The organism is Adlercreutzia sp. DFI.6.23 (assembly GCF_024462535.1).
Classification (GTDB): domain Bacteria; phylum Actinomycetota; class Coriobacteriia; order Coriobacteriales; family Eggerthellaceae; genus Adlercreutzia; species Adlercreutzia rubneri.
Genome location: NZ_JANGBP010000001.1, coordinates 114434 through 172104, shown reverse-complemented (window position 1 = coordinate 172104; position 57671 = coordinate 114434). Strand labels below are relative to the sequence as shown.

Sequence of the window (57671 nt, the reverse complement as noted above, 5' to 3'; positions counted from 1 at the left end):
GCTGCTGACTGCCCTGCGCACCAGGGCAGTCAAGAAACTCACCTGTCACGAAATCGTCACGGGGGCGAGCCGAACGCTTCTGTAGAGCCTCCCCTCTCACCCTTATCGGAAGCATTCTCTTTATCGTGCCTTTATTGAACGATCTGTCGCCACAGCGTCTGGCTATCGATCGCTGACCTTCAGCTCCAGCACGTCGGGTCTCGCATAGTGCCCCACCACATCGTGCTCCATTTTGCAAGCAGCCGGAAGATTCATATCGAGTTCTGCGAAAATGATCGTTTCCCGATCCCAGACGGGCTCCGTTATGTAATGGCCATAGGGATCCACGATGCAGCTTCCACCGCGGCACACCATTTCCGGTAGCTGGGAAATCGCCTCCATTTCATGAAGGTCAGAGGGGTAGGAGCTTTTTCCCACAATCATATCCGCATTGACAAAATAGCACTTGCCCTCAATGGCGATGTGCTGAATTGTTGCCTGCCATTCGGGATTATCGTTCGTGTTCGGCGAAATATAGATGGTGACCCCCTTTTGGTAGAGCGCCACCCGTGCAAGCGGCATATAGCTCTCCCAGCAGATCAGGGCACCGATAGGCCCCCAGGGCGTTTGAGTAACAGGGAAATAGCCCTTATCGGCATCGCCCCAAACCACCCGCTCAGAACCCGTCGGCTTGAGCTTGCGATGCACCCGGTAGGTGCCGTCGGGCTCGAAAATGACATTGCTGTTGTACAGCGTCCCACTGACCGCATCGCGCTCTGAGAAGCCGAGACTGATATAGGCATCCGTCTTTCTGGCCGCATCGGCAAGGGCCTGAAACTCCGCATCGCCCGCTACCACGGAAGCGTCGTAATAGCGTTTCCAATCGGACCGGCCGGCTTCTGTCCGCTTGCCCATGCTAAAACCGAAGTCCATACCGATGGGATAGCCGGGGATGAAAAGCTCCGGGAATACGATCACGTCGGGGTTTTGGGACGCACTTTCCTCGATGTAGTCAAGAGCTTTTGCCAGGGACGCCTCCTTATCGAATAGAACAGGCTCCGCTTGCACCAACGCAATTTTGCAGACAGGATCGATGTCTCGCATACCAATAGCTCCTTCGCTCGTATCAATGTATCGGCCAATTATCAAACTTACCGCACTCGTAGGACTATCTCAAAGCAGCGGCATAGCTCGCACCTCCAACTCCCATTTCCCCCTGGGCGGCTGTCATGACTCCTACGGAGACCAGCGGCCCGAGGGATGCCGCCAATTGAACAGCCATGGTCATTATCGTAACACCTCTAGCATGTTGAGAAGCAGGCAGGCGTCGCAGACCGACCGTTTGGAACGAGGCGCCCGTCATGCCACATCCAACAAACACGACGAGCGCACCAGCCAGCACCAGCGGCACGCTGGCCGTAAGGCCGGCGGCCATCATAAGCAGCGAACCGGCAACTGCCACCCCCAGCCCTCCCGGTAGCAAAGGACGAGGGCCTTTCCGGTCGAGCATACGGCCGCCCGCCAACGATGCCAGGGCATAGGCGACCACCAGCGGCCCCATGCAAAACCCCGCTACCGTCGACTCCCAATGAACCTGCTCTCCGAGGAACAATGGCACCATCACATTCAGCGAGAAGTACACGCTCATGGTCGTTGCCACCAGCACCGCCGCTCCCGCAAACCCGCGGCTCTCCACCATCCCCCTCGGGCTGAACCGCGCATCCGGCCCATGAGGCATCGGCATCCTACTTGGAACTGTCGCGCCCCAGCAGCCAATGAGCACCGAGACGACAAGTGGTACGATAAACACGCTGCGCCACCCCCACGCATCCACCATCACGCCCGTCACCATCGGAGCAGATGCCGGCCCCAAGGCGATCATCCCATTACCGATAGCGAGAAACGTTCCCAGTCGATGCGAGGGCACCATCTCCAAGATAGCATTCATCATGAGCGGAATAAAAATACCCGTGCCCACCGCTTGAACGAGGCGGGCCGTCACAAGCCAACCGAAGACGGGCACTCACCACCCCGCAAGGTAGCCGCCGGCTAAAAAACCAAGCAACGCCCCGGCGATTCCACGCAGAGACGCCCGAGCTCCTCCGCTCACGAGGCTGCCTCGTCGCCGCCCGACTCACGGGCATCGCGATCTGGCAGAGGACGAGCATCCGTCTCGCCGGTGCCCGCCGAAGCCGCTACCGTCGCGCAAGGACGTCCGGGGGGCACCACATTCAACCCAATACCCAGAAGCGCCGCCACGGCTAATCCCGGAATAGCGTAATCGCCCACGGGAATGCCCACGCCGAGAGACTGCATGCCGATGGCGGCAATGGCCGGGCCGCCGAAAATGATGAGATTGCGCGACGAGGTCATATCCACCTCGTGCTCCACAAGCATCTTGAGCGCATTGCATGCGATGAGCCCGAAGACCACCCATAGGGCACTCCCCTCGTTGCTTTGTTGCACGCCGGGCAAAAAGCGCGAAAGTGCCCGGCGCCATATTTCACCTAATGAGATGGATCCTTAGGGCTCCACCAAACCGTCGTACACCTCGACCGTTCCCGAGCCCTTCCCGGTCGAAGGCGTCTCAACAACCGCCTCGGCAGCCTCCTTAGGCAGAACCAGGTTCAGCACCACCGCCAATACGGCGGACAGAAGCAGACCGGGCACGTTGAACGAACCCAGCGGAATAGATACGGCCCTCATCGCGGCCAATACGCCCGTAGCCATTACCCACCCGTTCGACCACAAGGCGGTGCCGGTCAAATTGCCGTCCTCTCTCCACCGGCTCACAGCGGGTCTGTCCCTCTACGCGTTTGCGTTCGCCCTCTATTCCTGTCGCACCGCCACCTCCGAACACCCCTTCACCAGCGGACCGCAAGTTCAGGCCATCGCAAGCATCGTGCTGGCGCTCGTTATGGTGGCCGCCGTACATTTGCTCAACGAGAACCGGGGGCCGTACGTGCTCTACCGCAGCGTTCCCTTACTATTCGGAGGCGGGTTTCTCCTCGAGTTATGCGACGGCTTCTCGGCAACACTCACGACAGGCCTCGGATTGTTCGCCATCATTACCGCCTCTTCTCTGGTGTTCACCGACAAGGCCGCCGACGCGCTAAGCACCATCGCCAATCAGCGGGCCCAGCAGGAGGCAGCGGAAGCGCGGCCGGACAAAATGGCATTTATAGCTCCTTTTGCCAATGCCCATGGCCTCTCGAAGCGAGAAACGGAAGTGCTCACTTGTCTCATTCAGGGCCGCACCATGCAATACACAGCAGAGAAGCTCTTCATTGCCGAGTCGACTGCCCGTACCCATGTGCACAAAATTTATCAGAAGACCGAATCTCAGGGCCGCATGGAACTGCTCGATTGCTTCGAGCAATTCTGCGCGGAACAAGACGGCAGCCGCACAGGCGGCCGCCGTCGGTAAAACCTTACAAATTGTCGGGACGCCCTCCGCGCTCGGCGCCGCGGGCCCCGCCCATGGTGTTGCTCGGCGTGGTGGAGGCCGTGAACTCGGTGGCCGCGTCGTTCACCGTGAGCGTGCAGGTTTCGCCCTCCTGCATGCCCGGGACCGACACGAGCACGCACTGGAACGACTCGCTGGCCCTCCAGGCGACCAGCTCCGCACCGGCGCTCCCAGTCACGACGAGGGCATCGCCCTCGTTGCCCGCAACCATCACCAAGGCGAAGGGCTGGGTGCTCCCCTCCGAGAAGGTCTCAGCCATGCCAGCGCCTCCAGCCAAGATGACCGTGCCGCCCGTCACCGTGGCGCCGTACTCGTAGTCCAGCGCGCTGTCACCGGCACCGGAGCTGGCGCCGACAAGCTCGCCACCCGTAACTTCCACATAGCCGTTGGAATCCACCGCGTCGCCACCAGCGTTGATGGTCACTTTGCCGCCGTTGATCTGGATGAGGCAGTCCTCGCTGGCGTTGGCCGCCAGGGGGCCGCTGCCCGCGCCGCCGCGGCCGCCGCGACCGCCGAAGTCGCCGTCCTGGGGCATCTGGCCGTCGTCGGGCATCTGCCCGGGCTCGGCGCCTTCGGGAAGTTCGGGACGCTCGCCATCGGCCCACTTGCCACCTTGACCGCGCTCGGGCCGCTCGCCGTCTGCCCCCTCGGGACGCTGGGGCATCTGGCCTTCCTCGACGCCTTCGGGCAACTCGGGACGCTCGCCGCTTTGGGGATCGAACCCCTCGGAGGCCTCGGGCATCTGACCGGGCTCCGCGCCCTCGGGCAACTCCGGCCTCTCGCTCTGGCCGCCCGGCGCACCCGACCCATCGGCACCGTTCAGGCCATCGGCGTCGCCGCTCTTACCGGCAGCATTGGGATCCTGCCCCGCGGCCGCCGCGCCATCAGAACCGTCGGTCGTCCCGTCCGTCGTCGCGTCGTTGGAGTCGCGCTCGGCCACCGCGGCATTGATGCCGTCATCGGACGCAGTGATGTTCAGCTCGCCGTCGTTGACGATCACTTCCTGGGCCTCGATGCCCTCTTCGCAGCCCGCCACCGTGAACGTGCCGCCATCCATGGTGAACTTCGTCTCGGGATTCATACCCTTGCCGCCGGCCTCCACGACGTAGGTGCCGCCGCTCATGGCCGCCTCCACATCGGAGCGCAGGGCGTGATCGGCCGCCTTGATCTGCGCATCGCCGCCGGCCAGGCGCAGGTACGTGGCCGCCTGGAAGCCCTCGTCGCCCGCCTCCACGGCGAAAGTACCTCCGTCGACGGACACGAAGCCCCGGGTCAGATCCTCGTCGTTGTTCGACTTCACGCCGTCGCCACCGGCCGTAATAGCGAAGGAGCCGTCGGCGATCTTCACGCAGTCCTTGCCGCGCAGACCGTCCTCTTTGGCGGTCACGGTAATCGCGCCGCCGGTCACCACGAGATCATCCTTGGAGTTCACGCCGTGGGCGTAGTTGCCTTCCACCGTAAGGGCGCCCGTGCCGTTGATAGTCAGATCGTCCTTGGAGAACAACGCCGCGTTCGGCTCGTCTTCCCCCTCGGACAGCTCGTAGGCGGCCCCGTCGGCCAGCGTGTTTTGCGTGCCGTCGGCCAAAGTCACAAACACCTTGTCGGCCTGCTGGATGTTCAGCGCCGGTCCCGCCTCGTTGCGAATGGAGGCGCCGCTAAGCACGATCTGCACCTTGTCCACATCGCCCGCGTTCACCGTGAGCGACCCGGCCGTCAACTCGCCGCTCACCACGTAGGTGCCCGCCGCGGTAATAATCACCGTGGAGCCTTCCACCGCAGCCCCTTCGCCGGACACCGTCGCGCCCTGGCCCGTCAGCGCAATCTTCGTTGCCGCGGCCTCATCGTAGGAGGCGTCCCGATCGCGGTCGGAGTACGCGAAATCCATACCGGGGATGTCGATGAGCGACGCCCAGTCCACCGCATCGGTCGCACCCGTGGCGCCGTTATCGCCCTGGGCCTGGCCGCTCTGTCCCTGCCCGGTCTTCTCGCCGGCACCTTCGGCGGCCTCTTCGAAGGTGCCCCCGGTGCACCCCGCCAGCGCCAGCGATCCCGCCAGCGCCACGGCCAAGGCCCCGCGGCCCCAAGCCCGTCGTCGCGCCACGCAGGCGCCCATCATCTCGTTCGTCTTCAACTTCAGCATGATTCTCCCTTAGTCGTTCGTTTGTCTATACGGTACTGCACTGCTACTAGGTATATCTAGCGAGGTGCTTTCCGGCATCGGTGCTCGCCGACCTCTGATCGCCCCGCGAAGAACGCGGCCGTTAAGAAATAGCTTCTACGTCAGCAGCAGCGATGCTGGGATGGTACCGACTCATGTGCGTTCCTTCCGCTATTTCTTTTGCCGCGTTCGCAGCGGGATAAAGCGATCAGCGGGCGGCGAGCACCGATGCCGGAAAGCACCTCGCGGAGTGCCCCGAGGACCTAAAGCGTCTCGCGCCCCTGCGGCGTCATCCCCAGAGATATCTTCAGATTCCCGTTCAGACACCGCAGCTCATCGATCATCGCTTTCTCAAGCCCCCGCTCGCGCAGGCGGAGCTGGTAGGTCAGCTGGAAGAGGCTGCCCATGTTGGTAGTCGTCACCTCCACCAGCTCCGACTCGGCCGCATAACGCCCGAGCACCGCGTCGAACACGCCGTCATATTCCAAGTCTTCGGGAATGGTGATGCGCAGCGTCTTGCCCGGCTCGCGCGGGCGGTCGAAGGGCGTCAGCACGAACAGCAGGTTCACCACAGCCACCACCACGGTGAACACGACGGCAAGCCCCAGAAAACCCATGCCCGTGGCCAAGCCGATGGCCATGGCCAGAAACACGCTGCCGATATCTTTCGCCGAGCCGGGAATCGAGCGGAACCGCACAAGGTTGAACACGCCCATGACCGCGATGCCCGCTCCCAAATTCCCATTCACCAGCGTGATGACCATCTGCACGATGAGCGGCAAGAGCGCCAGCGTCACCACGAAGTTCTTCGAGTAGCTGTGCCGGAACATGTACACACCGGCGCAGACCGCGCCCAGCACCACCGAGAACACGCAGCAGAGCAAGAAGTCCGCCGCCGAGACGGCCCCTACCAGCGATTCCGCTGTTCCGAACACTGACGAGAACGTTGATTCAAGCATGAGTTTCCTTTCTTGTTCATTCTCTGCCTACTCTTGCGAGCAACCTTCCAGACAATGCGCTCCCTCGTTTTGGGCAGGAATTCCGACTTGTTAGACTTCTTTGTTCTGAGCTTCGCCGAAAAGAGGGTCTGCGAGTGGGTTTTTCGCCTCAGATCGAATCACTTTTCCTCCGTTGAAGGACCTTGAAGCTTAGCCCATGTCTAACAACTCCGTTTTTTCGCCTATTTCCAGGACTCGCATTTCCCGAACGGTTCACGCACCACCACGCATAGCCCTTCGATGATTTCGAGCGCGCGGCACAGCCGTTGCCATCTGATAAGCGTTGCCATACTTGGTAAATGAAGCCGGGTAGATCCGTTCGGCCGACAGCACGTCCACCAGCCACGGCGGGTAGGGCACGGCGCTCTTTATCTCCATGACGGACTCGCTCGACTCGATGATGGGCCGCCATGGCGAACGGAAGCGATGACAGTCGAAATACGCCAAGCAGTCGTCGAAGGTGATGCGCAGCTCGGCGTCGAACAGCTCGTCGCACCCACGCGCCTCGCGTACCTCGGGCCGATAGGCCCAGGCCACACGATCGCAGGCGATGCCCATGGAGGGCGCCAGGGGCAGCCAACGGTTCATGGCCGCCTCTAGCTCGCGGGCGATCTGGCGCGTGGCCGGCGCGAGCGCCACGGCCGCAAGCCCCGCATCCGGCAGCGGCCAACGGGCACAGGCCTGCTCGTAGGGCAAGCCGCTCACGAAGGCCAGCGCCGCCGGCAGCGTCAGGGCGAGCCGCCGCTTGTACACGATGCCCTTGAACTTCTTCTTGATGCCAAAAAACACAGGGAAGCCCGCTGACAAACCGTTGCCCCGAAGCGCCTCTCCAGCGCACGGCCTGCACGCCTCGACACTTCCCACGGCATCCCCATCAGCATCGCCCATCGTCTGCAGCCCGGCGGCAGCAGGCGCCACTTGCACCCCTGCGGCCGTCCTCGCCACTCGTAGCCCCGCAGCCACCCGCGTTTCCACTTCCCCATCGGAAAGCGGCAGGCCGCCTGGCTCACGCACAATCGGCCCGGCACCGAAAGCTCCCATGAGGGCCACCCCAGCCGCATCCCCATAGGCGCGCAGACGCAGCTTCTCCTTATAGAGCGGCTTTTCCACCGAACGGGCGATCATGGCGCGCTCGGGCGTGTCCAGATACAAACTTGTGATGCGGGTGCGACCGTAATCATCAACAGCCATGAGGCGCTCCGCCGCCGCTTCCACAGCCGCACGCTCGGCCACGTCGATGCGGTATTTCTTCTCCACGCGCTTGAACACGCTGTTGTAGGCGGTCACGGATACTCCTTCCTCGCTGGCCGCGGATCCTGATTCTCGCCGGTCCGCGAAACCTGGATCCCTCGCGAGCCGGCCCCAACAATAAGGGGACTTCCTGAAAACCGCCTGAAGCAGCCAATTCCTTTCAGGTTGCCTTCAGGTGGGCCGTTACAATGAACCTGGGCGCTCCATGGGGCCGCAACGGTCCCGGCGCGCACCGCGAAATACCGCAACGAGGCCCGAGATGTCGGCGCGCGACGGTTCTCGGCGGCAGCCCCTTACGGAAAGGATCACCATGCACGTTCTGGTCGTGGAAGACGACGCTCGCCTCGCCGAGGCGCTGGCCCGCATCCTTGAGGACAACGGCTATACTACCGACGTCGTGCACGACGGGGAGGCCGGCGTGCGCTACGGCGAGACCGGCGCCTACGACGTCATCATCCTGGACGTCATGCTGCCCAAAGCCGACGGCTTCACCGTGGCCCAGCGCCTGCGCCGAGCGCATGTGGGCACGCCCATTCTGCTGCTCACCGCCCGCGATGCCATAAGCGACAAAATCTGCGGCTACGACTCCGGCGCCGACGACTACATGACCAAGCCCTTCTCCCCCGCCGAGCTGCTGGCCCGCTTGGGCGCCCTCACGCGGCGCCAGGGCGATGTCGTCTTCGAGACGCTCACCGTGGGCGATCTCACGCTGAATCTTGAATCCATGGATCTCACCTGCGGCGACGAATCCATCCGCCTGTCGCAGAAGGAGTTCGCCATCGCCCGCATCCTGCTCGGCTCGCCGGGAGCAGTGCTTTCGAAAGAGCAGCTTATCAGCCGCGCCTGGGGGCCCTCATCCAGCGCCAGCGACAACAACGTAGAGGCATACATCTCGTTTCTGCGGAAGAAGATGGCCCACGTGGGGTCGAAGGCGAAGATCGAGACCATCCGCTCGGTGGGCTACCGGCTCGCCGAGGAGGGCTAAGCGCCCATGGGACTCCCTCCGAAACCGCGCCTCGCCTCCTGTCTGAACCCGAAGGGCGTCAGGACTCCGAAGCGCGCAGCCGACGAAGCCGCCCCCATGCTGCGCCAGCTGAGAACGAAGTTCATAGCCCTGAACATGGCGCTGGCCGCCCTCGTGCTGGCCGCCTCGTTCGCCACTATCTGCTACGCCGACTACCGCGCCGACATCGACGACGTGCGCAACCGGCTCATGGCCGCCACGAGCCGCTCCCTGCACGAACCGCAGCTCATCCCCGACGCCGAGCCTTTCCATCGGGGCGAGGCCCCCCGGGAAGACGGCGAGAATACCGCAGACGCCGGCAATACGGAAGATGGCGGCAATCGCGCCGATGACGAGGCGACCAGCGACGTTGAGGCGGGTGACGCGGAAGGCGCCCCGGGCGGCAACGCAGGCGCAAACCCGGGCAAAAGCGTTGAAGGCGCGGAAGCACCCGCAGAGGACGGCTCGGCCCCCGCTCCCACCCAGGATATCGGCGCCGGCACCAGCGATCCCGGTTTCGCGCCGCCCCGCATCGGAGGCCCCGGCACCGCCGAGGAGGCCTCGCTGCCCGTGGCGGTCTACTACATTGCCGACCGCACGGTCATGCAACTGACCGACCGCTCGGGAGCCACCGTGCCCGAGGCGCTGCTCGTGCACGCCATTCCTGAAGTCGTCAGCGCTGAAGCGCCCTGGGGGTATCTGCCCGACGTCGGACTGTACTTCGCCAAGCATGAGGCAGGCCCCGACCTCATGGTGGCCTTCGCCGACGGAAGCGCCGCCGACGGCTGGCGCTCGCTGGCCCTCGTGCTCACCGCCGTGGGCCTAGGGGCGCTGGGGCTGCTGTTCCTTTTGAATCTCGTCTTCTCCCGCTGGGCGCTGCGCCCGGTTCAGCAGGCCTGGGCCCAGCAGCAGCAGTTCATAGCCGACGCGTCCCACGAACTGAAGACCCCGCTCACGGTCATCCTCGCCAACAACGCCATCCTGCGGCAGCGCGGCAGTGACACCATCGCCAGCCAGCGCCAGTGGATTGAGAGCACCCAGATGGAGGCGGAGCGCATGCAGAGCCTCGTGACCGATATGCTCGATCTGGCCCGACCGACCCCGCAAGGCGCCCAAACCTCGGAAGGCCCCGCGGCCGTCGTCGACCTCAGCCGCCTTGTGGAGGGCGAGGCCCTCACCTTCGAGGCCGTGGCCTTCGAACGGGATCTTACCTGGCAATGCACGGTCGCGCCGGGCATTGCCGTACGGGGCAACGCCGCGCGCCTCCAACGGGCCGTGGCCGTGCTTTTGGACAACGCCTGCAAGTACACCGACCCCGGGGGCACCGTGGCCGTGACGCTGCGGGCTGCGACGGGAGATGCCGTCCTTTCCGTGCGCAACAGCGGCGAGCCCATCGATGCGGCCGACCTGCCCCACCTGTTCGACCGCTTCTATCGCGCCGACAAAGCCCGCACCCACAACGCCGTCGACAGCGAAAACGACGGCGCCGGAGGCTACGGGCTGGGCCTCGCCATCGCCCGCGACATCGCCCAGGCCCATAAGGGCACCCTCGCCGTCACCAGCACCGCGCAAGAAGGCACCACCTTCACCCTGCGTTTGCCCTTGGCGTAGGAACTGTTGCAGAGGCCCTATCCAGCCAGAGAAAGCACTTGCGCCGCCTTCTCGAGGGCGGCCTCGCGGATGAATGCCGATTTCTTCACACCGGATACTTCAGCAGCGCGAGCGATGAGCTCTGCCCCCGATTCGGGACACTTGAATGAGAGGTTCGCATTGGGCTCTCCCGACAAAGGAGGTCGGCCGACGCGCAAAGGAACGAGTTCTATTTCCGCTTCGTCGTTCTCCCATTCCGCAGCCCGTCGCTCGATCTCCTCGTCGGTGAGGACATAGCCGTTCTTCAACTTGTACTCAGCCATACCGCCTAGCGCCTCGCTTTCTCAACCTCTAGCCGCACCCTTCGCGAGAGCGGCGTGTTCGCGTGATAGATGAGCCAACTCTTTTTCTACTACTTTATCTTTGCGAGATCAACTTCCCTTGTGTTAATCGCACTATAGCACGATTTCATAGAAATGAGGCCGAGATTTGTATTATAGTTCAGTAGCTTGGCCAACATCGCCCAAGCCCACAAGGGCGCCATCGCCGTCACTAGCACCGCCGAAGAAGGCACCACCTTCACCCTGCGTTTGCCCTTGGCATAAAAAGCCCCGGCGCCGTGAAGAGGATAGGGGCGCCGGGGGCTGGGCAGATCGAGGTCGCGCGGTTGCCGAGGCCGGGGCCGGGGCAGTCGGGAGATGCGGCCTCTCCTGCTTTGCGGAGAAGTCTGAAGTTCGCCGCACGACGATCCCGTCGCCGCCGTGCGGGCTTCGGCGAGACGCCGTGGAAGGACGGCTCGCTAACGGCTCGCCGACTCCCTGCGCGGAGGGCCCCGGCGATCGGTGCGGCTCCCCTACCGTTCGAAGATGTCTCCGTTGAAGTCGAGGCGGAAGGTGTCGAGGATCTGGTGAGGGTTGTCGGTAAGGCTCACGGGGCGCGGCGTCATGACGTAACGGTGGCGGCTGCCGTCGGTGAGCCAGCTTACAGGCACGGCATCGAGCAGCGTGATGGCGCCGGCCGGGCACACGTCCCCACAGCTGCCGCACTTCACGCAGTCGCCCGGGGTGTGGGCAACGCCTAGGGTGCCGTCGGCGTCGTCGAACTTCGCGATGGCGCCGGTAGGGCAGAATGTCGCGCACATGCGGCAAGAAACGCACTTCGTGCCGTCGATGACCACCGCACCCCACAGGCGGGTCTCCAGCTTGCCGCTCGCAGGCTCCCCTAGCTGCGCCAATGCGTCCAGCAATCGCTCGCGCCGATCGGGAATAAAGTGCGGCAGCGTGCCGTCCTTCATGACATGGAGGGAATGGGCGGGACGGCGCAGGGCATCCGCCTCTACAGATGAACCGGTGAGAAATTCTTCAGCTTCGCGAACAGGCGGACAAGCCGGCTCTTGGGCAAAGTGGGCGTCGCGGGCAGCTTCGACGGCTCCGGTATCGACGCCATCAGCAAGAACGCCCACCGGAGGCACGTCGGTCACGACGATTTCCAGCTCGTTGCCCCAAGCGCCGAGCACCTGACGCGCCGTTTCGGCCACGAGCTCCGCCGTGTCGCGACCGTGGCGCTGGGCGCAACGCTCGCAGTCGCCGCAGAGCACCGTCACACAGCCCACGCCCTCGGCGGCGAGCCCCGCCAGAAGCGACTCATCTACGCGCCCTGCGCAAATCACGGACGCCGCAACACCAGGCACCAGCAAATCGCCCAAGGCCGCCTCCATCTGGCTGCAGACAATGACCACCTCGTCACCGCGCGCGGCGCGCAGGCAGGCGACCTTCAACTCGGCGTCCGACGGATTCAAAGATTCCAAAGCGCACGTGGGGCACACCGTGGCGCAGGTGCCGCAGCCGACGCATTTCGAGGCATCGATCACCAACTCGCCATCATCCAAAGAAAGGCACCCTGAAGTGCACGCCGCCGCGCACTTCAGGCAGTCCACATTGCGGTTGCGCACCTTCGCGCACCGCTCCCGATGCACCCGAATGGCCCCGCTGTCCACGACCGTAAACGCGGCCCCCACATAGCGATGGGCCCCCGCATCAATCGTCTCAACCATTGTTTCTCCTCTTCCAAGACAGTCGAACCTCTCCCAAAGTCCTTCCCGCCTTTGCAGCCAGATGCCACCTCGCGAGGCGGCCCGCGGAACCCGTGATCACCGACCTCTGCGCGCCCTCCGGAGAACGCGGCCGTTAAGAAACAGCTTCCACTTCAGCAGCAGCGATACCGGGATGGTACCGACTCATGTGCGTCATCTCCGCTGTTTCTTTTGCCGCGTTCGCAGGAGGATAAAGCGCGCAGCGGGCGGTGATCACGGGTTCCGCGGGCCGCCCCAACAAGTCGCTAGTCCAGCTTCGGTTCCAGCTCGTCCATGACCGGATCGGGAATTTCCACGACCGTCTTGCCCGCCTTCTTGCCGACGAACACCGGCATCGTGATGGCATGCGTGGGGCACACGTCCACGCAGTTGCGGCAGCGCGTGCAGTCGGCCATGGTGCGCGGCCCGAATTCCGGATGACGGATGTTGATGTCGGCGTCGCATACCTCGGCGCACTTGCTGCAGGAGGTGGCACGGGCCGTCTCCAGGCACTTCTCATCATTAATGGTAGGCACAAACGTGCGCGAGAAGCGCCCGACCAGGTTCATGAGGGCCGAAAGCGGGCAGAAGTTGGAGCACCATTTCCGCAGCACCACCAGTTCGATGACGAGCATGGCCGGAATGAGAATGAGCCCGATGGTCGCGTCGCCGTGGGCGAAGGCGCGCCAGATGACGAGCACCGTGGCAAACGTGAGGCCCACCGGACACACGAGGCAGAACACCGGGAACCCGAACACGGCCGTGGAAAGCAGCGCGCCGCCGAGCACTGCGTGGCGCGAGTCCACCTTGCCGTGATGAACCGGCTGGCACTTACCGCAGGCGCCGCAGGCGTAGCCGTCCTTCGCAGCTTTCAAACTCGCCAGCTCCTGCTGCGAGATGGCCTTGATCTCGGAGTTCTTCTTCTCCGTCAACTCGCGGCGTTTCTTGGGCGAGCGGAAGAAGTCGCGGACGCGATCGATGAGCATGGTCGGGCACAGCCACGAGCAGAACGCGCGACCGAACACGAGCACGAGGGCGGCGATAAGCACGAGCGACACCACCGCGCGGGGAATCACAGTCTTCGTGGCGATCATGGTGCCCAGCGCGCCCAAGGGGCACAGCATCGAGAACGTGTCCCAACCGAAGCCGGACATCGTGCCCATGCTCACGCCGGCGACAAGCCCGGCGGCCATGCCGACGAACACCACGGCTCCCACAGCCGTGCGCAGCCGACGCGTCTTCAGCTTCGCGGCCAGCGCGTTCGCAGAGCCCTTCCCCTTCACGCCCGCAGCCTGAGATGAAACGGACGCTTCCGTAGTTTCCTTCTTCTGAGCCATAACTTACCCCCTTTAGGCTTCAATAGGGCGCACTACAATGGCGCGCTCGGTGGACTTGATGGAACCGGACGACAGCGACAGGCAGGCGGCCTGGCAGGCGCCGCAGCCGTTGCACTTGTCTTCCACGACGTAGGGAATGGGGTTCGCGCCGCCCTCGTCCTTAAGCTCGATGGCGCTGTAGTTGCAGGCGTCGTAGCAGTCGCGGCAGCCGGTCATGCGATAGGCCAAGCACGTGCGCGGATCGATCTCCGCCGTACCGATGATGATGTCGCCCGTCTCGCCGGTCTCCGGGTTGCCCACCGTGTAGCTGGCGGGCAGCTCCAGGGCCGCCGTGGGGCACACGGCCGCGCACAAGGGGTTGCCGCCGTTCTCCTCGTAGCAGAAATCGCAGTAGTTTCCCGTGTTGAAGTCGAGCATGGGGCTGCGCATGCCCAGCAGCCCGTCCTCGATTTTCGCCGGCACGATGGCCTCACGGGGGCACGCCTCGTAGCAGCGCTCGCAGCGGATGCAGCCGCTCACCAGATGGGCCTCGTCGGTGCCTCCCGGCGGTCGGTTCAGCGGGTTGTGGCCCGCGTAGCGCAAAGCGCCCAGACCCAGCAGCGCCGCCGTCGATCCCACGCCGATGAACAGCCCGCGCCGCGTGATGCCGCCGCGCGGCGCACGCTTGACTTCGGCTTCGTCCTTCTTTTCCTCTTGAGCCATAGCAGTCTCCTCTTCACTCTTTGCTTAAATGGCTTCCAAATAACGGTTGCCGCGTTCTCCAACCGTAAAATCGTTATTTGCAAGCCATTTCGAAACAGACAGGGCGGCTTACTTGCGTCGCCTGCGGGGCTTAAGCCGTTACATCAAGCCGCCCTGTCCAACACTCGTCTTCAGAGAAGGGCCAACCGACCAGAGATGGCCCTTCTCACGTTCAACCTCTTACTGAAGCGCCCACTGGAACTGGATGAGGGCGTTCACGGCCACTTCGTAGAGCAGCACGCGCCACACGATGGTGCCGATCACGGCGCACACCAGGGCGATCACGGCCACGGCCAGAGCCTTCTCGGCGGGGATCTTGCCCACCATCACGAGAGCCGCAAGCACCGCCGGCACCGCGCAACCGATGACGACGTTGCCCAGCCAGAAGGCCACGGCATGCTCGCCGGCCAGAATGGCACCGGTGATCTGCTCGGACTGGCGCATGGCCACATCGGGCAGCGTCGGATCGAAGTAGTACTCCATCTCGGTATAGTTCGCGCCCATGCCGGAGATAGCGACCGCGTAGATGACGCTCACGATGGCGCACACCACGGCTCCGATGAAGGCCACGGTGGCGGACAGCTTCACGGCGTCCTCAGCTTTCGTGGCGCCAGCGATGATCATGGCAGCCAGGCCGCCGAGCATCACCGTGGCCACCACGTAGTACAGAGGCAGCAGCATGGTGTCCCACACGGGAATGGCGCTCATCAGATAGGAGTCGCCCGTCGCGAAGGGCAGCGCCAGGGACACGACGATGGCCAGGATGGCGCACCACTTGGGGGCCACGCCCTCCTCGGAGCGGCGCATCATGAGGAAGTACAGCACCACGGCGATGGCGAACACGATCACGAAGATGAGCTCGATGGTGATGCCCGAGGTGATGTGCCCGAAGCCGTTCAACATGCGCAGCGGGTGCTGCAGGTGGAAGAACACCGACAGGCCGCCGATGGCGAGGGCCACGATGGCGCTCACGCAGGACGCGAGCTGCATGGCCTTGCCCTTGCCGGACAGGGTGAGGATACCCTGCATCAAGAAGATGCCGCCGGCCAGGCAATTAAAGAAGGTGAAGAGAATAAGGGGCCACTGAATTTCCATGGGTTGTTACTCCCTCCACTTCCGGCCCTCGCGCAACAAGTACATGAGCTTGGGGTTGTTGCCCTTGTTGGTGAGGTGATGAATGTCGTTCTCGGTAAAGGCTTCCACGTAGTCCTTGAGCTTGACGCGGGTCTTCGTCATGTCGTCGTACTGGCAGCCGGGGGTGTCCGGGTGCGCCGGGGCCTCGAAGTTCTCGACGCCCTGATCGAGGTCGCCAAAGAAGCGGGCGCGGGCGCCGCACTGGGCCACGCACTGGGGCAGCTCGCCCTGGCTCGTGCGCTGCTCGCACAAGGTGCACTTCTCGACGACGCGCTCGGTCTGGTTCAGGTAGCGCACGCCATAGGGGCAGGCCATGGCGCAGAACTGGCAGCCGATGCACTTGTCCTTGTCGATCTGGATGGTGCCGTCCTCGGCGACATGAGACGCCTCGGTCGGGCACACCTTCACGCACTCGGGGTTCTCGCAGTGCTGGCACTGAACGGGGAGGAAGTACATCTCCACGTCCGGGAAGGTGCCGGAACCGCCCTCGATGGGATGCGGGCCGACGCGCAGGGTCTTGATCCAGAAGTTGCCCACGTCCACGCCGTTGATGGCCTTGCACGCCACGGTGCAGGCGAGGCAGCCCGTGCAACGGTTGAGATCCGTGATGATTGCGTAGTTGGACATCGTGTTTCCTCCTTCCTATTCCTTGATGAGGCTGATCGTCTGCAGGCCCTTCGCATCGGCGCTCGCGTAGGTGAGCTCCACCTTGGAGTCGTCCAGACGCGGGTCGTTGGCCAGCCATTCCTTCAGACGCGGGTCGTTGGCGTTGGTGATCGCCTCGTTGCCCCACGGGTCGCACGGCACGGGGTTGCCGAACGGCGAGTTCTCCTCGGTGGCCTTGTAGACGACCATCGGGTTGCCGCGCAGCTGGGAGGCGCCGCAGATCCAGCACTGGGCGTACTTGTCCATGGTGCAGTTGATGCCGACAAGTTCGAAGCCGTGGGCGGCGTGGTCCATCTCGGGGTACCACCAGGCGTGGTTGGCGTTGGTGGTGCCTTCCTTGATGCCGTAGTACAGATCGGCCACCTCGCGGATGGCGCCCCAGGGGGTGCGCACCCAGATCCAGTCGCCCTGCTCGATGCCGAGGCGCGCCGCGTCGTTCGGGTTCATTTCGAAGCGCGGGGACGGCCACAGCTCGCGGCACCAGGGCAGCTGACGGTGCTCGGAGTGGAAGTAGACGGGCTGGCGGGCGCCGGAGGTGCAGATGAAGGTGGCCTCCGGGTTCTCCTTCACGGCCTGCTTGTAGGCCTCGAGGTTGTCGGTAGCGCCGTTGTCGGTCGCCTGGCCCGTGCCCACGCCGGCGATGCCGTGGTAGGGCTTGTTCAGGTAGTTGTCGCTGTTGTAGGACGCGCCGTCCACCAGGTTGGCGTCGTACCACTCGGGCGCCTGCACCCGCGAGTTCTTCGGCTCGAACCAGTGCGGGAACTTGTCGATGTCCGGAATGTCGCCGGCATAGGCGTCGCGATCCGGCGAGCACACGTTCGCGAAGTACGGGGTCTTCTCCCCCACCTTGGCCGCGGTGCCCGGCGTCTCCAGCACGTAGGACTCGCTCACCGTGTCGCCGATGTAGGACTCGCAGATGGTCGACCAGATCTCCACCTTGCCGGTGGGGGTGCCGAAGGCGCACTTCTCGTCCACGGCGGCGTACAGGTTGTAGCCGGCCTGCTGGCGACGGTAGCCCATCTCCCAGCGGCGGTAGGTGCCCCAGCGCTCGGGATGCCACTTGCGGCAGTCGAACCAGCCCTCTTCCTGGAACTTCGCGGCGTACTGCGGGAAGTCGGGGCCGTCGGGGTACTCCTCGGTCTTCCACCAGTCGGTGGCGTCTTTGAGCACGCGGTACTCCTGCTCCTCGTAGCCCACCGAGCCGCCGGCCTGGATGAAGTCATGGTAGTCGAGGTTCAGCCACTCGTCGTATTCGGGGTCGCGGTCGTTGAATGGCACGCCCATGGACTTGTGCAGGCACACGACGAAGGTCGGGTCGAAGACCACGTCTCCAATGGGCTCGACGCAGCGCTGTCCCGCGCCGAAGATGCCGCCGGCGCCCTGGGACACGCGGCCCGTGTTGGTCTCCAGCCAGTGGGTGCAGGGGAAGACGTAGTCGGCGGTGCCGTTGTTCGGGCACGACCACAGGTTGATGTCCACCCAGAAGTCGAGCTGCGTCAGCGCGTCCCACGCCTCCAGCAGATTCGACTGGTTCATGAAGTCGCCGGACATGCAGATGCCGCCGTAGAGCTTGTAGGGGGAATCGATCTCGCGGATGGCGTCCCAGATGGAAGAGGCGTCGGTCCAGGAGTTCCAGAAGCGCAGAAGCGGGAAGCGCTCGGCAGAGATCTGGTCCGCGTTGTTCTCGAACGGGGTCTTCAGACCCGGGAAGGAGCGCGAGCCCTTGTAGTCGCCGCCCTTGCGCATGGCAATGATGCGGGCCTCCTCATCGGTGGGGATGTGGTTGCCGTAGCGCTCCATGAGCGGGGAGTTCTCGTCCTGCAGGTACTTCACGAAGTTCTGGATGAGCGGAATCTGGTCTTCCACGGAAAGGTCGCGCGGCGTGTTGCCGAGCTCCATAGTGCCGATGCCCTCGCGGATGCCCCAGTCGACCGGGTCGTGGTCGGTGACCATCATGTTGGCGCGGCCGCAGCAGCCGTCCACCTGGGCCTTGGAAGAGCCGCGGTTGCCGGCCGGCTCGTCGGAGTTGCCGGTGAGGCAGGCGATGAGCTGCAGGGCGCGGGTGTTCTGCACGGCATGTCCCGTCTGGTCGGGGGCCAGCTGGTAGTGGATGCCGCCGTTGCCGTGAAGCGGGTTCAGGCGCGTGGTGTAGGTGCGCACGGCCTCTTCGATCTTGTCGGCGGGAACCTCGGTGATCTCGGAGACGCGCTCGAGCGTGTACTCCTCCAGGTTGTGCTCCCACTCCTGCCAGACCGACTTGGCCTCGATCATCTTGCCGCTCTTGAGCTTGACCTGCACACCGTCGGGCCACAGCTCCGGATCCTTCGGCAGGCCCTTCGGGTTGCTCTTGGCGCCCTTCTCGTTGCCCTCGCCCGTCCAGTAGGCGTCGTAGGCCGGATCGGCCGGATCGGCGAACTTGGAGGGATCGGGCAGCCAGGCGTCGGCGATGATCGGCTTGTAGGGGTGCTCGATCCAGGTGCCGGTCGTGGGGATCTTGTGCTTCTCGCCCTCCCACTGGCATTCCTCGGCGTCCCAGTAGGTCGGCTTCTCGTTGGCGGCGTCCCAGCAGATAAAGCGGCGATAGGAGTACTGCTCCGGCGCCGGCTCCCAGAACTGGGAAACCCACTCGCGGTCCAGATCGGCCTCGGTGAGCAGACGGCTCGTCATGTGGATGCCGCCGTTCATCTCCAAAAAGTAGCCCTTGTAGGTCTTGCCGTCGGCCTCGGGGTTGTAGAGGAACGGGCCGTTGGACCAGCGCTTCACGAAGTTCTTGTCGTAGGCGTCGTTGTCGACGATCCACTTCAGCCAGCCGAGCGACATGGCCAGGTCGGTGCCGACGCGGATGGGCAGCCAGATGTCTGCCTCCTTGCCAAGCGGGCTCATGCGCGGGTCAACGAGAATGTGCTTGTAGGCGCGCTGCGAGCAGTCCACGACGGTACGGTTGGTGGAGTCGTAATTGGAATACTCGGACGCGGTGCCCCACTGCACGTACACGATGGGGCCCTGCTCCACCTCCATCCACGGCGAGCCCTTCTCGTCGGTGAGCACGCCGCCGAAGTGGCGCGGCCCCTTGCAGATCTCGTAGGCGGAATGGAAGTTGTGGGTCCCGAAGACGGACTTCAGGGTGCCGTAGGGCGGCTGCGCCCACACGCGCGAGGTACCGCCCATGGAGAAGATCGACTTTCCGCCGTACTTGTCGATGAGCTCGTTGTACTTGGCGCCGATCTCGTCCATGGCCTCGGCGAAGTTCACGCGCACCCAGCCGGGATCGTCCTCGCCCTTGGGGTTGGTGCGCTTCATGGTGTAGCGCAGACGATCGGGGTGGTACAGCGCCAGCATGGATGCCTGCGACTTGGCGCAGCAGTGTCCACGGCTGTGTGCGTTGGACTCGTCACCTTCTACCTTGATGACCTTGTTGTCCTGCACGGTGACCCACACACCGCATTCGCATTTGCCGCACGCGCGGCAGCAGGAACGGATGCGCTTGACCTCACCAGCTGATTCGTCGACGCCCTCGGCCAAAGCCGCAGACGGCACCGCGGCGAAGCTCAGCGTGCTCGCAGCGCCCGTGACGGCGGCCGCCTTCAGGAAGCTGCGACGAGTCAGTGAAAGTTTAGCCATGGGTCCTCCTCTCTCTTTCGTTCGATGCTTTCCAACAAAACACCGGCGGCCCTCGGCGGCGTCGGCGGCCTTCGCGAGTGGAGGGGGTGAAGATCCGCCTCCACTGTCGAGCGGCCACCGATGTTTTGTTGCCCAACGGTTGAAAATGGTATGGGCCGTGCGGGCCGCGCAATCATAAGAGCAGGCCGATTTAAGGGACGGCAATCATCCCGCGCGCTCATCTCGATGGGATGATTTACCTGTTCGAGGCCTCTCTATACTGGATGGCGAAGAGGATAGGCGGCAGTTTCCCCTCAGGATTCAAGACGAGCCGAAGCTGGCTGAAGGATCTTTCGCGGAACCTGCCAAAAAGAAAGGAGAGACGGATGAGCAAGCCCCATCCTTCCATGGCCCTCACGCTTGATTTGGACGAGGCGATCGTCGATCACGAGCTGCGATTGGAGATCGACCGCTGCTACTCTTATCTGGGAACGCCCGTGGTGCGCACCCACCCGGCGGGCGACGGCGAGCTGGTGAACACCCTCCGCATGACCGTGCGCGTGGGAGCCCGCGAGTACCTGGATTCCTCCGTGGAAGGCGCCGACGCGCTGTGGAGCGACTACATCGAGCACTGGCTGCTGAACCAGGTGCACGCCGTGGACAACCAGATGAAGATCTTCAACCGCCGCCAGCGCGAGGAGAGCAAGCCCGAGCTTGTGTTCACGTGGCTGGAAATCGAGCTGCAGGGCGGTCGCCTCGTGGTGCGCATGCGGCTGGATTCCACCTGCGGCATCGACCCCGAGGAGAGCAAGTGGGTGAGCCGCGTGCGCGAGGCCCTGAACGCCGGCGCGCTCGGCAAGGACGTCGTCGCCGTGACGCTGCCTTCCGCGGCCTCCTACGAGCAGCAGTACGCCGCCGGCATGGAAGCGCTTGAGGCCCGCAAAGAGGCCGAGGCCGCTGCGGCCCGCGCCGCCGAAGAGGCGGCCGCAGCCGAGGCCGAGGCTGCCGAGAGGGCCGCCGAGGAGTCGTTCATGGCCTCCCCCGCTCTGGTAGCCGAGGCCGCCGAAGCGGCGCTTGAGGCCGAGGAAGCGGCCGATATCGTCGTGCGGGCCCGCATCGCCCACGACCTGGAAGAAGTCGAGCGCGGCGAGCTTGACAAAACCGCCGAGGAAATCGTGGCCGAGCGCATCGCCGAGGAGGCGCATCTAGGCGAGGACATCCAGAAGAAGTACGCCCTGCCCGATGCCGATTTCGCCCTCGCCTTCGATCAGTGGACGGTCGTCTACGCCGATGGCTCCACGCGCGATTTCGACTCGACCAGCGGCATCTTGGCCGATTAGGAGGCACTCATGACTGACATGATGGCAGAAATCGCCGCTTTCGACGGCCGCACGGCCAAAATCGTCGGCCCCGCGCGCTCCGGCAAGACCGAGGCGCTGCTGCGCCGGGCTGCTGCCGCCGTGGCCGCCGGATGCGCCCCCGAAGACATCCTCATCGAGACCTCCACGGCCGAGGCGGCCCGCGTGGCGCGTCGCCGCCTGGTGGACGCCCTGGCCGCCGCCGGGGTGCAGGATGTGGAAGACATCGCCGGCCGCATCACCGTGGCCTGCGCCCAGCAGGTGTGCCTTGCCGTGCTGGAGGCGCCCGAGGCCCGCGCCGCCACCGGCCACACTCCCCGCGTGCTCGCGCCCTTCGAGTGCAACTTCTTCCTGGAGGACATGAAGACCTTGGGGACTCCCGCCCGCCGCTTGCGCTCGGAGCTCGGCCATATCAAGAAGCAGTGGTGCGCGCTCGCCCCCGAGGACGACTGGGCCGTGGGCGAGGAGAAGGACGTGCTGGATTTGGCCCATCGCCTGCTCGGTGCCACGAACGCCATGCTGGAAGACGAGGTGGCCTACCTCTGCGGGCGCTACCTGCAAAGTGATGCGGGCGCTGGCGCGCGACAGCGGTTCGCCCTCGTGCTCGCCGACGACTTCCAGAACCTTTCCGTCGCACAGCAGACCTGCCTGTGTCTGCTCGCCCGCGACCAGCTCATCGTCGCCGGCAATCCGGACGAGACCGTGCGCGTTGCCACGAGCTTCCCGGCCCCCGAGGGTTTCGCCACCTTCGACACCCTGCGCCGGAACGTGACCGTGTTCGCCCTGGACACCGCTTTCGGCAATCCCAACGTCACCGCGTTCTGCGATGCCGTGGCCCGCGCGGGCAACGAGGAGGCGCTTGCGGCCGACCAGCGCGAGGGAACCATACGCGACATCGCCACCGTGAAGTGGAACACGCCGGACGAGGAATTCAACGGGCTGACGCGCTACCTGTTCGCCGTGAACGCCGAAAATCCTGAGGCGGCCCAATCCGACCTCTGCGTCGTCGCCCCCAACAAGCAGTGGGCGCACGCCTTCGAGCAGATGCTCGCCCACCGCGGCTTTGCGGTGTCGTCGCTGGGCTTCGAGCGCCTGGCCGGCGACCCGCGCGATACGAACCGCGCCCGAGCGCTTATCGCCTACACATCGCTGAACCTGCTGGCCGACCCGGACGACCCGTTCGCCTGGCGCGCATGGGTGGGCTTCGGCAACTACCTCACCTATTCCGACGGCTGGCACTTCCTGATGGAGTGGTGCGACGAGCACAATGCCGGCATTCTGGACGCCCTGGAGGCGGCCGCTGCCGCCCGCACCGCCGGCGAAGCGGAGCCCTTCCCCCGGGCCGAGCGTCTGGCCGAGCGCTATGAGGCCGGCCGCGCGATGATCGCCGCGCATGCGGGACGCCGCGGACACAACCTGCTGGCGGCCCTCGACGCCGACAAGCTGCGCGACTTCGCAGCGCTTTCCGCGACGCTAGCCGGCGACGAGGACGCCGCGACCCTGTACGCCATGGTTCGCGAGACGCAGTTCTTCCCCACCCACGAGGCCAACGTCCGCGCCGTGCGCGTCAGCTCCTACGAGCAGCTGTGCGGCTGCGGCTACCGCGCCCTGTACGTCACCGGCTGCGTGGACGGCTTCATGCCCGCCCGCGACGCCTTCGAGGTGGTCTCCACCGACGCCGACCGCGACCGCGTGCGCAAGGCCGACCGCCGCACGTTTGCCGCCGGCGTCGCCAAAGCCACCGACGCGCTGATGTTCTCCACGTTCAGCCGTGCCCCGCTCGAGTTGGCCGAGCGCACGAAGATGCAGGTGGCCCGCGTGCGCATGGAAGACGGCGAGCGCATCGCCACCCTGCGCCCCACCTGCTTCCTGGAAGAAGCCGGCGCCGCCGCCCCCATCACCTTAGGCGGCCAGGCCCTCCTCGCCGACGCAGGCATCGACTAGAGCCACGGCAGCCCATCAACCGCCGACAAACCCTCTCAAGAAAAGCCCCGCAACCGGGGCTTTTCTTGTTTCGCCATTTCCCCCCCTCACCGCCGGACGGTATCCCTCAATTGCTTGAGAAATGACGGTTAGCGTAGTTTTTCTCTTTCCTCGCTCTTCATTCTGCTTGGAAAACAACGGGTAGCGTAGTTTCTGGGTACGCTACCCGTTGTTTTCCAAGTAGCTTCCTCTCGCACACCGCGGGGCAGCACGCGAAAATGGGTCGGCCCCGCCGAGGAGGGGCGGGGCCGATGAAGGGAGGGGGAAGAAGGAAGGGGTTAGTAAGGTTTGGGCCGCAAAAGGCCGCTTAAGCTTCCACGGAATCCAAAAGCTCGCGCAGGACGGTTTCGTCCTCCTGCAGGGAGCCGAGCGTCAGCTGCCCCAGACCCTGGTAGAACAAGGTGCGGGCGTGCATGCGCATATCGGCGACCAGCATGGGAACCCAGTTCAGTAGGTGATTCTCCAAAAAGTCGTAGGACGTGCGCAGGTAGGCGATCGCCTCGTCCTCGGCGTTGTCGGACAGCGCCTCAGCGGCGCGAAGGGCCATGCGCTGCATGAACTCCAGCTCCAGCGCGATGTGATCCTCGGCCTCGTTCCAGTTGCCGCGTTTCAGCTCGTTCTCGCGCAGCGTGGCGAGCACCTCGGCGCGCGCCTCCTGCATAAGCAGACGGCGCTCGGAGGTGTACACCGACTCGTACGGATAGGCGGCGGAATACCCGTTCACGCCGTGGCCGATGAACGTGCTCACGTAATCGATGGCGAGCTCGGTCACCGAGTCGTCCCAGGCGCGCTTCAGGTAGTCGTACAGCTGGTGGTAGCCCTCATCGGCGGCCGCATTGCCCGTGGCCTGGGGAAAGCGCATCTTCTGCAGCTCGCGCAGCGTCGGCAGATCCACCTCTTCGCGGAACAGACGCGCCAGCATGCCGTAGGATCGGGCGCGGGCGTTCATCAGCTCGACGAGGTTCACATCCTCGGAAGCGGCAGCTCCCTCGACGACGGCTTCTTCCATAACGACCATAGCGTTAAGCCTCCTTCGCGCTCTTCAGCTCGGCGAGCATAGCCCGCCCCAAATCGGTCAAGTTCCAGGCGCCATCGCCCCAGATGACGCAGTCGCAGGTTTCCAGCACATCGATGAAGTGCTGACCGAAGCGGCGCGGCGACTTGGTGATCTCCATGGCGTCGGTCAGGCTCTCAATGGCGTCCAGCTTTCGCGGCGCCTCTTCAAGGGCTTCCATAACCGCCGCGTACACCTCGGCGTAGCGCGCCTCGTCGGATCCCAGCACAACCGCGCGGAAGCTCTTGCCAGCGAGGTACTCCACGCGCAAGGCCAACGCCTCGGGAGTCGCGCGCCACACCGGATCCACGGTCTCGCGAATCTCCAGGTACGCCACACCCTCCTCGGCGCTCTCGTGCTCCTCGGACACGTCGGGCATCTCCAACGTAAGCGCTCCGGCGCGCTCCAACATGCGGCAAAGCGTCATGGGAGCGTATACCGACCAGTTGTCGCGCTGCCACTCATCCACGCGCTCGGAAATGACGCTCGAGGGGCAGCCGCCCTCGCACAGGCCGATGATGTTCAGCAGCACGGGCCGACGGTTGGGGTTGCGGACAATGAGCGCCTGAAGCGCCTCGGTGGCGCTGCCTTGGCGTGCCGGCGAGTACACCGGATCGTGGTGCACCGTCTCGGGCATGTTGCGCATGGTGGGGTAGTCGATGGTGTCGTAGGGGTTCTCGTCATCCATCCATTCCTGGTCGATCTCCGAGTCGTCCACCGCCAAAGGGTCGAACTCGTCGTCGAAGGCGAGCAGCTCGAGGGTGTCCCCGGCACTCGCGCAAGAACCCTGATGCTGATAGGCCATACAGGTTTCCTCTCTCGTTTCGCGTGCGGTCGTCATCGCGAACCCCGATGCGCGGAAGGCTCTTTCGCCCTTCGTTCGCTCGAGCAATCCGATAGCAGACGCCGCTTCCTATCCTCTTCGTCCTACATTCTAGGAAGCATCGCGGCGCCCAGCTCATACGACCAGGCCCATCTTTGCGAAAAACGGCATCATCCTCTCGTGATGATTTCGCCCTTCCACGAGGATGATTGTGCGCTGCACCTGGGGTTTTGCCCTTGACCTTTTCCGTGCGCGCGCCATAATGGGGCTGCGTTGCGAAACTGCGGGGCGACCACGATTGAGGGAGCACTTATGACCAACGCAGCATTCGGCAAGAAGGTTCTTGCCATCGCGGTTCTGGCCTGCCTGTGCGCAGCCCTGATCGCTGTCCCGGCGTACGGCTTCTACTACGTGCACGACGACAGCGTGTCGGATTCCTCTGACGGTCTGGGTAGCTACGAGGTCTTCATGGTGGTCGACGAGACCGCCGTGGGAGGCGACGTGCACTCCGACCTGATGTTCGTTCCGGCGGGCAGCACGGCCGATGTCGTCCTTACCGAGGGCATCATCTCCAGCGAGAACCAAAACGGGCTGGACGCCATTCACAACTATGACGTTCAGTCGGTGGCCGACTACCTCGCCGCCAACGGCTACAACGCTGAGATCAGCGTGTATGCCACCGGCGAGCAGCAGGCCTACAAGGACGCGGAAGGCGCCTACGCCGCCACGTCCCAGAACGTGAGCGAGGCTTACACCGCCCCCGCGAAGGGCGATGGCTCGACCGTTCTCGATCGCTACGACAACGTGGTGATCACGGTGACCAAGTAGGTCGCCGACCGTCGCGGGGCCATCGTCGACCAGCGGTGGCCCCGACCGCAGCGCGCAAGAGCACGCCGATGGCAACGGCATAGCAGCGCGCCGAACAGGAGGTTTTACGGGCCAGGGGATCCGTGAGCAAGTTGACGAGGCACCGTCCGCTATCTATAATCCCCTGACTCAGCAATAATGCGTCATCCCGCCCGGCGAGACGGCCGGGCCCGCAGGAGGGGGATTATGGGGTTTCAGGTTCCTCGCGTCACCATCAACATCGACTTCAAAGAGGGCACATCCTTCGGCGAGTTGAGCATCATCTCGCTCGGCTATGGCCTGCATCAGGCCTGGATCTACAGCTCGATGTTCGACAAGGGCGGCATCTTCGGAACCAGCGGCGTTCAGGCCGGGCCCTTCAACGATCAGCTGTCTCTCGCCTATTTCGTGTCCATTCTCGTGTACGGGCTCTTGCTGCTCGTCGCGAGCGTTCTCGATACCAGGCTCATTCGCCCGCTGCACGCCACGCCCACCCTCGTCATCGCCGCTCTGCTCGGTTCGACGGGGACACTGCTCTTGCTCGCGCCCGACGGATCGCTCCTTAGCTCGGAAGCGCTGCAGCTTGCCTCCGGCGTGCTCACCGGCGCCGGATCGTCGGTGCTGCTGCTGGCCTGGGGCATCGCCTTCTCGCGCCGCGATTCAGCCTCCGTCGTCATCAACGGAGCACTCTCCATCGCCATCGGATTCGGCATCTACGGTCTGGTGCTGCATCAGATCCCCTTCCCGTGGGGAGGCGTGGCAAGCGCGCTCATTCCCTTCGCGGAAATCGCCCTGCTGCTCGTGCTTCGTCGCCACGTAAGCCTTGATTTCGATAATCGCCAGCTCATCTTCCAGCCACTGCCCATCAACCACGCGCGCTTCGTGCTGCGCTTCGGGTTGCCGGTGTTCTTCCTCGGCGTGGCCTTAGGGATCATGCGCCAGACCTCCATCGAGACCATCCTGCCCGGCAGCGCTTTCGAAGACCAAGCACTGCTGTTTGTCACCGCCTGCGCCGCCACGGTGCTTATCATGGTGACGTTCCTGGCGCTGGGCGGCGACGAGCGCTGGCACACCTTCTTCCGCCCGCTCATCCCGTTCATCGCCGTGACGGCCGTGTTCATCCCCTTCACCGCCGGTGGCGCGTCGTTCTGGGGAACCTCGGTGGTGCTCGTCGGCTACATGTCCTTCGAGGCGCTCATGTGGATCTTCTTCTCGGAGCTTTCCCAGCGCTTCCGCCTCTCCCCCATCTTCGTGTTCGGCCTCGGCCGCGGCGTTATGGCGCTGGCGGCTCTGGGCGGATCCACCCTTCCCCTGTTCACCGGCGCCCTCGGCGCGCCGACGGGTCTGGGGGAGATGGGCACCGTGCTCATCGTGCTGGTCGCCATGATGCTCGCCTACGCGCTTCTGCCCGACGAGCGCGAGATGGCCTCCATCGTGGCCGTAACACCGAGGAAGGTGGCCGTACAGAGCGCCTCGCGGGCCCCGCTCATCGTGGTGAACGAGGGGAAAGCAGATGCGTTGGAACGTGCCCGGGAAGGCGCGGTCCCCTCTGCCCCCGAGCAGGCCGACGTGCGCACCCAGGTCCCTGCAAACTGGGAGCACGCCGTCGTGGCCGCCCTTGCCGAGCTGGGCGAAACCTCCGGCGCGGCATCGGGGCAGATCGCCTCCGCATCTTCTGTCGTTTCCGCCGCAGATGGCCCGACCGCCGTGGACGCCATGCAGGACGATGCATCGGATGCAAGCGCCGCTTCTGACACCGCAAGCTCTGCCTCCAATGCCCCCTCCCCCGCCCGTCAGGCCATGGACTTCTCGCGCTCCATCTTCGCCGAGGAGGCCGTCGCCCCCGCGCCCGCCGACGACACGCCCGCCGCCCGGGGCCGCTTCCGCCAGCGCTGCGAGATCGTCGCCAACACCTACTTGCTGTCGCGCCGCGAAAGCGAGGTCATGTACTACCTGGCCCGCGGCTACAAGTCCTCCCACATCCAGCAGCAGCTCTACATCTCCGAAGGCACGGCAAAGACCCACATCCGCCACATCTACCGCAAGCTGAACATCCACAGCCAGCAAGATCTCATCCACCTCATCGACGAAGTGGAACTGTAACCCCGTGCGGAGCTGCGGCCGCCGCGCATCTCCTGCCGCAACGGCCGCAGAATCTCCTAGGGACTCACGCCGATGCCCCTTGCTCACGATTTCGCTTCTGTTGCTTTAACCATTGCGGAAGCGAACCGAGATTCACTTCCGCTAATTTAACATAGCGGAAGTGAACCGCCATTCGCTTCTGCTCATTCCGCACAGGGGAAGCTGATTTCATCCCAACCCGTAGCCCGGCCCTACATTTTGCCGCGCTCCTTTGAGTTCCCTGACATTTTCCCTTCCCTGACTACGGGTTCTGTTCCAAAAATCCACCTCGGGCTGCGGATCACACGTTCGGATCCGCAGCCCGACCTAGCTTTTTGCCGCAGTTCTTCAGAGTTTCTGACATTTTCCCCGATCGGGCTACGAATTTTGGGGCATTTGTGGCGATCGCGAACTTTTTCTTGATTAATTAGGTCATGAAAAGTATTATTTGATTCTATTAATAATTTCGGCTTTCAGAGAGAAAGGAGAAGTATGGCCTGTTCATTCCGCTATTTCCTACTTAAACGCTGCCAAGGTTTGACCGGTTTAAACACTACAAGCACGAAGAAGTTCTTCGCCGCCGCCGAGGATGCGCATCCCGAGGCATTCGCGCCGCTTCTTCTGCTTGCGATCTGCGACGGACGCGAGGAATACCTGCTCCGGCGCGCGGAGGGCACGAAAGCGGCCGAGATGTTCGACGAGTTCGTCGAACACTGGCATGCGTCGGGGCGTCCGCTGGAGGTGTACTTGGGCATGTTGCCCGACGGCGACCCGTTCAAAACCATCCTCGTCGAATGGCGCACCGACTCCTCGCGCATCGAGGTCGACCGCAAAATCCTGAAGTACGTCTCAACCGCCTTCGGCGATCTTCTGGCCGACAAGAATATGACCCGCGCCGAGGCCTGCCGCGTCACCCGCCTGAACAAGGGCAACTTCTACGCCTTCCTCAAAGGGGACACGTCGAAGATGAGCCGCAAGACGGCCATGAACGCCTACCGCGAAATCGCCGCACTCTAGCGTACGCAGGGTCGGGCAGAACGACACGGGGCTGCAACCTCACGTGAGGTTGCAGCCCCGCTTTCATTGCGGCAGATAGCGGCCCTTGTGAATCCAGATGTGCCCTTCTCTCCTACTGCGCCTCTTAGGGGGTGGCGGGAAAGACGAGGGTCAAGAAGAGCTCGTCGCCTTCCAAAGAGGCCTCAACCTCTATGTTCTGGGCGGTAGCGAGGCTGGCCACCACGGCAAGGCCCAGGCCTGCGCCTCCTTGGGCGCGAGCGACATCGGCGCGGTAGAAGCGCTCGAAGAGACGGTTGACGTCGATAGCCGCCGGGTCGGGAACCTTGTTGGAAAAGGTCAAAGTGCGACCCCGCTGAATGATAGACGGCGCGGACGTCCCATAGCGCAGGGCGTTGCTCACCAGGTTCTCGAACATACGAGCCAGCGCCTCGCTGTCGGCCTCGACCACCAGGGACTCGTCGGGAAAGTCCACCGCCGGCTCCCAGCCGCGCTCTTCGAAAGCGGGAAACTGGCCAGTGAGCACATCGGCGAGCACGGGCAGAACGACAAGGGGGCGCCTATCCAGATCGGACGCGGCATCGGTGGCGCGGGCGTAGGCGAACAGCGCGTCCAGCAGGCCCTCCATGTCGGCCAGGCGCGCTTCGGCTGCCTGCAGGTAATGGGCGCGGCGAGCATCGTCCGGCTCCTCGGCGGCCAGGGAGACATAGCCCTTCGCACCCATGAGCGGCGTGCGAATGTCGTGGGACAGGCTCGCCAGATCGCGCTGGAACTGGCGCTGCTCGGCGGCGCGCTCGCGCTCGCGCCGGTCGGCGGCATCCAGCGTGCCGTTCACCGCACGAGCCAGATCGGCGAACCCGGGTCCGGGCATTTCGGTGGTCAAGCGGCTGTTGGAGCGCCCGTCGCGATTCCGCAGGAAGCGGGCCATGCGGCGAAGTTCGTGGCCGTACAGCAGCACCAGCGCGAACCCGCAGAGCGCCAGGCCCCCGAAGCATATGGCAAGCGTCACAACTGTCCTTTCTCGTTTCGTTTGTTGCAGAGCACCTGTCGCATGACTCTAGTTGTGGCAAGGGGCGACCGAGGTCGCCCCCTACGGAGACTAGCATGCAGTGAGACGTTGCCGCGCCCCTCCACCGGATGTCTCCTACAAATCGCGCTTCCACAGCGGGCCGAACGTCAGCACGACGCAGAGGGCGACTGCGGCGGTGCCCACGATGAGCACCTGCACAGCGAGGGGCGCCATGGTCAGCGGGGCGGCAGCAGGCGTCGCGAGCAGCGTCGAGGCGTGATTGCCCACATTCTGCATGCAGGAGGCGAGCATCCACGGCTCCAACGCGCCGATCCAGGGCTCGCCCTGGCCCAGCAGAAGCAGCACCTGGCCGAGAAGCGAGCCGGCGATGCCGGAGCTGACCACGAGCGCCCAGGCCACCCCGGCCCCGGCGCTGCGGCTCGCCCACACGATGACCGCCGTCGTGCACCCGTAGGCGAAGGCCAGAAGCCAGGCCAGCCCGAGGAAGAGCGCCAGGTCGCCCAACGGGCTTGCCGCCGCATAGGTGAAGCCTGCCGCCGCGAAGGACGCGGCTCCGGCCAGGGCGGCCACGGCCAGATAGAAGGCCGCGAGAAGACCGACGAGCACCAGCTTCTCGCCGTAGTAGCGCACGCGTCCCCGGCGATCCATCACCAAGTTGCGCGCGAAGCGCATGGAGAAGTCCTGGGCAAGAAAGAGTGCCGTCACCAGCGAGACGACCATGGCCAACGCCCCACCCGACACCGCCATATCTCCCAGCATATCGGCCGGCGAGGCCAGGGTGCGCATGTCGCGGGACACTCCTTCGAAATCGGCATCGCTGAGCGCCTCGGGATTGTCAGCGACGAGATCCCACAGCTCGCTCGAGGCGAATGCGGAATCGCTCGCCGTCTCATCGTCGCGCACGCTGTCCTCTTCGGATTCGGCCGATCCGGCGGCCTCGGCAGCGCCTAGCGTGTCCAGCTCATCCAGCGACAGGCCGCGCCCCGAGGCGCTGGCCGCAGCCGCAGCTTCCGCCGATGCATTCGCAGCGGCAGCATCTCCTTCGCCCAGGACGCCGGCCCCGCCGGTCACCCCGTCGCTGACGTTCACGGTCATCTCGAAACTCGTCGCCGTCATGCGCAGAAACTCCGGCGAGGACACCCAGTGCATCATGCCGGCCGCCAGAACAGACAGAGCCACCAGCACGATAGCGGCCACCCAGAGCATCTTGCCATGCACGAGGCGGTAGATATCGCTCTTCAGCAAGTTAAACATACTGCGCGCCCCCTTCCATCAGTTCCACGAAGTACTCTTCCAGATCGCGGTGGTCTTGGGACAACTCACGCACCACCTCACCGGCGCCGGCAAGCAGACGGCTGATAGCACCATCGTCGTAGTCCCCCGTGATAACAATGGCCCCATCCGGCTCCGCTTTGAAGGCGAGCGCGGGATACGCCTCTTCCAAAAGTGCCAGCGCCCGGGCCGGGTTCTCGGTGCGAACGCGCAGGCTGCTGCGACACTCGGCGGCCACCTCCTCGGCCGTCATCTCGCGCACCATGCGCCCGTCGGCGATGACCCCGTAGCGCGTGGCCATGCGATCGAGCTGATCGAGCACATGTGAGCTGACGACCACCGTGATGCCCAAGGTTTCGTTCACGCGCACGATGAGGTTGCGCATGGCGCGCGTCGCCTCGGGGTCGAGCCCGTTGAAAGGCTCGTCTAACAGCAGCACATCGGGGCTGCCGAGCAGCGCCATGGCGAGCCCCAGCCGCTGCTTCATGCCGAGCGAGAACCCGCGCACCTTCTTGTTGCCAACCGAGGAGAGCCCCACGAGCCTGAGCACCTCCTCGCAGCGGGCCGGACCGTCCACGATGCCCCAGGCGAGTGCCTTCGCCATGAGGTTCCGGTAGGCCGACAGGTTCAAAAGCAGCCCCGGCTCTTCGATCAGCACGCCGATGCGCCGCACGCCGCCCTCATCCGGCCCCGCAGCGCCCGCGGCCCCCGCCGCGGCCCGATCGCTTTCGAACAGCACCACCTCGCCAGCCGTGGGCAGCGCATCGCCGCAGATCATCTTCATGACGGTAGACTTGCCGGCGCCGTTTTTGCCGACGAAGCCGTAAATGTCGCTCGCCGCCACAGTCATGGAGAAATTGCGCACCACCGCGCGGCCGCCATAGACCTTGGTCAGCCCGCGGGCCTCGATGACGTTCATGCCTCGCCCCTTTCTCGCTTACCTCTGCCCTCGCGCTCTCGTTCTCGTTCGCGTTCGCGTTCCCGCTCTCGCACCATCGCCTCGTCCTTTCTCGCTTATACCGCATTTCCTACGGCTTTCAGTGTGAACGCGGGAATTAAAGAAAGTTCTGGCGAAGCGTTAAGATTGTTTGAAGATGCCGACGCCAACGCATCCGCGCGTATTATCCTGCTTCCCGTGGAAACCGTTGCCGACATACTCATCATCGAGGACGACCCCTCTATCAACGAGGTGGTCTGCGCGCATCTGGAACGTCGCGGCTACCGCTGCCGCCAGGCCTTCTCGGGCACCGAGGGCCTCATGCTTCTGCGAGAGCAGCGCCCGGATGTGGTCATCACCGACCTCATGCTGCCCGGCGTCCCCGGCGAGGAGATCGTGCGCGCCATCCGCGGCGCCGACAGCGCGCTTCCCATCATTGTCATCTCGGCGCGCATCACCGCCGCCGACAAAATCTCCCTTCTGCAAGCCGGCGCCGACGACTATCTGACCAAGCCCTTCGATTTAGACGAGCTGCAGGCCCGTATCGAGGTTCAGCGGCGCCACCATGCCGAGCGCGCGCATGCCGGGACGGCCGCGAGTGCCACAGACGCGGGCGGCTACCAGCGGCTGCTCGCCTTCCGCCGCTGGGAGCTGGATCCCGACGGGCGCGTCTTTCGCGTCGACGGCGAGGAGGTAGCCCTCACGCGCACGGAGTTCAACATCCTGGAACTGCTCATGGCACGACCGCAGAAGGTGTTCACCAAGCAGGAGCTGTTCGAGCTGGCCTGGGGCGAGCCCTATTCGGTGGAGGACTCCACGGTGAACGTGCACGTGTCGAACCTGCGCCGCAAGCTGAAGCCCACGGACACCGACGGCTACCTGCAAACCGTGTGGGGCATGGGCTACAAACTGCACAATGCCTGACGGGCGGCGCCGCAGAGGGCTTCACCGCACATCGCTCGCTAACATTCCTGATGCTTTTGCTCATGAATGTTGTTGACCTCACCCCCTTTCTCGTCAATTAAGCTCGCAAATCCCCTGAAAACCGTGATGGTCTGGCAATTTCTCCCAAGTTGACACGGTGAAACACCGCGCACTGTGGGACAATGGGCAGACTTATCCAACTACTCCGGTGAAAGGTTCCGCCGTGTTCGATTTCTTCCGCAAAAAGGGCAACAACCCCGAGGAGTCCGCCAAAGACGGCGGCTCCCAGAACGCGGCCGGCGCCACTGCCTCGGGCCGCACCACCCGCGACGCGCTGGCGGAGTTCACCGCCACCCCGCTGCCCGACGCCATCGACGGCCTGCTGTTCCGCGTGTCCATGGCCGACCCGACCGACCCGACCTCGTCCTCGGGCTTCGACGCCTACGCCGCCCGCCTGCTCTCCGAAGCCGAGGCGCCCAGCCTGCGCGCCATCGCCGTGGAGCATCCGGTGGAGCTGCGTCGCCTGAACACCACGGGCCTGTTCTGGTCCATCTTCGACGACAGCACGATTTCGGCCGGCAACCGGGGCACCATTTTGCGCATCGAGTCCGTGCTCGATCGTTTGGCCCTCATTTCGAAGGCCTTGGAAGGCGACGAGGGCACCGCCTTTGTGAGTGCCACGACCGAGGGCGCCTGCAGCGAGCTGGACTGGCAGGTGCTGCGTTCCATCGCCAACGACGCCAACGACTACCTGACCGCCGCCGAGCGCGACAACAAGCTGGACACCCAGTACGGCACGACGGGCACCCGCGGCGGGAACTGGGATCTCTCCACGCGCCTGGCCGCCGCCTGCGAGGCCATGGTACTCCCCTTCCGCTTGGAATACCGCTTCGCCTGCGATGCCGGCACGGGCACTATTGTGGCCAGCGTGTCGCTGCCCACCCCCGACGTGTTTCCGAAATCCCGCTTCAGCAGAGATGCGGGCCAGTGGATCGACTGCACCGCGCAACGCCCTGCCGCCGCGGCTGCCTACGCCCTGCGCCTGGCGGCCCTCATCGCCGCCGCGGCCTTCGGCACTTCCGTCGGCGTGACGCGCGTCGTCGTGAACGGGCGCGAGGGCTCCATCGCCGGGGCCAACGTGCTGTCTCTGGAGTTCGGGCGCATCCCCTTCACCATGGGCGCCATGGCGAAAATCCGCAGCGGCGAGTTCTCCGCGCCGGCCACTGAATGCGACCCGGCAACGCTGTTCGATATGCTGCACCTGACTCACATCGCCGCCAATATCGACGGCGAGGGCAACCTGCAGCCCGTCGAGCCGCTGGCCGTGGAGCTGTCGGTTCCCTACACCCCCGTGGCAGAGGACACACGTCCCTTGCCGGAAGATCTTCGCGGCATGCTGCACGCCGACATCGTGAGCGACTTGGACGTCATGAGCGAGCAGGACGCCGAACTGGGGGCCCGCTACCGCGCCATCATGGAGGAGAAGGACGACTCGCTGCTTCTGGCCGTGGCCCAGCTGGAGGATATCGTGGCCGAGACGAGCGCCACCGCGGCGGCCGATGTCGTGGCCGACGACCTCGCCCAGCCTTCGGAGCCGCGCCGCATCCTGTACTGCGAGAACGTCTTCGCCCGCTATCTGACGAGCCTCGTGGAAAGCGACCCGTCCGTGCGCTACGTGCGCGCCTCGGACATCGGTCAGGCGGCCCGTTCGTCGCTCTCGCGCATCTACCGCGACATGGGCGATTTGGATGCGGCCGAGGCCCAGGCCCGCGCCTGCATCGAACTGGCCCCCACGAGCGCCCCGGCCTACAACGACCTCATCACCTGCTTCGCCGAGGGCGACCACTACGATCGGATCATCGACGTGGCCCGGGAGGCCCTGCGCGTGGCCGTCACTGGCAACGATATCGCCTACGTGTACTACCGGCTGGCCTTCGCCTACTGGCAGACGGGCCGTCTGCCCGAGGCTTTGGCCTGCTACCTGCGCGTGCCGGAGGCAAGCCCCATGGGCGAGGCCGCCCTGCGCGAACGCAACGACTTGGTGAGCGAGATGGGCAACAGCGTGCCCGGCAGCGACTGGGACCCTGTGGCCTGCCTGCGCACGGCCGGCGTGCCCCTGGCGCCCTTGGACGACGTGATGGAAGTGGTGGGCCGCGCGCTCATCGAGCTGTGTGACGCCAACATGCCGCTGGCCGCCGCTCCCCTGGCGAGCCTCGTGGCGAGCACCCAGCGCAACGATATCCTCCACGCCGTAGCCGCCAGCCTCCGCCAGGGCGTGTAAGCGCCCCAAGCAAGACGCACAAGAAAAGGCCCTCCAGGGGGCCTTTTCTTTATAGGCAAGATTTCCGGCGAAGTCGACTATGCGTAAAAGAGGATCTCGTTGTAGGTCGGCACGGGCCAGGCCTCGCGCTCGACGATGATCTCCATAGCGTCCACGGCCGCGCGCAGAGCGTCCATGACCGGCACGATCTCATGCGCGTTCGTGTTCGCACGCTCCTGCTGATCGGCCACTTCCAGCGAAGCGCGATGCAAGCTGTGCAGCTTCTCCAACTGACGGTTGATCTCGGCGGCCCCTTCCACGAGCTTCTTCAGCTTGTCCTCCATGAACGAGGTGTCACCCTCGGGCAGCACGTTGCGGATAGAGGTGATGCCGTTGGCGAGCTTGGCGGCATAGCGGTTGATGGCCGGCAGGTAATCGCGGCGCACCAGGCGCTTCATGGCGCGAATCTCGATGTTCATGATCTTGTTGTACTTCTCCAGCTTCACCTCATAGCGGGAGCGGACCTCGTCCTCGGTGAGCACGCCGAACTCGGCGAACAAGTCGATGGACTTCTGGTCGACCAGGCACGGCAGCGCGTCGGCCGTGGTGCGATGGTTCGCCAGCCCGCGGCGCTCGGCCTCCTTCTCCCATTCCTCGGAATAGCCGTCGCCGTTGAAGATGATGCGCTCGTGGTCGCGCAGGGTGCGCTTGATGTAGTCGATGGCGGCCGCCTCGAACTCCTCGCCGGTCTTGCCTTCCATCTGATCGGCGAATTCCTTCAGCGACTTGGCCATGGCCGTGTTCAGCGCCATGTTCACATCCGACAGGTTCTGGGCACTGCCGGGCATACGGAACTCGAACTTGTTGCCCGTGAAGGCAAAGGGGCTCGTGCGGTTGCGGTCGGTGTTGTCCTTGATGAAGTTCGGCAGCACGTCCACGCCGAGATCCATGGATACGCGCTCGGCCGAGGTGTAGTCGTGATCGTCGATGAGCGCCTCCACAATCGCGCCCAGCTCGTCGCCGAGGAACATGGACACGATGGCCGGCGGCGCCTCGTTGGCGCCGAGACGGTGGTCGTTGCCGGCGCTCGCCGCCGACATGCGCAGAAGCTCCTGATACTCGTCGACCGCCTCAATAACGCCGGTGAGGAATACGAGGAAGCGCAGGTTCTCCATGGGGTTCTCGCCCGGATCGAGCAGGTTGCGGCCACCGGCGGAGATGGACCAATTGTTGTGCTTGCCCGACCCGTTGATGGACTCGAAGGGCTTCTCGTGCTGCAGGCACACCAGGCCGTAGTGGCTGGCCAGCAGCTTCATCTTCTCCATGGTGAGCAGGTTCTCGTCCACCGCGCGGTTCGTCTCGGCGAAGATGGGCGCCAGCTCGTGCTGGGCCGGGGCCACCTCGTTGTGCTTGGTCTTCGCGGAAATGCCGAGCGCCCACAGCTCGTCGTCGAGCTCCTTCATGAACTCGTTCACTGTGGGACGGATGGCGCCGAAGTAATGCTCCTCCAGTTCCTGGCCCTTTACCGGCGGATAGCCGAACAGCGTGCGGCCCGTGAGCATGATGTCGAGGCGCTTCTCGTAGTCCTTCTCGGAGATGAGGAAGTACTCCTGCTCGGCGCCGAGGGTCGTGGTCACGCGGTCGGACGAATCGTCGCCGAACAGGTCGAGCACGCGGCGGCCCTGGGTCTCGATGGCTTTCATGGAGCGCAGAAGCGGCGTCTTCTTGTCGAGCGCCTCGCCGGTGTAGCTGCAGAAAGCCGTGGGGATGCAGAGCACCTCGTCCTTGATGAAGGCGTAGGAGGTGGGATCCCAGGCGGTGTAGCCGCGGGCCTCGAAGGTGGCGCGCAGGCCGCCGGAGGGGAAGCTGGAGGCATCGGGCTCGCCCTGGATGAGTTCCTTGCCGGAGAAGGTCATGATGGCGCAGCCGTCATCGGTGGGATCGATGAAGCTGTCGTGCTTCTCGGAAGTGATGCCCGTCAGCGGTTGGAACCAATGAGTGTAGTGGGTGGCGCCCTTCTCGATGGCCCACTCTTTCATGGCGTGGGCGACGACGTTGGCCACGTCCTCGTTCAGAGGCGCGCCTTCCTTGATAGTTTTCATCAGCTGCTTGTAGGTGGTCTTCGGCAGACGCTCGCGCATCACATGCTCGTTGAACACCATGGAGCCGTACAGATCGGTCACTTTCGACATAACGGGTTCGCTCCTCACTCGGGTCGATGATCGGAATAAGATACCACGTCGGAGCCACCGCGACGGCTGCACCCGGCACGTTCCAAGTTAATGGCTCATTGTTTCGAGGAGTTTTCTGGTAAGCGAAACCGAAGTTACGAAAACGGCCCCGACGATGCGGGGCCGTTGCGGAACGTTGCGGAATCGAGAACGCGCTCAACAAGCGGGCGCGCCCACCGAGCAGCTAGTCGATGTGTTTCCCGTAGCGCTCCTCGGTGATCTCGTCGAGGGTGCGGCCCTGGGTGTTGGGGCACCAGATGACGCCCACCACGAGCGACACCAGAAGGAAGCCACACATGATGATGCCGGCAGTCACGAAGCCCGCAGGGGTTTCCACGCCGAGGCCCGCCACGGCCACGAGCGACCAGATGCCCAGCACGCCGCGCACCAAAAAGAACATGATGTCCTGCACGCCGCCGCGATACAGCGTCGGGAACAGCTCCGTCGACCACAGCGCATAGAAGCACTGGGCCGAGAAGCCGGCTGAGATGCCCCACAGCGCCACGAACACCCACAGAAGCCAGCCCCAGCTATCGGCCGTGCCCGCTTCCAGCTGCATGCCGAAGAACACCATGACCACCCAGGCCGCCAGCGCCATCACGGCCGTGGCCGCGAACAGGATGCGATGCGGGATCTTGTCGCCGAACTTCGAGAAGATGGCAAGCGAACCCACCGCCGTGAGGATCCACATGACCGCCTGTAGAAGCGAGATGGTCGTGTCGTCCAAATGCCCGGCCGCCGCGTACATGTAGGGCATGAACTGGCCCATGGTGCCGGCCACGATGTTCCACGTCAGGTACACCGCCACCAGGAACACGATAGACTTCACGTTCACCGAATTGGTCAGCGCGCGGCCCATCATCTGGATGAAGGTGTCGCGCTTGCCCTCAGCCGCGGACTGCTTTTCCGTCCAGTCCTTCGACTCCTCCAGCTTGCGCTGCAGATTCCACGCGATGAGCGCCACCACGAACAGGATGAGGAACAACAGACGCATGGCGAACAGGCCGTCGAAGGGCCCGTAGGTGCCCGCCGGCAGAAGCGCGCCATCCGGCCCGAAGGTGGGGAAGATGAACGAGAACAAAAGCGCGATGAGGAAGATGACCGCCGGGCCGCAGGACCAGGCGAACTGGCTGATGCCGATGTTGGCGGCGCGGCTCGTGGAGGAGGACATCTCGGAGATGTAGCTCCACGACGACGGTACGCCGGCGCCCACGGACAGGCCGGAAATGACGATGCCGGCGCAGAGCATGGGCAGGTTCACCGCGCACATAATGAGGAAGACGCCCGTGGCGTACACGAGCAGGTTATAGGTGTAGATGAACTTGCGCCCGAAGCGGTCGGCCAGAAAGCCGCCGATGAGCGCGCCCACCGCCGCGCCGAAGGCATTCGCGCCCACGGCGCCCAAGATGGACACCCACACGTTGTCGAAGTTGAAAGCAATCGCCCAGGCCGCCAGCGCCACACCCGAGGCCACGATGCAGCCGGAGTCGAGGAAGTTGGTGAGTGATACGGCGATGGTGCCTTTTTTCTCTTGGGACAGAGCCATAGTTTTGCAGACCCTTTCTTAGTTGCTTAGTTGTCGGTCGCCGAAGCCGCGGGGGAATCCAGCATGGCCTCGTTGATCTTGACGTTGAACTCGCGGCCGATCTGCCGCAGCCCCTCGTCGGTGATGGTGTTCAGGAATTCGCCCGAGCCGCCGTTCATGGCGCGGGCGCGCCCGTAGATGTCGGCGGCCTTCTCGATGGTGTGCAGAAGCCCGAAGGTACTATCGAAGTCGGCGCCGGAGACGAACAGGCCGTGACTCGCCCACACCACCGCGTCGAAGGTCTTCATCTGCTCGGAGGTGGCCCGGGCGATGTCGGCCCCACCGGGCACCATCCAGGGCACCACGCCGACGCCAGCCGGGAACACGACGACGCACTCGGTCATGGCCTTCCACAACACGCGCGTGAACGTGCGCGCGTCCAGCGGCAACAGGTAGGAAAGCGCGATGATGTTGGTGGGGTGCGCATGGTAGATGACGCGGCAGGTGCCGTCGGTGGCCGCGGCGCGCACGGCGTGGTTCATGACGTGGGTCGGGAACTCGGACGTGGGACGGCCCCCGTCGTCGAGGCCCCACACGATGCGGTAGGCGTCGCCGGCGGCGGACAGTTCCACAATGCCGATGTTGCGAGAGGGATCGGACGCCACATTGCGCATGTAGTTGCCGGTGCCAGTGACGAGGAAGTACACACCGCCCATAGTCGGCGCCTCAACGCCGAGGGGCGTCCAAGGACGCGGCTCCTTGTCGAAGAACTTGCGGGCGGTATCCACATCCTCGGGACGCAGGCGGTAGCTGAGGTTGCCGCCGTTGCGCTCGTGCCAGCCCTGCTCCCAGCCATCGTTGCACAGGCGCACGAACCCGCGCACGAACCCCAGCTGCTCCATGGCCACGCCGGACACCGCCCCGCGCGCCGTGTCGATGCCTTGGGAAAGCATCTCCTGTGCCTGATCGAAAAATGCCATATCGTTGCTCCTTGCTTGAAACTCCTCGGGGGCGAGACCTTGGTTGAGCTACATGCGCTCGGGCAGGACCTTGGCCTCGTAGGCGGCCACGGCCGGGTACAGCTCGCCATCGAGCGGGCAGCCGGCGCGGCGGCAGTACTCGTCCCACACGGCGCCGAAGGGCATCGACTTCGCCTGCTCGGCCAGCATCATCTTCTCGGTGAACTGGTAGGTGTCCTGCAGCTCCTTCAGGCGCTCGCCCGGCTGCAGCAGCGCGTAGAGCAGCGACTTTTCCATGGCGCGCGTGCCCGTGGCCCAGGCGCCCACGCGGTTGATGGAGGCGTCGAAGAAGTCGAGGCCGATGATGACCTTCTCCCAGGCGCCGGGGATGTGGGCGATTTCCATGGCCACTTCCTTGGTGGGATCGTCGAAGAGCACCACGTGGTCGGAGTCCCAACGCACCGGACGCGTCACGTGCAGCGGCACCTTGTCGAAGAACAGCAGCAGCGCCGAGAGCTTGTCGGCCACGTTCCCGGTGGGATGGAAATGACCCAGATCCAGCAGATCGTACACGCCGGGGTGCGTGGCGGCGTAGGCCAGGTAGAACTCGTTGGAGCCCACGGTCATCGACTCCAGACCGATGCCGAACACCTTCGACTCGCAGGAGTCGATGACGCGGTCGTACTTCTCGGCGTAAATCTCGTCGAGCGAATCGCGCAGGCGCTCGCGCAGGCCATAGCGGTCTCCGGGCACGTCCTTCAGGCCGTCGGGGATCCAGATGTTGCAGAGCGTCTGGTCATCGAGCGCCTCGCCGATCTGCTGGGAGATCTTGCGGCAGGCCTTGCAGTGGCGGATCCAGAAGTCGCGCGTCGCCTTATCGGGCGAGGACAGCGACAACTCGTTGTTCATCATGGGATGGCCAAAGATAGTGGGATTGAAATCGATGCCGTAACCGTGCGCGCGCGCCCACGCGACCCACGGCTCGAAGTGCTTGTACTCGATGGCGTCGCGGTCGACCCAGGGGTTCTCGTCGGTGAAGACGGCGTAGGAGGCGTGCAGATTGATGCGCTTGGCGCCGGGCACGAGGGCCATGGCGGCCTCGAAGTCACAGGTCAGCTCCTCGAAGGTGCGAGCGCGGCCAGGGTAGTTGCCCGTGGTCTGGATGCCGCCGGAGAGGCCCCCTTCCTGATCGAAGCCGAGCACGTCGTCGCCCTGCCAGCAGTGCACCGAGATGGGCTTGGCGGCCAGCTTCTCCATCACCGCCTCGGTGTCGATGCCGAGGGCGGCGTACTCCTCGCGGGCCAAATCGTACATGGTAGTCATCGGGTTTCCTTTCTGTTGCTTCTGCTTGTTGGTTCGGTCGATTCGAATGGTTGCTTTCGTTGCCGTATCAAGAAACTACTCGTTCGCGCACAAAAATCGCTAGGGTTCCACCTTCTGCACGTCGAAGGACTCCGCAATGGCGGCGCGCACGGCCTTGAGGTGCGGGAACACCCCGTCGGCGAGCATCTGCACGGCCAGGTTGCCCAGCGCGGTGCCCTCCACGGGGCCGGCGTACACGGGAAGGCCGCACACCTCGGCGGTGCGGCGGTTCAAGTGGCCGTCGCGGCAGCCGCCCCCGACGATGTTGATGGATTTGTAGCCGTGTCCCGCCAGCGAGCTCAAGCCTTCCACGGCGTCGCGGTAGCAGCGCGCCAGGCTCTCGTAGACGCAGAGCATCAGCTCTCCCAAAGTCTGCGGCACCGCCTGGCCCGTCTCCTCGCAGGCTTCCAAAATCTCCTCGATCATGGAATCAGGCGAGAGGAACCGATCGTCGTTCACGTTCACAATAGAAGCCTGAACGCCCGCGCATTCCGCCTCGTCAGCGGCGCGGATAAGATCCTCGAAGCCCACTTCCTGACCGAGGCCCTCCACACGCATGTACTGGTGCAGGCGGCCCTTGCGGATGGCCTTCTCGTCCACAACGTAGGTGATGCCGTTCAGTTCGCGGCGAATGGATTGGATCATCCACAGCCCCATGATGTTCTTCAGGAAGCGGTACCGGAAGTGGTAGCCGCCCTCGTTGGTGAAGTTTTCGCCGTAGGCCGCCGCCGTGGTGAGCGGGCTGCGGTTCTCCACGCCGAGCAGGCTCCACGTGCCCGAGGAGAGGAACACCGCGGGCAAATCGCACGCGGGAACCGCCAGAAACGCGCTGCCGGTGTCGTGGGTGGCGGGCAGCACCACGCACGTGTCGTAGCCGATCTTCTCGGCGATAGAGGGCTTCACCGGCCCCAGGCACGCCCCGGCCATGGTGACGTTGCGGAAGAGGCGCCGCGGGATGTTGAAGCGGGCCAGCACCGTTTCGTCCCAAGCGCCGGTCTCGGCGTTCAGAAGGCCGGTCGTAGAGGCGTTGGTGTACTCGAGGGCCTTCTCGCCGGTCAGCAGAAAGCCCAGGTAATCGGGGATCATAAGGAAGGTCTCAGCCGCTTCCAGCTGTTCGGGGTTCTCGCGCTGCAGGGCCAGGAACTGATAGATGGTGTTGAAGGGCTGGCGCTGGATGCCCGTGCGGCGGTAGAGCTCTTCGGGGCTCATGATGGCGTCGGCCACCTCGAACATGCCCTGAGTGCGCTCGTCGCGATAGGCCACGGCGTCGCCCACCAGGTTGTCGTCAGCATCCAGCAGGACGAAATCGACGCCCCAGGTGTCGATGCCGACGGATTTCGGCGCGAACCCCGCCTCCTTGCACAGGGCAAGCCCGCGCACGAGCTCGCCGTAGAGCAGGTCGATGTCCCAGCAATCGTGACCGCCCCGGCGCACCTGGCGGTTGTCGAATCGGTGCACCTCTTCCAAATGGATGCGGCCGTCTTCCACAAAGCCCACCACCACGCGGCCCGAGGAGGCTCCGATGTCCACCGCCGCATAGCAGTCGCGCCGCAGATCACGGGCAGAATGCGCCATGTCGCCATTCCTATCTTCGCACGCCAGTAGGGGCCCCGTTTTGGGCGAACCCCGCTGACCATGAGCGTATTTCTCAACTTTTACCTGGGAAAACGCACAAGCCATTAATGCGGCGCACAGTGTACCAGCAAAGGGGCCCTCTGCAAGGGCGCGCGCCCAAAGAGGTGGCGGCCTGTAACAAATCAACAACAATGACTTCATGGGTCGTCATTGAAAGGGGCCCGGACGAACCGGGCCCCTCGAGGGAGAACACCTGCTCGGATGCCCTCCCTTGTAGCCAATCGTGCAGCTTCAAACAGCCGCCCCTAGCCTTCCGGCGCGAAGGCGATAAAGGTAGCGGTATCCGGCTCCGGGCTCACCCCGCCACGCTCGTTGACCGAGCGCACGAGCAGGCAGTAGGTTCCCGGCACCTCGGGGGCGTACTCGAACGTCCAGTGAACCCATCGATCGCCCGTGGAGGCGGACACGTCGTAGTCGGTCCAGTTCTCGCCGTCGTCCAACGAGAACTGCACCGTTACAATGGGCACGCCGTAGTCCTCGGCGTAGCCCTCGAAGCGCACCGGGCGCCCCACCTCCACCGACAGCGGCGCTATCATCGCGATCTACTCCTGCGCGCCTGTCAGCACGCCGGCGTTCGGGCTGTTGGGATGCTCGTCGGCCTCGCCGGGCACGGCCGGCGCCTCGTCCTCGGCCGACACCACGATCTCCACCACATCGCGCACGAAGTAGTTCGCGGGCGTGCGGGTCATCCACAGCTGGTTGCTCCCGCCCACCGAGGCGGTGAGTGCCTCCTCGTTGATCTCGTAGCTGAGCACGCCGTGGCGCCCGATCACGTAGCCGAGCGGCAGCATGGTCTCGGTGCCATCGGCCGACACGAACGTCACCGCGTTGGCCCCGGGCTGCACGCCGGCGCGCTCCAGAATGGACTCGATCGGAATGCCCTTCACGTTCGCCGTAACGATGGCGCGGCCGCCCGCAGGGTTGCCGCCGCAGGTGCACGTCATCTTCTGCTGCACCGACTCGTCGCCGGCAAGATCGCCCACCGAGGCGGTGTAGGCGTCATTCACCGCGCCCGACACCGTCAGTTGCCAGTCGAGCGGGTTCTCCGAAGCAAACGCAATACCAGCGCCGCACACCACGCGCACAGCCTTCTGGAACATCGTGCGGATCGTCTCGTTGGGTGTGACGGCCTCCTGGTCGTAGGAGAAGACGCCCTCGGCTCGGGCCACCTTCACCGCACCGGCCACGGCGGCGTTCTCGCCCACCTCCGCTTGCGGGTCGGCGGCTGCATTCCCGTCAGCGCCATCGCCCGGCGCCACCGCCAAGGCCGGCACCGCCGACATGGACGCGATCATCGTCAAACTCGCCAAGGCGCCAGCCGCGGCCCGGCCCTTCGATTTCAAATCTTTCATGGTCTCCCCCTACTCCACCGTGAACATGAACTGGGTATCGTACTGGCTCACGTGATCGGAGCCGTCCGGCGCGATGCTCGTCGTGCGGATATCCATCAGGTACGTCCCGGCCTCGGGCGGCGTGAAGTCCATGCGCCAGTAGGTCCAGTACTTGGAATCGTTATTCGGCGTGTCCAGCGTCGTCCAGGTCGCGCCGTGGTCGAAGGAGAACTCGAGCTTCTTGATGGGCTCGTTCCACGCGTCGGCGAAGCCCTCCAGATGCACCGGTTTGGCCTCGTCGCCCGTGAGCACCACATTGGTGGGGTAGTTCAGCACGCCGCTGTTGGGCTTGGAGTACACTTCGCCCGTGCAGTCGTCGGCGAACTCGCCCAGGTACACCTGACTCATGGCGGCATCCTCAGGCTGAGTCATGAACGTGAGGTTGCTGATGCGCTTCACGAAATTGCCACCGGAGGTGTCGTACACCCACACCATGCAGGGGTAGCCCTGGGTGTTCGGCAGCGTCTCGCCATCCATCTTTGTGACGAGGATGGCGTTGTTGCCCACCACCCAATCGATGGGCATCTGGGCGTAGTCGTAGCCATCCGAGCCGATGGGGCTCACGATGTTCGCACTGGCCTTGGGCTTCGCGAACTCGATGACCTTCGACAGCGGAATGCCCTCCACCTCGCTCTGCATGATGGTGGCCTGGCCCACGCCGTTGATGGTGCAGTCCATCTTCATGACCTGCTTCACGGTACCGAACTGCTCTTCCATCTCGGGAAGGGTCATGGTCACCGGATTGTCGCAGTCGCCGTCGATGGAGACGGTCCAGTTCTCGTAGATGGACGGATCCACCTGCGTGTCGTCCACGAGCCACTCGGACGGCTCGTCCTTCACCGTCTTGAAGAAGCGGTTCTCGGCCGGAGTGATCGTGGTCTGGTCGTAGCTCGTCGTCACCTGAACCTCTTCGGCGGCCACATCGGTGATGCCGTGGTAGAGGTTGTACTTGTAGTCGTCCCAACGGCCGAGGGTCTGCGTCTCCACGTCGTTGTAGTGGCACGAGAAGCAGGTGCCACCCTGGCTCGTGAACATCGCGTTCGTCATGTGGGTGTTGTGGATGGCCTCGCCCAGGTAGTTCGTTCCCTGGTAGGTCTTGGAATGGCACGCAATGCAGTTCGCGAAGGTCTGCTCGGTGGGATAGCCGAAGAAGATCAGGCGATGGTAGGTGGGCAGACTCATGATGGCGCTCTCAAGCGTGTGGCACGAGGTGCAGCCGCGGTTCTCGGCGTTCAGGTACGTAATGTTGAACGCGCGATCGTCGGAAGGCACCGGCTGCACGGTGAACCCGTTGCGGTCGGTGTAGCGAAGCGGCTCGTTGGCCTCGGCGTTGGCGGCGTTCTTCTCGCTGTTCTTATAGAAACCGGGCAGGGCGGTCACGCCGTCCACGAAGCGGCCCTCCGTGGGGAACCCGCTGATACTGGCCAGCTGATCGCTGTAGCCGTCACTTGTCGCCGGTGCCGGCTCGGTTGTTGTCGTGGAATCGGCCGCCTTGTCGGCCCCATCGCTCGGCGCGGCAGCCGGAGTGCAGCCCCAGGCCAGACATCCCGCTCCCAAGACGCACGCGAGCACCGCCGCGCACGCAATCCCCTTGCGCGAGCGCCGCCCCGTTCTCGTTGCTTGCTCTCTCATAGCTCCTCCTTAGGTTTTGGAAAATAGGTTCCCCTGACGCTTCGCGCCTCCTTTCCGGGCTTTCGAAACTTGATGGAATTGGAATGGGCGCTGCGCCGGCACCCGTGTGCGGCCGCAGCGCTTAATCCCGGGTTGGACTTCGCCGTATCAGGCCGTCGCTGTCGGCGATAGAGGCACGTCGAAAGTCGTAGTGCTCGGTGTACATCTTGTCGAGCAGCGCCTTCTCGTAGAAACCGATGTCGCGGTTGTACAGCGCGGACGCCTCGTCGGTAGCGCGAAATTCCGGACGCAGCCGCCCCTCGTCGTCGTAGTAATGCAGATAGGCTTCGGCGCAATGCTCGCGCAAATAGGCCCGGCACCGCTCGTGCAAGTCGTCGTTGGCGAAGAAGAAGTGCCGCACGCCATCGTCGCTCTGTTGGAGAAAGCCCAGATCCATCAGGCGCCCGAAATCGCTGCGGGCGCTCGGATAGGAAATGGCATAGCGCTTCATATGGATGTCGTAGGTGAATTCCGCGTTGCTATGCAGCACCGCCTCGAGCAGCACTTCCTTCTGGCGGGCGTTCATCGAACCGTCGGCGTCGATGATGGCGCGCAGCCGATCGCGTCGCCGGCTCATGCCCTCGAGTTTGGTCATCACCCAGCGCTGCTCTTCCAAAATAAGCTCGACGGCACGTTCGAACACGAACGTCCAATCGTAGGTGCCGTCGTATTCCACGGCCAGATCCCCCGGCTCGAACGGCAGCGTCGGCGCGTCCGCCTCGGCGGCGTAGCGCCCGCGCTCTTGGGCGCACAGGGCGCTGTCGGTACCGTAGAGCAAGCGCATAACGGGAACATGGGCCGAGAAATGGTAGCCCGAGCGATGAAGGAGCAGCAAGTACAGCAGGTAGGCGAACGGGGCATTGCCCACAGGGAACATACCCGATGCGCTCACGAAGAACAGAGCCGTCAGCGCCACAATAAGGCGATGGTCGCCGCACTGGCCCTTGAGGGGGCCGGTGTCCCCATTGATGAACGAGCAGAGCAGCTCGAGTCCCTCGACTCGAGCGGAAACGTCCTCGGGAACCGCCTCGATGCCGGCCACCAGCCTGGCGTAGAGCATCTCAACGAAAGCGGGGGTGACCGCCTCATCGCGGTACTCCTCTATTGACAGCAGCACCTTGCCGGCATTGGCCGCCAGAAGTTCGATACCGCATTCCGGCTCGCAGGCATGCACGCACACGCGCCGCAGCCGCGCGACATCGATGTCGGGATGCTCGAGGCCGATGGCGTACACCACCTCGTTGGCCGCCATATTCAGCTCCAGATGGCCGCCTTCCGGATCGTAGAAGATGCGCCCGTAATGGGACGCAAGCCCCTCGTTGATCTGGAACGTTTCGAGAAGAGCCTCCAGGTGCCAAGTGGGATCGTACCAACAGCGGGCCGAAGCCGAAAGCGGCGGCAGATCGCGCCCGAGACCGCGGCGCAAGCTGTTGATGGAAAACCAATACAGCGCCGCATCCTCGGGAGTGACACCGAGCGATTCCGCCAAACTGTCGTAGGTTTGCGCCCGCTGGGAGGCGATGCGCAGAGCCCGATCGAGCAGCGGTGCCGAGCGAAATGCCGGTTTGGATTCCACGATTGTCCCCTCCCCTTTGCTCTCCCATTTTTCCTCCGAACGAAGCTATGTTCTCAGAAAGACGCGCCCCACTTCAAGAGGTTGGGCGCGCGCTAGAAAGTTTTTACCACCCCCTCGGCGCCCCCTCGAGAAGCCTTTCCGCCCATCGCGAAAGTATCTGGGCACAAAAAAGCCCGCTGCGGACAGCGGGCTTTCGGTTGCAGTATTGCGGCAGCACCGATAAACGATGCGCGACTCCAAACTTAGCGCTTGGAGAACTGCGGGCGCTTGCGGGCCTTCTTCAGACCGTACTTCTTGCGCTCCACCATACGGGCGTCGCGCGTGAGGTAGCCAGCCTTCTTCAGCTCGGCGCGGTAGTCGCCGGCCTCCAGCAGAGCGCGGGAGATGCCGTGACGCAGGGCGCCAGCCTGACCGGACACGCCGCCGCCGTCGATGCGAGCCTTCACGTCGAAGTGGCCGGTGGTGTCGGTCACCTTGAAGGGGGTCATCGCGTAGTTGAACAGCGCCTCGCGGCCGAAGTACTCCTGGCCGTCGCGACCGTTGATGGTCACCTTGCCAGTGCCGGGAACGAGACGGACGCGCGCCACCGCGTTCTTGCGGCGGCCGGTGCCGTAGTACAAAGCCTCATCTGCCATGATTAACCCTCCAGATCGATCTTGCGGGGCTGCTGAGCGGCATGGGGATGCTCAGCGCCGACGTACACCTTCAGTTTCTTGCCCATCGCACGGCCCAGCGTGTTCTTCGGCAGCATGCCCTTGACGGCATGCTCGATGACGCGCTCGGGGTGCTTGGTCATGGCCTCGGTGAACGTCTCCTGCTTGAGCCCACCCGGGAACCCGCTGTGACGATAGTAGGTCTTGGTGGCAGCCTTGGTACCGGTGACCTTGATCTTGTCAGCATTGATGATGATGACAAAGTCGCCCGTGTCCACATGGGGGGTGTACTGCGGCTTGTGCTTGCCCTTCAGAATCTGAGCAGCCTTGGTGGCCACACGACCGAGAACCTGATCCTCAGCGTCGATGATGACCCACTCGCGCTCAACCTCACCGGGCTTTGCATGATACGTCTTCACTGTTTTCCTCCAATAGATTGCAGGTTCTGTCGGGCGGCTGAAGCCTCCTCCCCTGCGTCGGCGTGGCAGCCGCGATAGCCGGGGTGGAACCGCACCTCCAGAGTGTTTGTTTTCAAAAGTGCACGATCCTTGGAAGTCGGTTTCCTACGCCGACACGCGGTGCTTCGGGCCTGGACAACCCTCGGCGGTTGCGTTTCCTTGAACCCATGCGTTTACGGGGCTTTTGAAAGCGAACTTTTGCATTCTCACCCGCCCGCGCGCGAATGTCAACGAAACCGCTCCGAGAATGCGAAGAATCGCCAAAACTCCACCCGCGAACGGCAGGATGGGAGCATTGTGGGGGTGATGGACGGCCGTCGTTGCGGAAAGAGCACCACCATCGCAGAGAAGGACCGTCCTTGGGAAGCGCTCCGTCGACGAACCAGTCGAAAAATGCACGAGATCGACGGTTATGAGCGTTAAGGCCGAGCGACGAGGCACATTTCAGGAAGACGCTTGACAAACCCCAGGTCAGAGCATCGCACGTGCAGGAGCACCTTCACAGCTGACATCCTCGCACCCCCCCCAGACGCTCATAACCGTCAATCTCGTGAAAAAAACGACCCCTTCAGTAACCAACTCCGAAGAGACCGGCACGGATCCCCTTGAGATAGCGCGAGAGATCGCCATGGGGGTTATCTTGCGGCCACGGAACCGATATGACCAATAAACTAGTCAAATGGTCATATCTAAGGTAAAATTCTTCCGAAACCTTGCGGAACCTTAGAAGGGAGCTCCCATGGCAGCAAGCATTGCTTTGGCGGAGGCGAAGGCGAATCTTTCCTCCGTCGTTCGACGCGTAGATGAAACGGGGGCCGAGTTTGTCGTCACGGTGAGGAACCGGCCGTGCGCCATGATCGTGCCTATCCCCAAGCCGGCACCGCGTAAGCTGAAGGCCGCTGGCGCTCTTGCGGGAAAGAGACCGAAGGTGTCGCGCACCGAGGAAAAGGCCGCTTACCAGAAGGCGCTGGAGGCGAAGTATGTCGACCTTCCTTGATACGAACTGCCTGCTTCGCTACCTCCTCGCCGATGTCGAAGACCAGTTCGAAACGGTATGCCAGCATGTGGAAAACGGCGCATGCACCTCACCTGAGTTCATAGCCGAGTGCGTCTACGTACTTGGCGGAACAGTTTACGGCTTCGACCGAACCGACGTGGCCAACACCATGATCGCGCTCCTCGATGACATCGCCTGCGAACACGAATCCACCATGCGCTACGCCCTCGAGCTCTATCGGAACCACTCGCTTGATTTCGCCGACTGCATCTTGGCGGCACGCTTCGTCGTGGAAGGCACCCCCGTGCTTACCTTCGACAAAAAGCTCAACAAACTGCTGAGGGAGCTCGCGTAATCCATCCCCCTCTGCGCCGTTGCGAGGGGAATTGTTTCCGTTGGCTTACACGCGGGCGGTTGCGCTCGCAGGGGCGCAGGCGATGGAGCACAATACGGGATGCTTTGTGAAATCCCGGGGTCTAAGGAAGCCTGTTCGCTATGGAAACGCTGTCGCCGTTCGCATTCGTCACGTTGGTCACGCTCATCTCCGGCGCCGGGGGAACGGGGCTTGGCGGCTTCATTGGCGCCCTGTTCAAAAGCGAGTCGAACCGCACCATCAGCCTGCTTCTGGCCTTCGCCGGCGGCGTCATGACCGCCATGGTGTGCTTCGATCTTCTGGCCGAGGCTGAGGAAGCCGCCAGCCAGATTGCCGAGCACGGCGTGGTGCTGGTCATCTTCGCCGTGGCGCTGGGCGTGGCCGTGGTGTACCTGCTGAACCACCTCATCGACCGCAAAACCCGCAAGGAGGTGTCGCACACCGCCGATGAGCATCATCCCGAGACCCATGACGACATCGACGAGCTGGTGCACGTCGACCACTTGAACATGCACAAGCGCCACAACGACTCCAGGCTGTCGCTGTTCGTGGCCGGCGTCGTCATGGCCTGCGCCATCGCGCTGCACAATATCCCCGAGGGCATGACCATCGGCGCGAGCTTCGCCGTGTCCGACAACCTCATGTGGGGCACCGGCATGATCATGGCCGTGCTCATCGGCCTGCACAACATCCCCGAGGGCATGGCCGTGGCCGTGCCGCTCATCTCCGGGGGCACGGGACGCGTGAAGGCGACGCTGCTCACGGCCGCATGCGGTCTGCCCACGGTGCTCGGCGCGTGGCTCGGATTCTGGCTCGGCGACATCGGGCCTTTGGGCCTCACGATGTCGCTCGGGTTCGCCTCGGGCGCCATGCTCTACGTGGTGTTCGGCGAAATCATGCCCGAGAGCTACCTCATCTACCGCAGCAAACTCCCCGCCTTCGCCGTCATGGTTGGCCTAGCCCTCGGCATGTTCATGATCTTCTTCTAGAAAGCTGGGCGAACCTTGCCGATGCCCGGATGATCGAGGAATTCAGCGTAGGCAAGCCAAATCTCCCCGGGCTTCGAATCATGCGAGGGCTTCGTAGGCCCCGTCCGTCCTCTTCGTCATCCCAATCGGCAGGCAAAATGATCCTACGCGTTTCTAGGCGCCATTCGCACCTGAGAACAGCGATGCGGGCGTCCGCCAAGAAGCGTTCCGTCAACGAACTGGTCGAAAAATGCACGAGATCTTGAGTTATAAGCGTCTCGGAGGTGTCTAATTGCCGACCCCGAATGGCTCATCCTTGCAGACAACAATCTGACCTGGGGTTTTGAAAATGCTTCTTAGTAACGCGTCCCGCCGCTGATTCCTCAGGGGCTTATAACTCGAGATCTCGTGCAGAAAACGCCCCCTTCGGCAACCGAACGCCATAAACCTACGAGAGCGCGCGAGAAGAGATAGCTCATAGCCACCATAAGAAGGCGGAGAATACCATTGTGAACGCGGTACCCGCGGCAGCGACGCGGTGCTTGGCTTTAATCTCAAAGGCAAGAAGAACGCCCCAATAACCGTAGAAGGCGACATTCACGATCACATTGGCCACCGGACGGGGCAGCCCCCAGAAAAACGTCGCCAACATGCACAGCACAATGAGGATCGTCAGGACAATCGCACCGACGGCCCAGGGGTTCTTCATTGTCCAAGCCTCGTTAGTGTTTTCGTGCTCGATCCACCACAGAAGCCCCTTGCGCTCCGGCGTCTTATCGCCCATGGTCAACCAACCCTCATTGCTCGACATTCTTTCCAAATCAGTTTATTCCGAACACCATAGCTGTTGCCAGCAGCTCTCCCGTAACTGGATCGTCATAGCACCTCCACACTGGGTATGCTCAAGATCTTCCTCCAAAAGACATCGCGCAAGGACGCGCTCTCCCTAATCCTCACCCCAAGGCTTAACAAAGGCGAAACACCGGGGTCGGTTTCGCGAAACATTGCTCTCCTATGCTGACGATACAGCATTCCGCACAATGCACAAGGAGAACGCCATGTACGATTTCGACCGACCGCGCACCGCGCGCCCCGCCGCCGCAGGCACCAGGGCCGATGCCGGCTCCACGTGTCCCGACGCCACCGGCATCGGCACCGTCGCCGGCTCCGCCCGCCTTGCGCCCTGCGACCGGCACCCGCGCGCGCCCCGCGAGGGCGACGTGCGCATTCCCGCCGGGTGCGCCATCGCGGCCATCATGGACCGAAGCGGCGCGCGGCACGACGGGAGCGACATCCTGCGCTCCATCGCGCTCATGCACGACCGCTCCAACGGCCTGGGCGGCGGCTTTGCGGCCTACGGCATCTACCCGGAGTACGAGGAGCTGTACGCCTTCCACATCATGTACGAGTCCGACGAGGCCCGGCGTGAGACCGAGGCCTACCTGGACACCTACTTCATGAGCGAGAAGCAGGAGCGTATCCCCACCGAGCCGGTGGCCTCCATCAAGAACCCGCCGGACATCTGGCGCTACTTCGCCGCGCCCCACCCCATGCGCCTGGCGGCCAGCGGCCTGGACGAGGCCGAGTACACCATGGCCCACGTCTTCCACATCAACGGGAAGATCGACGGGGCCTTCGTCGCCTCGTCGGGCAAGAACATGGGCGCCTTCAAGGGCGTGGGCTACCCCGAGGACATCGGCGCGTTCTACCGCATCTGCGACTACGACGCCTGGGCCTGGACGGCCCACGGGCGCTTCCCCACCAACACCCCCGGCTGGTGGGGCGGCGCGCACCCGTTCACGCTGCTGAACTGGTCGGTGGTGCACAACGGCGAGATTTCCAGCTACGACGCGAACCGCCGCTACGTGGAGCAGTTCGGCTACGACTGCGAGCTGCAGACCGACACCGAGGTCATCACCTACCTGTTCGATCTGCTGAGCCGCCGCCACGGGCTCACGCCGGAGCTGGCCGCCCACATCATGACCGCGCCGGCCTGGGACGAGATCGACGCCATGGAACCCGCCGACGCCGCCTTCGAAACTGCCCTGCGCACCACCTACGCGAGCGCTCTCGTGAACGGGCCCTTCTCGGTGATTCTGGGCTCGAGCGAGGGGCTGCTCGCCATCAACGACCGGCTGAAGCTGCGAGCCCTCATGGCTGCCGAGAAGGGCTCCATGGTGTACATGGCCAGCGAGCAGGCGGCCATCGAGCTGGTGTGCCCCGACGCGGAGAACATGCGCGCCATCGGGGGCGGCGAGCCCTTCGTGGTGCAGCTTGATTCCGTGGTCGCCGCCAAGGCTGCCGCCGATGCCGACGCCGAGAACGATCCGCACAACGCGCCGTTGGCCCACGAGGTCGGCGTGCTGCCCCGCCGGAAGGAGGCTTAAATCATGCGCGACTTCCGCAACCCCCGCTACAAAGTGCTGCGCGACCGCGAGGAGTGCATCGAATGCGACCTGTGCGTGCGCCAATGCGCCAACGAGGCGCACTACCGCGACAAGAAAACTGGCGCCCTTCGCGCCGATTCCATGAAGTGCGTGAACTGCCAGCGCTGCACGCTTCTGTGCCCCACCCGGGCCCTCGCCATCACCCGGTGGCCCCAGGTGGACGCCGGAAGCGCCGTATGGACCGAAGGGGCCATGGACGACATCACCGCCCAGGCCCAGGCCGGCGGCGTTTTGCTCGCTTCCATGGGCAACCCGAAGAGCTACCACATCTACTGGGAGCATTTGCTGCTGAACGCGAGCCAGGTGACGAACCCCTCCATCGATCCGCTGCGCGAGCCCATGGAGACCCGCGTGGTGCTGGGCAGCCGCCCGAGCAAGCTGCGCGTGAACGAGCGCACCCGCACCGTCGTCTCTCCCCTGCCGCCCCAGCTGTCGTGCGACGCGCCCGTCATGTTCTCGGCCATGAGCTTCGGCTCGGTGTCGCTTAACACCCAGAAGGCGCTGGCCCTAGCCGCACGCGAGCTCGGCACCTACTTCAACTGCGGCGAGGGCGGCCTGCACCGCGACTTGGAGCCCTACGCCGACCGCGCCATCGTGCAGGTGGCCAGCGGGCGCTTCGGCGTGGACCCGCACTACCTGAACGCCGGCGCCGCCATCGAGATCAAAATCGGCCAGGGCGCCAAGCCCGGCATCGGAGGGCATCTGCCCGGCGAGAAGATCAACGAGGAGGTGTCGCGCACCCGCATGATCCCCGAGGGCACCGACGCCATCTCGCCGGCGCCGCACCACGACATCTACTCCATCGAGGACTTGCGCCAGCTCATCTTCTCGCTGAAGGAAGCCACCGGCTACGCCAAACCCGTGGCCGTGAAGGTGGCCGCCGTGCACAACGTGGCCGCCATCGCCTCCGGCATGGCTCGGGCCGGCGCCGACATCATCGTGCTGGACGGCTTCCGCGGCGGCACGGGCGCAGCCCCCAAGCGCATCCGCGACAACGTGGGCATTCCCATCGAGCTGGCCCTGGCCGCCGTGGACGAGCGGCTGCGCCAGGAGGGCATCCGATCGACGGTGAGTCTTGTGGCCTCAGGAACCCTGCGCAACGCCGCCGACGTGGTGCGGGCCGTGGCCCTGGGCGCCGACGCCGTCTCCATCGGGTCGGCGGCGCTCATCGCCATGGGCTGCCACCAGTGCGGCGACTGCGCGAGCGGCCGCTGCAACTGGGGCATCGCCACCCAGCGGGCCGATCTGGTGAGCCGCCTCGCCCCCGAGGCCGCCGCCGAGCGCGTGGTGAATCTCGTGTCCGGCTGGAACCGCGAAATTCAGGAGATGATGGGCGGCATGGGCATCAACGCCATCGACTCTCTGCGCGGCAACCGGCTGATGCTGCGCGGCGTGGGGCTCAACGAGAAGGAACTGGAAATCCTCGGCGTGAAGTACGCGGGAGAGTGATCGCATGGCTGAAACCATTATCGTGGAATTGGGAACGAAGCACTTCCAGGAGGCCAATGCCGCCGTGCGCGCGGCCCTTGCCGAAGCCGACACCGTCTGCATCGTGGAGGCCTACGCCCAGCGCTACCTTGGTTGCACCCTGCCCGCAGGCAAGCGTTTGGAAATTCACGGAACCCCGGGCAACGATCTGGCCTGCTATATGGACGGCGGCGAGGTGGAAGTGTTCGGAAGCGCCCAGGACCAGACCGCCAACACCATGAACGCCGGCACCGTGGTGGTGCACGGGCGCGTGGGCGATGCGGCCGGCTACGCCATGCGCGGCGGCGAGCTCATCGTGCGCGACGGCTGCGGCTGGCGCGGCGGCATTAACATGAAGCAGTACGGTAGGAAGTGCCCGGTCATCGTCATTGGCGGGGACGCGGGCAACTTCCTCGGCGAGTACATGGCCGGCGGCATCATCGTGCTTATGGGCCGCGCCGGCGATCATTTGGCCTCCGGCATGCACGGCGGGGTCATCTATCTGCGCCGCAACAACACGCCGGCCGTGGTGCCCGACGGGCTGGATCTAAGGGAGCTGACCGACGAGGACACGGCGACCCTCGGCGCGCTGCTCGCCCGCTACGACGCCTGCTTCGGCACCGAGCCCCACGAGCACGCGAGCGTAGACGAGTTCGTCGCGCTGCGCCCCGCCTCCAGCCGGCCTTACGCGACCATGTACGCGAGCTAGCGGTCGTTCGACGCTCGGACCGTTTCACAGCGCGACCATGCGACAGCGCACAAATGCAGAGGGCGCCTCGGTTCGAAAACCAGGGCGCCTTCGCTAATTCCAGGGGTCTTCCGAGAACAAGGGCTCTCGTTCGGCAGGACGATCGGAATAAGGGTCGTAGCCGTCGTCGTCCTCTTTCTCCGCGCGAACGAAGGGGTCGTCGGGAGCCGCGGGACGCAGGTGAACCGATCCAGCAGCCGCGTCGCGTATTTTCACCTGCTGACTCGGCAGCGGCTTCACCACGATACGAGCATGGGGGTCGTTCTTTGGATCGATTGCCACAGATTTCCACCTTTCAAAAACGCGTCTCGCTGCCTACCTTTTCGGACAACCGAAAAGCCCGAGTCCTTCGAAATGGGCAAAATGGCCTACTTCTCGTAGTCGCCGATAGCGAAATCACTCTACAGCTAATCCCCCACCAGATGAAATAGCACCAGCAACAGAAATCGCCCTGCAGAAAACTACGAGAAGTACCCTCGTTTGCTCATTTCGCGCAGACGGAAGCTGCCCGAACGCCCATCTCCCCTATTCCCTATCGCCGGCGCGGGTGATGTCGTAGGGGGTCGTTTGGTACACATAGTAGTTCAGCCAGTTGGTGTAGAGCAACTGGGCGCAGGAGAACCACGTGGAAACCGGCTCGCGCGTCGGGTCGTCGTCGGGGAAGTAGTGGGCCGGCACGGCGATGCTCATCCCCTTGGCGATGTCGCGGTCGTATTCCGCTTTCAGCGTCTCGCGGTCGTACTCGGGGTGACCGAACACGAAGAAGTTCTGCGAGTCGGTGGACTTCGCCACGTACACCCCAGCCTCGTCGGACACCGCGATCAGCTCGAGCGCGGGATGCGCCTCGATGTCGGCCGCCCGCACCTCGGTGAAGCGCGAATGGGGCGCGAAGAACCTATCGTCGAACCCGCGCACCAAAGGCGAGGTGCGCTTGACCACCTCGTGGGGGAACACGCCGAACATCTTCTCGGGCAGCTCGTGCTTGGGCACGCCGTAGTGATAGTAGATGCCGGCTTGGGCGCCCCAGCAGATGTGCAGCGTGGAGTGCACGTGGGTCTTCGACCACTCCATGATCTCGCAGAGTTCCGGCCAGTAGTCCACTTCTTCGAATTCCAGCCGCTCCACCGGCGCCCCAGTGATGATAAGGCCGTCGAAGTGCTCGTCGCGCACCGCGTCGAAGGTGGTGTAGAAGGCCTCCAGATGCTCGGCGGCCGTGTTCTTCGAGTCGTGGCTCGCCGTTTGCAGCAGCTCCACTTCCACCTGGATGGGGGTGTTCGAAAGCTTGCGCAGAATCTGCGTCTCCGTGGTGATCTTCGTGGGCATGAGGTTCAAGAGCAGCACGCGCAGAGGACGGATGTCCTGGTGCATGGCGCGATGTTCCGTCATGACGAAGATGTTCTCCTCTTCCAGCGCCGCTGTAGCCGGCAGCGCGTCGGGAATGCGAATGGGCATGCGTCCTCCTATTCCACGGCAGCCAGGGCCTGGTCGATGTCGGCGATGAGGTCGGCGGCATCTTCAATGCCGCAGGACAGGCGGATGAGGTCGGCGCTGATGCCGGCCGCTTCAAGCTCCGCGTCGTTCATCTGCCGGTGCG

General features: G+C 64.2%; 50 protein-coding genes (1 of these 50 cut by a window edge). 16 read left to right on the top strand and 34 right to left on the bottom strand.

The window, feature by feature from the left end; genetic code table 11:
• Window positions 1-162: 162 nt before the first annotated feature.
• The 4 genes from NE591_RS00770 to NE591_RS00755 all read right to left on the bottom strand — a co-directional run bounded on the left by NE591_RS00770 (window position 163) and on the right by NE591_RS00755 (window position 2709).
• Window positions 163-1083 (bottom strand): carbon-nitrogen hydrolase family protein, encoded by a 921-nt coding sequence (locus tag NE591_RS00770; RefSeq protein ID WP_173114526.1) that lies wholly within the window; start codon window positions 1081-1083, stop codon window positions 163-165.
• A gap of 64 nt (window positions 1084-1147) precedes the next feature.
• A complete protein-coding gene (locus NE591_RS00765; protein WP_256156206.1) occupies window positions 1148-2002 on the bottom strand; it encodes an MFS transporter in 855 nt (284 codons plus the stop codon).
• Between the two features lie 83 nt (window positions 2003-2085).
• Window positions 2086-2412, bottom strand: coding sequence for a hypothetical protein (locus NE591_RS00760; protein ID WP_256156205.1), 327 nt, complete (start codon window positions 2410-2412; stop codon window positions 2086-2088).
• A gap of 90 nt (window positions 2413-2502) precedes the next feature.
• Complete coding sequence (locus tag NE591_RS00755) at window positions 2503-2709, bottom strand: hypothetical protein (RefSeq protein WP_256156204.1); 207 nt, start codon at window positions 2707-2709, stop codon at window positions 2503-2505.
• Window positions 2710-2734: 25 nt separating this feature from the next.
• Between NE591_RS00755 and NE591_RS16145 the strand changes: the two genes are divergently transcribed.
• Window positions 2735-3406: a helix-turn-helix transcriptional regulator gene (locus NE591_RS16145; RefSeq protein ID WP_256156203.1), complete on the top strand. Its 672-nt coding sequence runs from the start codon at window positions 2735-2737 to the stop codon at window positions 3404-3406.
• 4 nt (window positions 3407-3410) lie between these two features.
• On the opposite strand, the gene NE591_RS00745 is transcribed toward NE591_RS16145, so the two are convergent.
• The 3 genes from NE591_RS00745 to NE591_RS00735 form a co-directional block, all read right to left on the bottom strand.
• Entirely contained in the window at window positions 3411-5585 is a 2175-nt protein-coding gene (locus NE591_RS00745) for a carbohydrate-binding domain-containing protein (protein WP_256156201.1), read from the bottom strand.
• Window positions 5586-5866: 281 nt separating this feature from the next.
• On the bottom strand, window positions 5867-6562 hold the full coding sequence (locus tag NE591_RS00740) for a DUF4956 domain-containing protein (protein ID WP_256156200.1): 696 nt from the start codon (window positions 6560-6562) through the stop codon (window positions 5867-5869).
• 252 nt (window positions 6563-6814) lie between these two features.
• Entirely contained in the window at window positions 6815-7888 is a 1074-nt protein-coding gene (locus NE591_RS00735; RefSeq protein WP_256156199.1) for a VTC domain-containing protein, read from the bottom strand.
• Between the two features lie 274 nt (window positions 7889-8162).
• Between NE591_RS00735 and NE591_RS00730 the strand changes: the two genes are divergently transcribed.
• Window positions 8163-8837: a response regulator transcription factor gene (locus tag NE591_RS00730; protein ID WP_256156198.1), complete on the top strand. Its 675-nt coding sequence runs from the start codon at window positions 8163-8165 to the stop codon at window positions 8835-8837.
• 6 nt (window positions 8838-8843) lie between these two features.
• Window positions 8844-10466 (top strand): ATP-binding protein, encoded by a 1623-nt coding sequence (locus NE591_RS00725; protein WP_227069486.1) that lies wholly within the window; start codon window positions 8844-8846, stop codon window positions 10464-10466.
• A gap of 17 nt (window positions 10467-10483) precedes the next feature.
• On the opposite strand, the gene NE591_RS00720 is transcribed toward NE591_RS00725, so the two are convergent.
• From NE591_RS00720 to NE591_RS00690, 7 genes are all read right to left on the bottom strand, one after another.
• Complete coding sequence (locus tag NE591_RS00720; RefSeq protein WP_227069485.1) at window positions 10484-10768, bottom strand: DUF1778 domain-containing protein; 285 nt, start codon at window positions 10766-10768, stop codon at window positions 10484-10486.
• 530 nt (window positions 10769-11298) lie between these two features.
• The gene (locus NE591_RS00715; protein WP_114540349.1) at window positions 11299-12498 is read right to left on the bottom strand and encodes a 4Fe-4S binding protein; all 1200 of its coding nucleotides are present in this window, start codon (window positions 12496-12498) and stop codon (window positions 11299-11301) included.
• A 284-nt stretch (window positions 12499-12782) separates the two neighbouring features.
• On the bottom strand, window positions 12783-13853 hold the full coding sequence (locus tag NE591_RS00710) for a 4Fe-4S binding protein (RefSeq protein WP_256156197.1): 1071 nt from the start codon (window positions 13851-13853) through the stop codon (window positions 12783-12785).
• 12 nt (window positions 13854-13865) lie between these two features.
• Window positions 13866-14555, bottom strand: coding sequence for a 4Fe-4S dicluster domain-containing protein (locus NE591_RS00705; protein ID WP_227069483.1), 690 nt, complete (start codon window positions 14553-14555; stop codon window positions 13866-13868).
• Window positions 14556-14774: 219 nt separating this feature from the next.
• On the bottom strand, window positions 14775-15689 hold the full coding sequence (locus NE591_RS00700; RefSeq protein ID WP_227069482.1) for a DmsC/YnfH family molybdoenzyme membrane anchor subunit: 915 nt from the start codon (window positions 15687-15689) through the stop codon (window positions 14775-14777).
• Window positions 15690-15695: 6 nt separating this feature from the next.
• Window positions 15696-16355: a 4Fe-4S dicluster domain-containing protein gene (locus NE591_RS00695; RefSeq protein WP_114549334.1), complete on the bottom strand. Its 660-nt coding sequence runs from the start codon at window positions 16353-16355 to the stop codon at window positions 15696-15698.
• A gap of 15 nt (window positions 16356-16370) precedes the next feature.
• On the bottom strand, window positions 16371-20015 hold the full coding sequence (locus NE591_RS00690) for a molybdopterin dinucleotide binding domain-containing protein (protein ID WP_227069481.1): 3645 nt from the start codon (window positions 20013-20015) through the stop codon (window positions 16371-16373).
• Between the two features lie 365 nt (window positions 20016-20380).
• Here NE591_RS00690 and NE591_RS00685 point away from each other — a divergent pair, with 365 nt between their 5' ends.
• Complete coding sequence (locus NE591_RS00685; protein WP_114540354.1) at window positions 20381-21334, top strand: hypothetical protein; 954 nt, start codon at window positions 20381-20383, stop codon at window positions 21332-21334.
• Window positions 21335-21343: 9 nt separating this feature from the next.
• Window positions 21344-23296 carry a UvrD-helicase domain-containing protein gene (locus NE591_RS00680; protein WP_256156196.1) on the top strand — a complete coding sequence of 651 codons (1953 nt, stop codon included), beginning with the start codon at window positions 21344-21346 and terminating at the stop codon, window positions 23294-23296.
• Between the two features lie 346 nt (window positions 23297-23642).
• Here the strand turns inward: NE591_RS00680 and NE591_RS00675 are convergent, their stop codons facing one another.
• Both NE591_RS00675 and NE591_RS00670 read right to left on the bottom strand, forming a co-directional pair.
• Window positions 23643-24353, bottom strand: a complete 711-nt coding sequence (locus NE591_RS00675; RefSeq protein WP_227069479.1) for a molecular chaperone — start codon at window positions 24351-24353, stop codon at window positions 23643-23645.
• Between the two features lie 4 nt (window positions 24354-24357).
• Window positions 24358-25194: a hypothetical protein gene (locus NE591_RS00670; RefSeq protein ID WP_114549335.1), complete on the bottom strand. Its 837-nt coding sequence runs from the start codon at window positions 25192-25194 to the stop codon at window positions 24358-24360.
• Window positions 25195-25524: 330 nt separating this feature from the next.
• Between NE591_RS00670 and NE591_RS00665 the strand changes: the two genes are divergently transcribed.
• The 3 genes from NE591_RS00665 (at window position 25525) to NE591_RS00655 (ending at window position 29196) form a co-directional block, all read left to right on the top strand.
• Window positions 25525-26040, top strand: a complete 516-nt coding sequence (locus NE591_RS00665) for a hypothetical protein (RefSeq protein ID WP_114549336.1) — start codon at window positions 25525-25527, stop codon at window positions 26038-26040.
• Between the two features lie 225 nt (window positions 26041-26265).
• Entirely contained in the window at window positions 26266-28161 is a 1896-nt protein-coding gene (locus tag NE591_RS00660) for a response regulator transcription factor (RefSeq protein WP_227069478.1), read from the top strand.
• A 510-nt stretch (window positions 28162-28671) separates the two neighbouring features.
• Window positions 28672-29196, top strand: coding sequence for a hypothetical protein (locus NE591_RS00655; RefSeq protein ID WP_022740922.1), 525 nt, complete (start codon window positions 28672-28674; stop codon window positions 29194-29196).
• A gap of 124 nt (window positions 29197-29320) precedes the next feature.
• On the opposite strand, the gene NE591_RS00650 is transcribed toward NE591_RS00655, so the two are convergent.
• The 3 genes from NE591_RS00650 to NE591_RS00640 form a co-directional block, all read right to left on the bottom strand.
• Window positions 29321-30202, bottom strand: a complete 882-nt coding sequence (locus tag NE591_RS00650; protein ID WP_227069477.1) for a sensor histidine kinase KdpD — start codon at window positions 30200-30202, stop codon at window positions 29321-29323.
• Window positions 30203-30337: 135 nt separating this feature from the next.
• The gene (locus tag NE591_RS00645; protein WP_227069476.1) at window positions 30338-31477 is read right to left on the bottom strand and encodes a hypothetical protein; all 1140 of its coding nucleotides are present in this window, start codon (window positions 31475-31477) and stop codon (window positions 30338-30340) included.
• On the bottom strand, window positions 31470-32414 hold the full coding sequence (locus NE591_RS00640; protein ID WP_161128053.1) for an ATP-binding cassette domain-containing protein: 945 nt from the start codon (window positions 32412-32414) through the stop codon (window positions 31470-31472). Before NE591_RS00640 ends, NE591_RS00645 begins: the two co-directional genes overlap by 8 nt.
• Window positions 32415-32579: 165 nt before the next feature.
• On the opposite strand from NE591_RS00640, the gene NE591_RS00635 reads away from it, so the two are divergent.
• Window positions 32580-33356 (top strand): response regulator transcription factor, encoded by a 777-nt coding sequence (locus NE591_RS00635; protein ID WP_231699524.1) that lies wholly within the window; start codon window positions 32580-32582, stop codon window positions 33354-33356.
• A gap of 223 nt (window positions 33357-33579) precedes the next feature.
• The gene (locus NE591_RS16140) at window positions 33580-35637 is read left to right on the top strand and encodes a lipopolysaccharide assembly protein LapB (protein ID WP_173114565.1); all 2058 of its coding nucleotides are present in this window, start codon (window positions 33580-33582) and stop codon (window positions 35635-35637) included.
• A gap of 77 nt (window positions 35638-35714) precedes the next feature.
• On the opposite strand, the gene NE591_RS00625 is transcribed toward NE591_RS16140, so the two are convergent.
• From NE591_RS00625 to rplM, 11 genes are all read right to left on the bottom strand, one after another.
• Window positions 35715-37808, bottom strand: a complete 2094-nt coding sequence (locus NE591_RS00625; protein WP_256156195.1) for a glutamine synthetase III — start codon at window positions 37806-37808, stop codon at window positions 35715-35717.
• Between the two features lie 223 nt (window positions 37809-38031).
• Window positions 38032-39393, bottom strand: a complete 1362-nt coding sequence (locus NE591_RS00620) for an MFS transporter (protein WP_256156194.1) — start codon at window positions 39391-39393, stop codon at window positions 38032-38034.
• 26 nt (window positions 39394-39419) lie between these two features.
• Complete coding sequence (rhaD, locus tag NE591_RS00615; RefSeq protein ID WP_114549159.1) at window positions 39420-40352, bottom strand: rhamnulose-1-phosphate aldolase; 933 nt, start codon at window positions 40350-40352, stop codon at window positions 39420-39422.
• Window positions 40353-40400: 48 nt separating this feature from the next.
• Window positions 40401-41654 (bottom strand): L-rhamnose isomerase, encoded by a 1254-nt coding sequence (locus NE591_RS00610; RefSeq protein WP_256156193.1) that lies wholly within the window; start codon window positions 41652-41654, stop codon window positions 40401-40403.
• 99 nt (window positions 41655-41753) lie between these two features.
• Complete coding sequence (locus tag NE591_RS00605; protein WP_114540629.1) at window positions 41754-43268, bottom strand: rhamnulokinase family protein; 1515 nt, start codon at window positions 43266-43268, stop codon at window positions 41754-41756.
• A gap of 305 nt (window positions 43269-43573) precedes the next feature.
• Window positions 43574-43864 (bottom strand): molybdopterin-binding protein, encoded by a 291-nt coding sequence (locus tag NE591_RS00600; protein ID WP_256156192.1) that lies wholly within the window; start codon window positions 43862-43864, stop codon window positions 43574-43576.
• A gap of 6 nt (window positions 43865-43870) precedes the next feature.
• Window positions 43871-44680, bottom strand: a complete 810-nt coding sequence (locus NE591_RS00595; protein WP_114540627.1) for a molybdopterin-dependent oxidoreductase — start codon at window positions 44678-44680, stop codon at window positions 43871-43873.
• Between the two features lie 9 nt (window positions 44681-44689).
• A complete protein-coding gene (locus NE591_RS00590; protein WP_114549162.1) occupies window positions 44690-46351 on the bottom strand; it encodes a molybdopterin-dependent oxidoreductase in 1662 nt (553 codons plus the stop codon).
• Between the two features lie 121 nt (window positions 46352-46472).
• Window positions 46473-47966, bottom strand: a complete 1494-nt coding sequence (locus NE591_RS00585) for a hypothetical protein (protein WP_256156191.1) — start codon at window positions 47964-47966, stop codon at window positions 46473-46475.
• A 242-nt stretch (window positions 47967-48208) separates the two neighbouring features.
• Window positions 48209-48601: a 30S ribosomal protein S9 gene (gene rpsI, locus NE591_RS00580; RefSeq protein ID WP_022740956.1), complete on the bottom strand. Its 393-nt coding sequence runs from the start codon at window positions 48599-48601 to the stop codon at window positions 48209-48211.
• Between the two features lie 2 nt (window positions 48602-48603).
• Window positions 48604-49038 (bottom strand): 50S ribosomal protein L13, encoded by a 435-nt coding sequence (gene rplM, locus NE591_RS00575; RefSeq protein ID WP_022740957.1) that lies wholly within the window; start codon window positions 49036-49038, stop codon window positions 48604-48606.
• A gap of 778 nt (window positions 49039-49816) precedes the next feature.
• On the opposite strand from rplM, the gene NE591_RS00570 reads away from it, so the two are divergent.
• From NE591_RS00570 to NE591_RS00560, 3 genes are all read left to right on the top strand, one after another.
• Window positions 49817-50074 (top strand): type II toxin-antitoxin system Phd/YefM family antitoxin, encoded by a 258-nt coding sequence (locus NE591_RS00570; protein ID WP_114549163.1) that lies wholly within the window; start codon window positions 49817-49819, stop codon window positions 50072-50074.
• Window positions 50058-50429 (top strand): PIN domain-containing protein, encoded by a 372-nt coding sequence (locus NE591_RS00565; RefSeq protein WP_173114588.1) that lies wholly within the window; start codon window positions 50058-50060, stop codon window positions 50427-50429. The genes NE591_RS00570 and NE591_RS00565 overlap by 17 nt, the downstream gene beginning before the upstream one ends.
• A gap of 140 nt (window positions 50430-50569) precedes the next feature.
• Complete coding sequence (locus NE591_RS00560; RefSeq protein WP_256156190.1) at window positions 50570-51436, top strand: ZIP family metal transporter; 867 nt, start codon at window positions 50570-50572, stop codon at window positions 51434-51436.
• A 454-nt stretch (window positions 51437-51890) separates the two neighbouring features.
• Here the strand turns inward: NE591_RS00560 and NE591_RS00555 are convergent, their stop codons facing one another.
• A complete protein-coding gene (locus NE591_RS00555) occupies window positions 51891-52199 on the bottom strand; it encodes a hypothetical protein (RefSeq protein WP_256156189.1) in 309 nt (102 codons plus the stop codon).
• 274 nt (window positions 52200-52473) lie between these two features.
• Here NE591_RS00555 and NE591_RS00550 point away from each other — a divergent pair, with 274 nt between their 5' ends.
• Genes NE591_RS00550 through NE591_RS00540 form a run of 3 tightly spaced genes read left to right on the top strand, consistent with a single transcriptional unit; the run spans window position 52474 to window position 56038 of the window.
• Window positions 52474-53802 (top strand): glutamine amidotransferase family protein, encoded by a 1329-nt coding sequence (locus NE591_RS00550; protein WP_256156188.1) that lies wholly within the window; start codon window positions 52474-52476, stop codon window positions 53800-53802.
• 3 nt (window positions 53803-53805) lie between these two features.
• Window positions 53806-55311 (top strand): glutamate synthase-related protein, encoded by a 1506-nt coding sequence (locus NE591_RS00545; RefSeq protein ID WP_256156187.1) that lies wholly within the window; start codon window positions 53806-53808, stop codon window positions 55309-55311.
• A 4-nt stretch (window positions 55312-55315) separates the two neighbouring features.
• Complete coding sequence (locus NE591_RS00540) at window positions 55316-56038, top strand: glutamate synthase (RefSeq protein ID WP_256156186.1); 723 nt, start codon at window positions 55316-55318, stop codon at window positions 56036-56038.
• Window positions 56039-56131: 93 nt separating this feature from the next.
• Here NE591_RS00540 and NE591_RS00535 read toward each other — a convergent pair whose 3' ends face one another.
• The 3 genes from NE591_RS00535 to NE591_RS00525 all read right to left on the bottom strand — a co-directional run.
• A complete protein-coding gene (locus NE591_RS00535; RefSeq protein WP_256156185.1) occupies window positions 56132-56359 on the bottom strand; it encodes a hypothetical protein in 228 nt (75 codons plus the stop codon).
• A 243-nt stretch (window positions 56360-56602) separates the two neighbouring features.
• Window positions 56603-57529: a homoserine O-succinyltransferase gene (metA, locus tag NE591_RS00530; protein WP_256156184.1), complete on the bottom strand. Its 927-nt coding sequence runs from the start codon at window positions 57527-57529 to the stop codon at window positions 56603-56605.
• 8 nt (window positions 57530-57537) lie between these two features.
• Window positions 57538-57671 carry the 3' end of an O-acetylhomoserine aminocarboxypropyltransferase/cysteine synthase family protein gene (locus NE591_RS00525; protein WP_256156183.1) on the bottom strand. The gene runs 1150 nt beyond the window's last position, so the window shows 134 of its 1284 coding nt (coding positions 1151-1284); its start codon lies off the right edge, out of view; its stop codon occupies window positions 57538-57540.

What these genes read in the sequence shown, in the direction of transcription:
- NE591_RS00570 (WP_114549163.1), top strand. Translation starts at nt 49,817, where the DNA reads ATGGCAGCAAGCATTGCTTTGGCGGAGGCGAAGGCGAATCTTTCCTCC.
- rpsI (WP_022740956.1), bottom strand. Translation starts at nt 48,601, where the DNA reads ATGGCAGATGAGGCTTTGTACTACGGCACCGGCCGCCGCAAGAACGCG.
- NE591_RS00680 (WP_256156196.1), top strand. Translation starts at nt 21,344, where the DNA reads ATGACTGACATGATGGCAGAAATCGCCGCTTTCGACGGCCGCACGGCC.
- metA (WP_256156184.1), bottom strand. Translation starts at nt 57,529, where the DNA reads ATGCCCATTCGCATTCCCGACGCGCTGCCGGCTACAGCGGCGCTGGAA.
- NE591_RS00710 (WP_256156197.1), bottom strand. Translation starts at nt 13,853, where the DNA reads ATGGCTCAGAAGAAGGAAACTACGGAAGCGTCCGTTTCATCTCAGGCT.
- NE591_RS00715 (WP_114540349.1), bottom strand. Translation starts at nt 12,498, where the DNA reads ATGGTTGAGACGATTGATGCGGGGGCCCATCGCTATGTGGGGGCCGCG.
- NE591_RS00670 (WP_114549335.1), bottom strand. Translation starts at nt 25,194, where the DNA reads ATGGCCTATCAGCATCAGGGTTCTTGCGCGAGTGCCGGGGACACCCTC.
- NE591_RS00560 (WP_256156190.1), top strand. Translation starts at nt 50,570, where the DNA reads ATGGAAACGCTGTCGCCGTTCGCATTCGTCACGTTGGTCACGCTCATC.
- NE591_RS00725 (WP_227069486.1), top strand. Translation starts at nt 8,844, where the DNA reads ATGGGACTCCCTCCGAAACCGCGCCTCGCCTCCTGTCTGAACCCGAAG.
- NE591_RS00610 (WP_256156193.1), bottom strand. Translation starts at nt 41,654, where the DNA reads ATGACTACCATGTACGATTTGGCCCGCGAGGAGTACGCCGCCCTCGGC.
- NE591_RS00745 (WP_256156201.1), bottom strand. Translation starts at nt 5,585, where the DNA reads ATGCTGAAGTTGAAGACGAACGAGATGATGGGCGCCTGCGTGGCGCGA.
- NE591_RS00590 (WP_114549162.1), bottom strand. Translation starts at nt 46,351, where the DNA reads ATGAGAGAGCAAGCAACGAGAACGGGGCGGCGCTCGCGCAAGGGGATT.
- NE591_RS00720 (WP_227069485.1), bottom strand. Translation starts at nt 10,768, where the DNA reads ATGGCTGAGTACAAGTTGAAGAACGGCTATGTCCTCACCGACGAGGAG.
- NE591_RS00555 (WP_256156189.1), bottom strand. Translation starts at nt 52,199, where the DNA reads ATGGGCGATAAGACGCCGGAGCGCAAGGGGCTTCTGTGGTGGATCGAG.
- NE591_RS00620 (WP_256156194.1), bottom strand. Translation starts at nt 39,393, where the DNA reads ATGGCTCTGTCCCAAGAGAAAAAAGGCACCATCGCCGTATCACTCACC.
- NE591_RS00550 (WP_256156188.1), top strand. Translation starts at nt 52,474, where the DNA reads ATGTACGATTTCGACCGACCGCGCACCGCGCGCCCCGCCGCCGCAGGC.
- NE591_RS00565 (WP_173114588.1), top strand. Translation starts at nt 50,058, where the DNA reads ATGTCGACCTTCCTTGATACGAACTGCCTGCTTCGCTACCTCCTCGCC.
- NE591_RS00730 (WP_256156198.1), top strand. Translation starts at nt 8,163, where the DNA reads ATGCACGTTCTGGTCGTGGAAGACGACGCTCGCCTCGCCGAGGCGCTG.
- NE591_RS00685 (WP_114540354.1), top strand. Translation starts at nt 20,381, where the DNA reads ATGAGCAAGCCCCATCCTTCCATGGCCCTCACGCTTGATTTGGACGAG.
- NE591_RS00625 (WP_256156195.1), bottom strand. Translation starts at nt 37,808, where the DNA reads ATGTCGAAAGTGACCGATCTGTACGGCTCCATGGTGTTCAACGAGCAT.
- NE591_RS00540 (WP_256156186.1), top strand. Translation starts at nt 55,316, where the DNA reads ATGGCTGAAACCATTATCGTGGAATTGGGAACGAAGCACTTCCAGGAG.
- NE591_RS00545 (WP_256156187.1), top strand. Translation starts at nt 53,806, where the DNA reads ATGCGCGACTTCCGCAACCCCCGCTACAAAGTGCTGCGCGACCGCGAG.
- NE591_RS00645 (WP_227069476.1), bottom strand. Translation starts at nt 31,477, where the DNA reads ATGTTTAACTTGCTGAAGAGCGATATCTACCGCCTCGTGCATGGCAAG.
- NE591_RS00640 (WP_161128053.1), bottom strand. Translation starts at nt 32,414, where the DNA reads ATGAACGTCATCGAGGCCCGCGGGCTGACCAAGGTCTATGGCGGCCGC.
- NE591_RS00755 (WP_256156204.1), bottom strand. Translation starts at nt 2,709, where the DNA reads ATGGCTACGGGCGTATTGGCCGCGATGAGGGCCGTATCTATTCCGCTG.
- NE591_RS00740 (WP_256156200.1), bottom strand. Translation starts at nt 6,562, where the DNA reads ATGCTTGAATCAACGTTCTCGTCAGTGTTCGGAACAGCGGAATCGCTG.
- NE591_RS00700 (WP_227069482.1), bottom strand. Translation starts at nt 15,689, where the DNA reads ATGGAAATTCAGTGGCCCCTTATTCTCTTCACCTTCTTTAATTGCCTG.
- NE591_RS00660 (WP_227069478.1), top strand. Translation starts at nt 26,266, where the DNA reads ATGGGGTTTCAGGTTCCTCGCGTCACCATCAACATCGACTTCAAAGAG.
- NE591_RS00705 (WP_227069483.1), bottom strand. Translation starts at nt 14,555, where the DNA reads ATGGCTCAAGAGGAAAAGAAGGACGAAGCCGAAGTCAAGCGTGCGCCG.
- NE591_RS00605 (WP_114540629.1), bottom strand. Translation starts at nt 43,268, where the DNA reads ATGGCGCATTCTGCCCGTGATCTGCGGCGCGACTGCTATGCGGCGGTG.
- NE591_RS00665 (WP_114549336.1), top strand. Translation starts at nt 25,525, where the DNA reads ATGACCAACGCAGCATTCGGCAAGAAGGTTCTTGCCATCGCGGTTCTG.
- NE591_RS00600 (WP_256156192.1), bottom strand. Translation starts at nt 43,864, where the DNA reads ATGATAGCGCCGCTGTCGGTGGAGGTGGGGCGCCCGGTGCGCTTCGAG.
- NE591_RS00675 (WP_227069479.1), bottom strand. Translation starts at nt 24,353, where the DNA reads ATGGTCGTTATGGAAGAAGCCGTCGTCGAGGGAGCTGCCGCTTCCGAG.
- NE591_RS00690 (WP_227069481.1), bottom strand. Translation starts at nt 20,015, where the DNA reads ATGGCTAAACTTTCACTGACTCGTCGCAGCTTCCTGAAGGCGGCCGCC.
- NE591_RS00770 (WP_173114526.1), bottom strand. Translation starts at nt 1,083, where the DNA reads ATGCGAGACATCGATCCTGTCTGCAAAATTGCGTTGGTGCAAGCGGAG.
- NE591_RS00655 (WP_022740922.1), top strand. Translation starts at nt 28,672, where the DNA reads ATGGCCTGTTCATTCCGCTATTTCCTACTTAAACGCTGCCAAGGTTTG.
- NE591_RS00595 (WP_114540627.1), bottom strand. Translation starts at nt 44,680, where the DNA reads ATGAAAGATTTGAAATCGAAGGGCCGGGCCGCGGCTGGCGCCTTGGCG.
- NE591_RS00695 (WP_114549334.1), bottom strand. Translation starts at nt 16,355, where the DNA reads ATGTCCAACTACGCAATCATCACGGATCTCAACCGTTGCACGGGCTGC.
- rhaD (WP_114549159.1), bottom strand. Translation starts at nt 40,352, where the DNA reads ATGGCATTTTTCGATCAGGCACAGGAGATGCTTTCCCAAGGCATCGAC.